At 67.2% G+C, this 57671-nt stretch carries 42 protein-coding genes and 9 pseudogenes (1 of these 51 running past the window's edge); 23 read left to right on the top strand and 28 right to left on the bottom strand.

The features are described 5' to 3' along the window. The 4 genes from KVT44_RS48705 to KVT44_RS48690 all read left to right on the top strand — a co-directional run. Positions 1–694: the 3' portion of a cation:proton antiporter gene (locus KVT44_RS48705; protein ID WP_217574832.1), read on the top strand. It extends 575 nt beyond the left edge of the window; the window shows 694 of its 1269 coding nt (coding positions 576–1269); its start codon lies beyond the left edge, outside the window; the stop codon is at positions 692–694. Positions 695–833: 139 nt separating this feature from the next. After that, positions 834–4022, top strand: coding sequence for a non-ribosomal peptide synthetase (locus KVT44_RS48700; RefSeq protein ID WP_217574830.1), 3189 nt, complete (start codon positions 834–836; stop codon positions 4020–4022). A gap of 39 nt (positions 4023–4061) precedes the next feature. Continuing rightward, positions 4062–5177 (top strand): NAD(P)/FAD-dependent oxidoreductase, encoded by a 1116-nt coding sequence (locus tag KVT44_RS48695; protein ID WP_217574828.1) that lies wholly within the window; start codon positions 4062–4064, stop codon positions 5175–5177. A 330-nt stretch (positions 5178–5507) separates the two neighbouring features. Further along, on the top strand, positions 5508–6992 hold the full coding sequence (locus KVT44_RS48690) for a hypothetical protein (RefSeq protein WP_217574826.1): 1485 nt from the start codon (positions 5508–5510) through the stop codon (positions 6990–6992). Here KVT44_RS48690 and KVT44_RS48685 read toward each other — a convergent pair. Further along, positions 6978–7991 carry an AMP-binding protein gene (locus tag KVT44_RS48685; protein WP_168512877.1) on the bottom strand — a complete coding sequence of 338 codons (1014 nt, stop codon included), beginning with the start codon at positions 7989–7991 and terminating at the stop codon, positions 6978–6980. The two genes, KVT44_RS48690 and KVT44_RS48685, sit on opposite strands and share 15 nt — an antisense overlap. A 633-nt stretch (positions 7992–8624) precedes the next feature. Between KVT44_RS48685 and KVT44_RS48680 the strand changes: the two are divergent. Then, positions 8625–9047: pseudogene (locus KVT44_RS48680) on the top strand (transposase); the annotation flags it as partial. 135 nt (positions 9048–9182) lie between these two features. Here KVT44_RS48680 and KVT44_RS48675 read toward each other — a convergent pair. From KVT44_RS48675 to KVT44_RS48650, 6 genes are all read right to left on the bottom strand, one after another. Further along, positions 9183–9380, bottom strand: coding sequence for a hypothetical protein (locus tag KVT44_RS48675; protein ID WP_217574824.1), 198 nt, complete (start codon positions 9378–9380; stop codon positions 9183–9185). Positions 9381–9537: 157 nt separating this feature from the next. Next, positions 9538–9753 (bottom strand): DUF6243 family protein, encoded by a 216-nt coding sequence (locus KVT44_RS48670; protein ID WP_179200783.1) that lies wholly within the window; start codon positions 9751–9753, stop codon positions 9538–9540. 253 nt (positions 9754–10006) lie between these two features. Beyond that, positions 10007–10243: a contact-dependent growth inhibition system immunity protein gene (locus tag KVT44_RS48665; protein ID WP_254650907.1), complete on the bottom strand. Its 237-nt coding sequence runs from the start codon at positions 10241–10243 to the stop codon at positions 10007–10009. Positions 10244–10528: 285 nt separating this feature from the next. Then, a complete protein-coding gene (locus tag KVT44_RS48660) occupies positions 10529–11776 on the bottom strand; it encodes a hypothetical protein (protein ID WP_217574822.1) in 1248 nt (415 codons plus the stop codon). Between the two features lie 343 nt (positions 11777–12119). Next, positions 12120–12668, bottom strand: coding sequence for an SUKH-4 family immunity protein (locus KVT44_RS48655; RefSeq protein WP_217574820.1), 549 nt, complete (start codon positions 12666–12668; stop codon positions 12120–12122). A 103-nt stretch (positions 12669–12771) separates the two neighbouring features. After that, positions 12772–23265, bottom strand: coding sequence for a LamG-like jellyroll fold domain-containing protein (locus KVT44_RS48650; protein WP_217574818.1), 10494 nt, complete (start codon positions 23263–23265; stop codon positions 12772–12774). A gap of 538 nt (positions 23266–23803) precedes the next feature. On the opposite strand from KVT44_RS48650, the gene mycP reads away from it, so the two are divergent. Together mycP and KVT44_RS48640 are read left to right on the top strand one after the other, a co-directional pair. Continuing rightward, a complete protein-coding gene (mycP, locus tag KVT44_RS48645; RefSeq protein WP_217574816.1) occupies positions 23804–24922 on the top strand; it encodes a type VII secretion-associated serine protease mycosin in 1119 nt (372 codons plus the stop codon). Between the two features lie 69 nt (positions 24923–24991). Then, positions 24992–25522 (top strand): hypothetical protein, encoded by a 531-nt coding sequence (locus KVT44_RS48640; RefSeq protein ID WP_217574814.1) that lies wholly within the window; start codon positions 24992–24994, stop codon positions 25520–25522. A 297-nt stretch (positions 25523–25819) separates the two neighbouring features. On the opposite strand, the gene KVT44_RS48635 is transcribed toward KVT44_RS48640, so the two are convergent. Continuing rightward, complete coding sequence (locus tag KVT44_RS48635; protein ID WP_217574812.1) at positions 25820–26239, bottom strand: DUF6417 family protein; 420 nt, start codon at positions 26237–26239, stop codon at positions 25820–25822. Positions 26240–26405: 166 nt separating this feature from the next. On the opposite strand from KVT44_RS48635, the gene KVT44_RS48630 reads away from it, so the two are divergent. Next, the gene (locus KVT44_RS48630; protein WP_254650906.1) at positions 26406–26933 is read left to right on the top strand and encodes a hypothetical protein; all 528 of its coding nucleotides are present in this window, start codon (positions 26406–26408) and stop codon (positions 26931–26933) included. On the opposite strand, the pseudogene KVT44_RS48625 reads toward KVT44_RS48630, so the two are convergent. Together KVT44_RS48625 and KVT44_RS48620 are read right to left on the bottom strand one after the other, a co-directional pair. Beyond that, a pseudogene (locus tag KVT44_RS48625) lies at positions 26881–27285 on the bottom strand (transposase); the annotation flags it as partial. The gene KVT44_RS48630 and the pseudogene KVT44_RS48625 overlap by 53 nt on opposite strands. Positions 27286–27760: 475 nt before the next feature. Next, on the bottom strand, positions 27761–28276 hold the full coding sequence (locus KVT44_RS48620; protein WP_190174342.1) for a DinB family protein: 516 nt from the start codon (positions 28274–28276) through the stop codon (positions 27761–27763). Between the two features lie 522 nt (positions 28277–28798). Here KVT44_RS48620 and KVT44_RS48615 point away from each other — a divergent pair. Further along, positions 28799–29290, top strand: a complete 492-nt coding sequence (locus tag KVT44_RS48615; protein ID WP_217574810.1) for a 2'-5' RNA ligase family protein — start codon at positions 28799–28801, stop codon at positions 29288–29290. A 357-nt stretch (positions 29291–29647) separates the two neighbouring features. Here the strand turns inward: KVT44_RS48615 and KVT44_RS48610 are convergent, their stop codons facing one another. Next, entirely contained in the window at positions 29648–30088 is a 441-nt protein-coding gene (locus tag KVT44_RS48610; RefSeq protein ID WP_190174341.1) for a hypothetical protein, read from the bottom strand. 546 nt (positions 30089–30634) lie between these two features. On the opposite strand from KVT44_RS48610, the gene KVT44_RS48605 reads away from it, so the two are divergent. Then, complete coding sequence (locus tag KVT44_RS48605) at positions 30635–31531, top strand: hypothetical protein (protein ID WP_217574808.1); 897 nt, start codon at positions 30635–30637, stop codon at positions 31529–31531. A gap of 163 nt (positions 31532–31694) precedes the next feature. Here the strand turns inward: KVT44_RS48605 and KVT44_RS59205 are convergent, their stop codons facing one another. From KVT44_RS59205 to KVT44_RS48590, 4 genes and pseudogenes are all read right to left on the bottom strand, one after another. Further along, complete coding sequence (locus KVT44_RS59205; RefSeq protein ID WP_308314336.1) at positions 31695–32180, bottom strand: transposase; 486 nt, start codon at positions 32178–32180, stop codon at positions 31695–31697. Positions 32181–32353: 173 nt separating this feature from the next. Next, positions 32354–32794, bottom strand: a pseudogene (locus KVT44_RS59200) (transposase); the annotation flags it as partial. 368 nt (positions 32795–33162) lie between these two features. Further along, positions 33163–33608: pseudogene (locus KVT44_RS48595) on the bottom strand (transposase); the annotation flags it as partial. 84 nt (positions 33609–33692) lie between these two features. Then, positions 33693–34142, bottom strand: coding sequence for an HK97 gp10 family phage protein (locus KVT44_RS48590; RefSeq protein WP_364565975.1), 450 nt, complete (start codon positions 34140–34142; stop codon positions 33693–33695). A gap of 250 nt (positions 34143–34392) precedes the next feature. On the opposite strand from KVT44_RS48590, the gene KVT44_RS48585 reads away from it, so the two are divergent. From KVT44_RS48585 to KVT44_RS48575, 3 genes are read left to right on the top strand one after another with little or no spacing between them, the layout of a single operon-like run. Further along, positions 34393–34764, top strand: coding sequence for a WXG100 family type VII secretion target (locus KVT44_RS48585; protein ID WP_217574804.1), 372 nt, complete (start codon positions 34393–34395; stop codon positions 34762–34764). Beyond that, positions 34761–36038, top strand: a complete 1278-nt coding sequence (locus KVT44_RS60845; RefSeq protein WP_217574802.1) for an RNase A-like domain-containing protein — start codon at positions 34761–34763, stop codon at positions 36036–36038. The genes KVT44_RS48585 and KVT44_RS60845 overlap by 4 nt, the downstream gene beginning before the upstream one ends. Before the next feature lie 27 nt (positions 36039–36065). After that, positions 36066–36725, top strand: coding sequence for a contact-dependent growth inhibition system immunity protein (locus tag KVT44_RS48575; protein ID WP_067362492.1), 660 nt, complete (start codon positions 36066–36068; stop codon positions 36723–36725). Between the two features lie 739 nt (positions 36726–37464). On the opposite strand, the pseudogene KVT44_RS59190 reads toward KVT44_RS48575, so the two are convergent. Continuing rightward, positions 37465–37615: pseudogene (locus KVT44_RS59190) on the bottom strand (short-chain fatty acyl-CoA regulator family protein); the annotation flags it as partial. Between the two features lie 170 nt (positions 37616–37785). Here KVT44_RS59190 and KVT44_RS48565 point away from each other — a divergent pair. Continuing rightward, positions 37786–38349 (top strand): EF-Tu/IF-2/RF-3 family GTPase, encoded by a 564-nt coding sequence (locus KVT44_RS48565; protein WP_308314335.1) that lies wholly within the window; start codon positions 37786–37788, stop codon positions 38347–38349. Between the two features lie 3 nt (positions 38350–38352). On the opposite strand, the pseudogene KVT44_RS48560 reads toward KVT44_RS48565, so the two are convergent. The 3 genes and pseudogenes from KVT44_RS48560 to KVT44_RS48550 form a co-directional block, all read right to left on the bottom strand. Further along, positions 38353–39234 (bottom strand): annotated as a pseudogene (locus tag KVT44_RS48560) (IS5 family transposase). Between the two features lie 560 nt (positions 39235–39794). Further along, positions 39795–40073, bottom strand: a pseudogene (locus tag KVT44_RS48555) (transposase); the annotation flags it as partial. 255 nt (positions 40074–40328) lie between these two features. After that, a complete protein-coding gene (locus tag KVT44_RS48550; RefSeq protein WP_217574798.1) occupies positions 40329–40544 on the bottom strand; it encodes a DUF6243 family protein in 216 nt (71 codons plus the stop codon). 560 nt (positions 40545–41104) lie between these two features. On the opposite strand from KVT44_RS48550, the gene KVT44_RS48545 reads away from it, so the two are divergent. Both KVT44_RS48545 and KVT44_RS48540 read left to right on the top strand, forming a co-directional pair. Beyond that, positions 41105–41656 carry a hypothetical protein gene (locus KVT44_RS48545; RefSeq protein WP_217574796.1) on the top strand — a complete coding sequence of 184 codons (552 nt, stop codon included), beginning with the start codon at positions 41105–41107 and terminating at the stop codon, positions 41654–41656. Between the two features lie 335 nt (positions 41657–41991). Further along, on the top strand, positions 41992–42483 hold the full coding sequence (locus tag KVT44_RS48540) for a hypothetical protein (RefSeq protein WP_308314334.1): 492 nt from the start codon (positions 41992–41994) through the stop codon (positions 42481–42483). A 63-nt stretch (positions 42484–42546) separates the two neighbouring features. Here the strand turns inward: KVT44_RS48540 and KVT44_RS59185 are convergent, their stop codons facing one another. Beyond that, positions 42547–43902, bottom strand: coding sequence for a NucA/NucB deoxyribonuclease domain-containing protein (locus KVT44_RS59185; RefSeq protein WP_308314338.1), 1356 nt, complete (start codon positions 43900–43902; stop codon positions 42547–42549). Between the two features lie 530 nt (positions 43903–44432). On the opposite strand from KVT44_RS59185, the gene KVT44_RS48530 reads away from it, so the two are divergent. The 3 genes and pseudogenes from KVT44_RS48530 (at position 44433) to KVT44_RS48520 (ending at position 47794) form a co-directional block, all read left to right on the top strand. Then, positions 44433–45203: a hypothetical protein gene (locus tag KVT44_RS48530; protein WP_217574794.1), complete on the top strand. Its 771-nt coding sequence runs from the start codon at positions 44433–44435 to the stop codon at positions 45201–45203. A 129-nt stretch (positions 45204–45332) separates the two neighbouring features. Further along, positions 45333–46331: a hypothetical protein gene (locus tag KVT44_RS48525; RefSeq protein ID WP_217574792.1), complete on the top strand. Its 999-nt coding sequence runs from the start codon at positions 45333–45335 to the stop codon at positions 46329–46331. A gap of 314 nt (positions 46332–46645) precedes the next feature. Next, positions 46646–47794: pseudogene (locus KVT44_RS48520) on the top strand (IS3 family transposase). Between the two features lie 363 nt (positions 47795–48157). Here the strand turns inward: KVT44_RS48520 and KVT44_RS48515 are convergent. From KVT44_RS48515 to KVT44_RS48500, 4 genes are all read right to left on the bottom strand, one after another. Beyond that, complete coding sequence (locus KVT44_RS48515; protein ID WP_217574790.1) at positions 48158–48697, bottom strand: NAD(P)H-dependent oxidoreductase; 540 nt, start codon at positions 48695–48697, stop codon at positions 48158–48160. A 91-nt stretch (positions 48698–48788) separates the two neighbouring features. Continuing rightward, complete coding sequence (locus tag KVT44_RS48510) at positions 48789–49769, bottom strand: aldo/keto reductase (protein WP_217574788.1); 981 nt, start codon at positions 49767–49769, stop codon at positions 48789–48791. A 377-nt stretch (positions 49770–50146) separates the two neighbouring features. Then, positions 50147–50629: a nitroreductase family deazaflavin-dependent oxidoreductase gene (locus tag KVT44_RS48505; protein ID WP_217574786.1), complete on the bottom strand. Its 483-nt coding sequence runs from the start codon at positions 50627–50629 to the stop codon at positions 50147–50149. A 10-nt stretch (positions 50630–50639) separates the two neighbouring features. Then, on the bottom strand, positions 50640–51485 hold the full coding sequence (locus KVT44_RS48500; protein WP_217574784.1) for an SDR family oxidoreductase: 846 nt from the start codon (positions 51483–51485) through the stop codon (positions 50640–50642). Between the two features lie 246 nt (positions 51486–51731). On the opposite strand from KVT44_RS48500, the gene KVT44_RS48495 reads away from it, so the two are divergent. Together KVT44_RS48495 and KVT44_RS48490 are read left to right on the top strand one after the other, a co-directional pair. Further along, entirely contained in the window at positions 51732–52691 is a 960-nt protein-coding gene (locus KVT44_RS48495) for a helix-turn-helix transcriptional regulator (protein ID WP_217574782.1), read from the top strand. 92 nt (positions 52692–52783) lie between these two features. Next, positions 52784–53173 (top strand): annotated as a pseudogene (locus KVT44_RS48490) (sigma-70 family RNA polymerase sigma factor); the annotation flags it as partial. Positions 53174–53335: 162 nt separating this feature from the next. On the opposite strand, the gene KVT44_RS48485 reads toward KVT44_RS48490, so the two are convergent. Then, positions 53336–53722, bottom strand: a complete 387-nt coding sequence (locus tag KVT44_RS48485; RefSeq protein WP_217574780.1) for a hypothetical protein — start codon at positions 53720–53722, stop codon at positions 53336–53338. A 277-nt stretch (positions 53723–53999) separates the two neighbouring features. Between KVT44_RS48485 and KVT44_RS48480 the strand changes: the two genes are divergently transcribed. After that, complete coding sequence (locus tag KVT44_RS48480; RefSeq protein WP_308314333.1) at positions 54000–54257, top strand: helix-turn-helix domain-containing protein; 258 nt, start codon at positions 54000–54002, stop codon at positions 54255–54257. A gap of 172 nt (positions 54258–54429) precedes the next feature. Here the strand turns inward: KVT44_RS48480 and KVT44_RS48475 are convergent, their stop codons facing one another. Beyond that, positions 54430–55482 (bottom strand): acyl-CoA desaturase, encoded by a 1053-nt coding sequence (locus tag KVT44_RS48475; RefSeq protein WP_217574779.1) that lies wholly within the window; start codon positions 55480–55482, stop codon positions 54430–54432. Beyond that, complete coding sequence (locus KVT44_RS59180; RefSeq protein ID WP_308314332.1) at positions 55479–55874, bottom strand: YihY/virulence factor BrkB family protein; 396 nt, start codon at positions 55872–55874, stop codon at positions 55479–55481. Before KVT44_RS59180 ends, KVT44_RS48475 begins: the two co-directional genes overlap by 4 nt. 230 nt (positions 55875–56104) lie before the next feature. Between KVT44_RS59180 and KVT44_RS48465 the strand changes: the two genes are divergently transcribed. Beyond that, the gene (locus KVT44_RS48465; protein ID WP_217574776.1) at positions 56105–56938 is read left to right on the top strand and encodes a YhjD/YihY/BrkB family envelope integrity protein; all 834 of its coding nucleotides are present in this window, start codon (positions 56105–56107) and stop codon (positions 56936–56938) included. Between the two features lie 222 nt (positions 56939–57160). Here KVT44_RS48465 and KVT44_RS48460 read toward each other — a convergent pair whose 3' ends face one another. Beyond that, complete coding sequence (locus KVT44_RS48460) at positions 57161–57373, bottom strand: helix-turn-helix domain-containing protein (RefSeq protein WP_254650909.1); 213 nt, start codon at positions 57371–57373, stop codon at positions 57161–57163. Positions 57374–57671: the final 298 nt, after the last annotated feature.

The raw sequence follows: 57671 nt of genomic DNA, 5'->3' as shown, positions 1-57671 counted from the left end.
GCTCTCCATCGCGGTGGGCCTGGCGTCCGGCAGCCCGGCGGGCTTCCTGCGCTCGATGGAGGTGCTCGCCGCCGGGGCGGTGCTGGCCCTGGGAGCGCGCCGCGCGCTGGGCTCCCGACTGGGCACCGGCATGGTCACCCGGGCCCGCAGGCGCACCGCGCTGGTGATCGGCGCCCTGGCGATCACGCTGGCCTTCGCCTCCGAACGGCTGGGCCTGACCGCGGTCTTCGGAGCCGTACTGCTGGGGCTCGCCGTTCCGGCCACCGACTCGGCTCCCTGGGAGTCCGCGGTGGCCTCGGTGACGCGTGCGGGACGCGGCCTCGTCCCGGTGTTCTTCGCGGTCACCGGCGTCACGGTCTTGACGGCCGGGTTCGACGACACCCCGTGGGGCCTCGTTGTCGGCACCGTGGTCCTGGGCGCGCTCAGCAAGGTCGGCGGCGGCTACCTCGGCGCGCGGCTGGGCGGGCAGGAACGCCGGGAGTCCTTGCGGATCGGGGTCCTCATGAACACCCGCGGGCTCACCGAACTCGTCGTCCTGAAAGTCGGCTACAGCGCGGGAGTCCTCTCCCCGCCCCTCTTCCTCGCCATGGTCGTCATGGCCCTCACCACCACGGCCATGACCGGACCGTGCCTGCAGCTGCTCAAGACGCGCGAGCCCCGGGCCGAGCGGGTCTCCGCCGGGGCGGTCACCTGAGTCCGGATCACACACTCAGCATTCCGAATGAAGTATCAAAACTGATAGTCTAGGTTTAGGGGGCGAGTCTTCGCCACCGGCCTGGCCGACGCGGCGGCCAGGCCGGCGAGGCCCCTCTACGACAACGGGGAGGACGCCGATGACCGGCGGCAAGATCGAGTCGCTCGCACTTCTGGGCGCACAGCAGGGGATCCTCTACGCACAGCAACTGGTGCCGGACAGCCCCATCTTCAACATCGGTCAGGCCGTGTGGTTCGGCCGGGGCGTCGATCCGGCCCTGCTGGACGAGGCCGTCCGGACGGCCGTCGCGGAATCGGAGGTCCTGAGCAGGCCCCTCCCGCGGCAGGACGACGGCACGCACCCCGCCCCCGCCGACCGTCTCGCCGTCGCGGTGCACGACCTCGGCGGCAGCCCCGAACCGAAGACGGCTGCGCTGCGGGCCATGCACGCCGACCTGGCCGTACCGCGCGAGCTGACCGGCGACGACCTCGTCCACAGCGCCTACTACCGGCTCGGCGAGAACGAGGGCGTCTGGTACTTCCGGTCGCACCACATCCTCCTCGACGCCTACGGCCTGATGCTCATCTCCCGCCGGGTCGCGGAGCTCTACACCGCCCTCGCTCAGGGCCGCCCGCCCCGCGCCCGCTGGTTCGGACGGATCACGGACCTGCTGGACGAGGAGATCCAGGCCGAGGCGGACCCCACCTTCGAGGAGGACCGCGCGTTTTGGGCCCGGAAGGTCGACGGCCGCTCCGCCCAGCGGGTGCCGGGCGTGCTCGCGTCCTCGGGCTACGACGACTACGACAAGCCGCCCCACCGCGTCACGGTGGAACTCGGCGACGCGGCCCGCCTGCGCCTGCGCGAGGTGGCCGACGCCCAGGGGGCCACCTGGGGCGAGCTCGTCATCGCCAGCTGGGGAACCTACCTCTCCAAGGTCATGGGCACCGAACACATAGCGCCCGGCCTCCCCATGATGTGCCGCTCCACACCCACGGCGCTCAGCACGCCCGCGGTCACGGTGAACATCCTTCCGCTGCACGTCGACATCGACCCCCACGCGACGGTGGCCCAGATCATCCGGCACTTCGCCCACGAGGTCGGCCAGGTCCGCGCCCACCAGCGCTACCGCCGCGAGAGCATCGCCCGCGAAGCAGGCCTGATCGGCACCGACGGCCGGCTCTCGGGTTCGCAGATCAACATCAAGGCGTTCGACTACCACCTGGACTTCGGCGGGATCACCGGCGTCCAGCAAGGACTCTCCACGGGACCGGTCGACGACCTGTCGCTGTCCGTCTACCTCGACTCCAGCCACGGACTGCGCTTCGACCTCGACGCCAACGCCTCCCTGTTCGACGTCCCCTCCGTACAGCGCCACCTCCACCGGTTCATCGCCTACTTCGACAGGTTCCTCGGCGCCGCCGACGACCAGTGGATCGGCGCCCTGTCCGTCGCCGACGAAGCCGACATCCGCCAAGTCGTCACCGACTGGAACCTCGGCCCGCGCCCAGACGACGACGCGACCCTGCTGTCCCTTCTGGACGCGCAGTTCAGCCGCGCGGGCGACGATCCCGCCGTCGTCTTCCGCGGCGAGAGCCGGACCTTCGCCGAGCTGGACGCGTCCGCGAACCGGCTGTGCCGTCACCTGCTCGCGGCGGGCATCGGCACGGGCGACCGCGTCGCCGTCGCCCTGCCCCGCTCCCACGACCTCGTGGTCGCCCTCGTCGCCGTCCTGCGCTGCGGCGCGGCCTACGTACCCGTCGACACCGCCTACCCGGACGACCGCATCGAGTACATGCTCCAGGACACCCAGGCGCCGGTCGTGATCACCTCGACCGAGTTCCTGAAGAAGCTGGAGCCCATCCTGGGGGTCATGGACGGGACCGTACTGCTGACCGTCGACGACGTGCCGACCGCGACCGCGATCGCCGCCCAGCCGGCGGACACGGTCACCGACGCCGAGCGCGGGGGGCGCCTCCACCACCAGGCCCCGGCCTACGTGATCTACACCTCCGGTACGACGGGACGGCCCAAGGGCGTGGTGCTGTCCCACCGTTCGATCGTGAACCGGATCCGCTGGGGCCAGTCCCAGCTGTTCGCCCTGTCCCAGCGCGACCGGGTACTGCAGAAGGCTCCGATCAGCTTCGACGTGTCGGTCACCGAGCTCTTCTGGACCCTCACCTCGGGCGCCGTCGTCGTGCTGGCAGAGCCGGGACGGCACGGAGACCCGCTCCACCTCACGCAGTTGATGCGTGACGAGTCCATCACGCTGGGCAACTTCGTACCGTCGATGCTCCAGGCGTTCCTGGAGTCGGAGCCGGACCCGGCCCACCTCGCGCTGCGGCACGTCGTCTGCTCGGGAGAGGCCCTCCCCCGGAGCCTGGCGCAGGAGCTCGGTGACCGCCTCGGCATCACCGCGTGGAACACCTACGGCCCCACCGAGACCGGCGAACTCACCTTCCACCGGGTCGACCTGCGCTCCGACTCCGCCGTCCTGGGCGGCATCGAACCGCTTGGCCGGCCGGCCGCCAACTGCGACGGCTACATCCTCGACCGGTTCCTCCAGCCCGTCCCGGCCGGTGTCCCGGGAGAGCTGTACCTGGCCGGCGCACAGCTGGCCAACGGCTACCACAACCAGCCGGCCCTGACAGCCTCGCGGTTCGTCGCCAATCCCTACGGGGAGCCGGGGGAACGTCTCTACCGCACCGGTGACCTCGCGATGTGGTCCGACTACGGCACCATCGTCTACCTCGGCCGCAACGACGACCAGATCAAGATCCGTGGCTTCCGCGTGGAACTCGCCGAGGTCGCGGCGGTGGCCGCGAAGACCCCCGGCGTCGGCCCCTGCGTGGTCGTCCCGAAGACCGCGCCGAGCGGCGCACTCGTCCTCGTTGCCTACGTCGTACCGGACGCCGGCGCGGACCGGGAGGGCCTCGCGGAAAAGGTCGTCCTAAGGACGCGGGAGAATCTCCCGGACCATATGGTCCCCTCGTTCGTGGTCACCCTCGACCGCATCCCGATGACCCCGAACGGCAAGCTCGACCGGCGTGCCCTGCCCGAGCCCGACTACGAGGCCGTCGACACCGGCCGCCCGCCGGCCGGTGAGCTGGAGACCGGCATCGCCCGCATCTTCGAGGACGTCCTCGGCCTGTCGCGCGTGGGCGCAGACGACGACTTCTTCCACCTCGGGGGCCACTCCCTGCTCGCGACCAGGATCGTCCTGCGCGTGAACCAGGAGTTCGGCACTGACATCTCGCTCAGGACGCTCTTCGAGAACCCCACGGTCGCTTCTCTCGCCGCCTGGCTGGACCTGCCCCTCACGACCTCGTGACCCGAACCGGCGCAGCCGCCGGCAAACAAGGAGGACGTCGTGTATGACGTGATCGTGGTCGGTGCCCGGATCGCGGGCGCCTCCACCGCGATGCTCTTGGCCCGGGACGGTTACCGGGTCCTCATGGTCGACCGGGACAGGGTCGTCAGGGACGCCCAGTCCACCCTCTACATCCACCAGTCGGGCGTCGCCGCACTCCACCGCTGGAACGTGCTGCCCGAGGTCGTGGCCACCGGCTGTCCCCCCTTGGAACGGATTCGCCACACGGCCGGGGACACGGTGCTCGACGGCGCCTCGAGCCGCACCGGCGGTGTCCGTGCCGCATACGCGCCCCGCCGCCGGCTCCTCGACCCCATCCTCATACGCGCCGCTGTCGACGCGGGAGTCGAGTACCGCCCCAACGCCTCCGTCAACGACCTGCTCTTCGAGGACGGACGCGTCGTGGGCGTCAGGACCGGCTCCGTCCGGGGTGAGGCGGAGCACACCGAACGCGCCCGTCTTGTCGTGGGCGCGGACGGCATGCGTTCCACGGTGGCGGCCAGGGTGCGAGCACCCGTCCTGATGCAGGACCCGCACCACACCTGCGTGTACTACACGTACTGGTCCGACCTTCCCCCCCTCCTGCGCACCTTCGAGGCTCCAGGCCGGTGGGTCGCCACCATTCCGACGAACGACGGGGCGACCCTTGTCGCTGCGTACTTCCCACAGGCGCAGTTCCCAGCCATACGCGGCGACGCCCTCGACGCGCTGCTCACGCAGGTGCAGAAGACCGCGCCCGAGGTACGCGAGGAGATGGCGGCCGGCCGCCGACTGGAGCATGTGCACGGCACCGGCGATCAGCGCAACTTCTTCCGCGAGGCGCAGGGACCGGGCTGGGTCCTGGTCGGTGACTCGGGGCACCACAAGGACTCCATCACCGCTCGGGGCATCACCGATGCCTTCTGCCAGGCACAGCTTCTGGTCGATTGCGTGGGCGACGGGTTGCAGGATCCCAAGGCGCTGAGCACCGCGTTGAAACGGTTCGCGGAACAGCGCCTGGACGCCCTTCTGTCCGCGTACCACGGCACGTTGAAGCAAGCCCGCCTGGAGAGCGGGGGGCCGAGAACCGACGTGCCGCTTGGGATGGAAATTGACCAGAAACTGGTCATCCATTGAGGGAGAGGATAAGGTCAAACAAAGGACTTAACTGCCATGGCACTTATGGCAGGCAACCAAGCGCTGCGTCGGCTTCAGGCACACCTCACTCCGTACCCAAATCCCGCTCACCACAGTGAACTTTCCTACGTTCACCCCCCCGCGGTCCGTCCGCGAGCGAAGGGCTGACGACGTCGTCGGCAAGCTGGTTTCGGTCAGCTGTCTGTCCGGATCATCCGCGGAGCGATGCCTGCTCATCGACTGAGAGATGATGGTGCAGGAGGAACACCTCCGAGCTTGTCTGGGCCGCGCTGACACGCCGGGTTCGTCGTAGGGGTGAGGGAATTGACTGTGTCTGAGCCGATGCGCTGCTCGGAGGTCGCCGAGGCCCTGGATGACATCTTCCAGGCGCTGGGCCCCCGGGAACTCATGCTGTGTCGTGAACGGATCTTCTCCCCCAGGCCGGTGCCCCTGGCCCGCCTCGGACAGACGATTGGTATCTCACGGGAGCGCACGGGACAGATCGACCACCAGGTGCGCCGAAACCTCAAGGTCGCCCTCTTCGCCTCCGAGGTGGTCGCCGAGACGGCGCGCTGGGTTGTCGACACTGTTCCCTACGCCGCCGAGGTCAGCCGCCTGGCCGCGCAGCGGCCGGAGGTGAACGCTCCGGTCGAGAGTCTGGGTGTATCGGTCATCGAGGTTCTCGCCGCGGTGGGGACCAAGTTCGAGGTGCGGGAAGGATGGGTCCTCGCCCCCGACGCGGACGACGTCGTCGAATCCACCGCGGACATCCTCGAGACTCATGCCTCACCCGAGGGCGTCGTTCCGCTCGGCATCGTCGCCCAGGAGCTTTCACTGGCGCAGGACGAAGCGGCGCGCTGGCTCACCCGCTGTGGTTACACCACGCTCGTCGGCCATGTCCTCATCCATACCTTCAGCATCGAGGACCACGTCGCCGGGATCCTGGGCGTCGTCGGCGAACCGAGGACGCTCGACGAGATTCACGCGCAACTGCACCCGAAGCGGACGAGTGCGGCGGTGCGCAACGCGCTCGTGGCGGACAAGCGGTTCATGAAGTCGGACCGGACCAAGTGGGCGCTCACCCGCTGGGGGCTGCCCGCGTACATGCCGATCCGTCAGCAGATCGCCCACCTCATCACCGAGAACGGCGGCCAAATCGAGCTCGACGAGCTGATCGCCTCCATCCGCTCGCGATACGACGTGAGCGAGGCCAGCATCCGGACCTACGCCTCCGCCGGCGAGTTTCGCCAGGCTGCGAACGTTGTCTCCTTTCGGAGCGCGGTACGCAAACCTGGCCGCAGCCCCCAGGGAACGCCGCGGCTCTACCGTGAGGGCGACACTCTGCGCTTCCGGATGACGATCAACAATCAGCACAAACGCGGATCCTCGTTCAGCCTTCCGTCCGGCCTGGCTGCCCTGCTCGGTGTGGGACCCAACTCGTCCAAGTCCTTCGCGAGCCGGCTAGGACCGCAGGAGATCGTCTGGTCCTCCGTCCAGGCCCGGACCGGGACGATCAAACGCTTCCTCGAGGAACTGCGGGCCGAGGTGGGAGACGTCGTCTTCCTGGAGTTCCGCCCCAGTGACGAGTTCGGCGTGGAGTCACTGCGCAAGTCGGGCTCCGGCCTGCGCGCCGCGCTGGCGATGACGGGTCATTCCCGCGCCGACGATCCGACACTCACGGACGCTGAACTTGTCGCCGCCCTCGCCCACGCCGTGTGGCTGGAGAAGGACGCCTCACTCGATGACGTCCGCGCCACGCTGGACCGCCGTCGCGAACCGGAGACCCTGGACGCGCTGGCCTCAGTGGCCGAGTGACCTTCCCGCGAGGAGACCGAGGGCATACGGCTCGTCGAATTCGTCGAACACGGCACGTGCGTGGCGGTCGATCCTCACTCTGCCGCCAATGAGGTCGATGGTGCAGAGCTGAGGCTCCATCATCCCCTCCTTCGTGTGCGCGCAGTGGTCGTGAAAGCCCGTCTCGAACCAGTTGTCGCAGTTGTCCGGCAGGAGTTCGTCGCTGCCGACGATCGCGCGCAGCTGTGGCCGGGACGACACGGCGAGGCCAGCAGTGTCGAGCGGCCGCCGCCGTGCCGAGGCGAGCATGGCCACGGAACTAGAACTGATCATGCGCGTTTGCGATTCCTCGACAAAGCGTGGCGTCCGCCCGAGGGAGAGACCACCTCCGACGAGGAAGGCGCTGAAGCCCAACACGATCGAATCCTGCGAGTTCAGCGACTCGGTTATCGTGACGACGTCCCGAGCCGACAGACCCAGTCCATCTGCGATTTCCTGCATGCTTTCCAGGATCTCCGTATGCGACACGAAGACCGGATCCCCATTCCGGGGGGTGAAGAAAATGATCCCTGGGTCGTCGAGTTTGTCCACTGCGGCAGCTTCGCGCGCGACCAAAGCGAAATCCGGCGCTCCGGGAACGGCACCCGGCTCCTCGTCGTCGAAGAACATTTCCTCGGTGAGAGCGGCGTCCGCGCCATGCGTGATGATGAAGTTCAGTCCCGCTTCATCCGGAATTCGCCTCATGGACTCCGGATCGCCCAACACGTCGAGCAGCGCGGGGACCGCGCCTACACGAGAAAGGGCCAACACCGCTACCAGGAACTCGTATCCAGACCTGATGTACACGCCCACGCGGTCGAGCGGCGAAACGCCGGCAGCTTCGATCGCCTCGGCCAGGAAATCCGCTCCGTCGTCCAACGACGCATAGTCGACGAAAAACCCGTCACCCAGAACAGCGGCGGTTTCCGGACTTATTCCTGCCATTTCCTTGATGACGTGATCTATCGATTCCCATTGCATGAGAAATCCCCCCCGTGGTGAGCTCATCGCCCAGCCTGGCGCCAGGGTACCAGACACGACCATCGTGGCGGCGTTTCGCCCATGTCCTGGAATCTGGCCTGAAGTATGTGGCGGGAGTAGCCTCAAATATGTACAGGGAATTGAATGTCTGCTTTTAAACTATTCAGCCGCCCTCAGTAGCGCCGGCTGGCCCTGACGGTGCAGTGCAGAGGGCAGATGAGTTCCCAGCGGGCGTCGGACAGGTCGTTTGGGTAGGGCCGTGAGGCGTGCATGACGCCTGGGTACGGGGCGACTGTCGGACTGGGCAGGGCGTGTGCCGGGGCGTTGGGTGCAGCCGGGTGTGGGTTCGCAATCCTGCGTGAACCAGGTGGTTTTCAAACGAGACGGGAGCTGCCATAAGAGGTCGTTTTCATCCGCTTTGGACATTTATGGAATGATTCTCAGAGGGTGGAGTGGCGGTGTGGAAGAGGTAGCAGGTGCGGCTGGGGTTGGTGGGTCTGGAGGGGGGACGGGTGGGGCGGGGTGCTGCTCGTTCTTGTCTCATTCCAGGATGTCCGGTTTTCAGGGCTGCGTGCTTCTGTCGTCATCGCTGTGCGCCTGGGCGCACTCGGTCCGCGGCGATACATCCCGAGCATGGCGAAGCGGCGTCCGTATCCGAGTGATCTGTCCGATGCCCGCTGGGAGTTGATCGAGCCCGTGCTCTCGGCCTGGCGCTTCGAGCGCCGCGGCAGGGCCCTGGACTTCGGCCGGCCGCCCGAGCACGACCTGCGCGACATCATGGACGCGATCTTGTACGTGGACCGGACCGGCGTTCAGTGGCGTTACCTCCCGCACGATTTTCCACACTGGAACACGGTCTACGGCTACTTCGCCAAGTGGGCGGACGAGGGCGTGTTCGCACAGCTGGGCGGCTTGCTCCGGCAGCTCCTACGGGCGAAGGAGGGGCGGGCTGCCGAGCCGTCGGCCTGTGTGATTGACGCCCAGAGCGTCAAGACCTCCACCAGCGTCCCCGCCGCCGGCCAGGGCATCGACGCCGGGAAGAAGATCGTGAGCAGGAACCCTCGCCGCGCCGAGGCTGATCGGCAGGTACGGCGGCCGGCTCAGGTCGCCGGTGCGCCAATCCAGGGGACGGGCCTCGTGCTGCTGGTGCTGGCGGTCCCGCGCGACTGGCCGGACCCGGGGTTCGTGTAACTACTTCCCAGTCTGCTGCTGGCCGGGCCCGGCCAGGGCTTCCAGCTCCCGGTGCTGCTGCGGGTCGTGCTCTCTGACGTACCGGCGGACCGGGCGGGGGCGGGCGGCGCGGTGATGGTGACCGTGCAGCAGTCCCCGCCGGCCGTGGGGGTTGACGCCCGTCACGCTCTTCCTGACGGTGTCGCCCGGGCTGGGCACGGGAACGCGCTGCTGGTGCAGCTCGGAGTGGTGGCGGTGACGAGACTGCTGAATCTGCGGCTGCCCCGGGTGGCCGGCCGGGACGCGGGTGCTCGGCCGAGCGCTGAGCGGGACCGGCCACGCCCTGCCCCACGCGGTGGCGCCCTGCCGCGGTGCGTCAGCTCTGTGCGGTGTCGTCGCCCGCCTGCCCGGCGCCCTCAGCTGCGCCTGTCTTCTCGCGCATCTTGCGCACCAGCTCCGCCTTCTGGTCGGCTGCACCCTGGCGGTCGAGGTTGCGGTGCGGACCGTTGTTCTGCCGTTCGGCGCGGGACAGCTTCTTGCGCTGGCCGCCGCCCATGCCCACGGGGTTGTTGATGTTCTTGCTCACGGTCACGGGTTCTCCCGGTAATGATGTGAAGTGATCTACGGATTCATCGGTGGAGGACGGGCGGCGACGTCGAAGGACGTCAGCAGGGGCCCATCAAGCTCTCACTCGTAAATCGGCGCCTGGAAGAACATGACAAAGACGTTACCCGCTTCCGTCGGCCCCGCACACCAACCCTTTCGCCGCCCCGGCGTCGGCCGGGCCTTCGGCGAGCGCCCGGGGTCAGCCGTTTCCTTCCTGTCAGCTCGCGGCCCATGCCCCCTCACATCACGAAGCCCCGCCAGATGGAGGCGAGCCAGCGAGGGTTCTGCTGCGCCATTCCTGTCACGACTGCCTGTGAAAGGAGAGTGCGCAGATCCGCCGCACCGAGTTCACCCAGGGGCACACGCCGCAACTCATGCACGGTGCGCACCAAGTGGGTCGCGTCAGCGGCAGGAGGCACCCACCGGGGTGGGTCCAGCTCATCGAGCGTGCGGTTGAGGTGCAGCAGACGGTCCATGGGGCCCATGTTCACCGAAACAGGCAAGGACTCTAAAAATCAGGTCACTACCACTTCGCGGAATGTGCTCTCAGGCCGGACCAGGTGGAAGAACTCGCGCGCCACGTAGCGGTTGAGTCCTTTGAGTCAAGTCAGCTGGCTGTGAGGCGTTGGGAGGCGGGGTGGTTGTCAGGGTCGTAGGGGGGGCGCGTTGTGCCAGCAGGCCCATATGACGCGGAGCCATGCGCGGGCGACGATAATGGCGCCTTTTGACTTCCGGATCAACATGAGCTCAAAGGCTCAATATCAGCCCACGATCCAAATAAGCGTGGATGCCACCCTCGAGTTCCCCTCTTCATTGATGGTGCGGAGTTGGTCACTGCCCACCCCCTGGCGGAGGAGGTCCAGCGCGGTCACTTGATCACGCAACTCCAATGCCTCCATGGGTGTCAGTTCGGGTTGCTCAGGCGCCGGATAAAAATTGGGTGCCCCGTCGCCTGCGGAAGACAGCAGGGCATCAAATTCCTGATGAATATCCAAGATCAGGGTCGAGCACCAGTCTGCCCACTCCCTGATCCGGGATCCATTCCCAAAAGGGAAAGCCCTCAAGACCATTTCCGCGGCCATCGAGCAGGCTTCACCCAATTCATCACAGACGCTATCACTCGACGGTCGATCAAGAATCTCCCGCAGAGCCTCGAGTACCTCGACCAGCGATTCCCGCTCCACCTCCAGCGAACGCAATCGCTTGGTGACCCGCTCATCGAGCCGACGACCGGTTCGGGCCTCGATGAGCGGCAGGACCTTGCAGAGGCACATCGCGGTGAAGCGAACGAGTACGTCCTCCTGTGCCGTGCGCAAAGCCTGGGCCAGCGATGCGTGCGACACGTCAGGGAGTACGTGGTTCACCGGAAGAAGCACACGAAGATCGCTGGCGACGTTACCGGCGAAGTCCTCGGTCTCCTCCCGAAGTCGCATCATGATCGCCTGAGCCGCATCCTCCTCCCCCAGCCCCATGAGGAGGTCGTAGGTCCGGGCACGCTCGCGCCTTTCGCGCGTGACCCGGCTGTCTTCGGCAACCCGTTCCGGAAGGGCCAACAGCTCGTCCAGGAACGTCGCAACCTCCTCGGCGGCATCCAGGCATCGAAGAACGTGGTCGTTACGGCGGTCAAGCAGCATTTCTCCTGCGTTGAGAGTGGCCAAAACGCCATCCAACACGACCTTCTCCATGGCGCTGCTTTCCAGTTCCTGCAAAAGCGAGGAGCTGAAGACCGGGAACGAGTCGATGATTGAAACGCGAACTGGAAGATCATCCGATGGGGCCCCCGCAGCCCATGACCAGAGGTCCTCGTTGAGGGATCTCACCAACTCTTGCTGCACTCCCCATGAATCCGGAACAGGAAGCTCCAACACCGCAGGGAGTACACGGGAGGCCGCCGCGATGGCCAGGATCTCGGGGCCACGAATCGGTAGGGCATCGAGCGCCGGAAAAAGGGCCCGTTTCACCAAGGGGCCCGAAAGTGGATTCATTGACCGTCCGCACACGTCAGCCATTTGATGAAAGTATCAAGGCGCAGCCCTACGGGCAGCGCAGCCCACCCGCGGGCCGACGCCTTCCTCCTGCCTCCGGCCCGGACGACTCCGACCCGCCGGAGGGCAAGTACACCTGGCAGGCGGCCCCCATCCATTGGGCACGGCCTCACCCAGACAAGCCTGACGCCTGCGCCCCTGGCTTGACGGCAACGGTGACGGCAACGGAGACGGGCATCAGCCAACTCCAGCGGCCCGAGAATTCTTGCCAGCGGCATCGAATCGCAACTCCAGAATTGGAACCAGGGGTAAGTTCTAAATTCCACAGACCAATCGCGAATTCCCACCCAATTGACTCAAGGTCAACTCACCAACCTTCAATTACGCCATTCCACCAAGCGAAGCGAGAATCATCTCGAATAGCCGAGTCGATGGCCTGGGCATACTTCTGAAACCGCCCTAGCGAATCATAAAGATACTCATAGTCCTCAACGTCAAGGAGGACTTTTCTCGCAAACGCCCACCTCCACGAGATATCAACAAATAGAGCAGCAGAGGTATTAATGAAGCTCAAGCCCAGGGACTCGTCATCGGGAACTCCTACCACTTCCCCGCTATCTGCGACGACACCGATCTCTCGGCGCCAGTACGATCCCAGTGAATACGCCTCAACTTCACGGCGCCGAATCATAGGAACATTCCCCGCCTGGAGAGACCCGACCAGCTGAATCCCCCCACGGCCGCCGCCATCCTCAAAGACGGCGACTCCGTATTCCCTGAGGGCAAGAGCGTCGTCTTCAGCAATGTTCCACCGCTGCTCGCCACTCAGGCGAGAGGATGGAAGCCCCCAGCTAACCATCTGCGCCAGGGGGGCCGTGAGGCACTCTTCAAACGTGGGTGTGACGTCACGGTGCATGTGGCACTACTTCCTCTCGGAACGCGGTAGGGCTTGACCTGCCTCGCACGGCAGGTCAAGCCCTAATCCTATTCGGCAGGCGGGTCGCTCGCCTCGCGGGCAGTTAGCCTATCCACTCGAACCCTGGAAGCCCCGGTGGCGCGCCGCGATAACTACCCATAGACCTAGCTATCGCACCTGCATTCTTGGCCCCATTATTTATGCCGTCAGGATTTAGACTCCAGGAGACCTCAGCATTTCCATACCTGCCCATCCTGGCGGAGCAGTTGTGTGGATCAGTGCTACAAGGAACCCTTTCGGAGTAGATTTCAGTCACGTCATCGGGGGAAATCCCATTGGCGTCGAGGTAGTTGTCAAGGACTTCCTCCGAATGCAGGCCGCCGGGGTCATTCGCAGCTGCCAGGAACCTGGAGTCTTCTCCGCTGCCGATCCGATAGACGGCTACGTTCTGCCCGGGCTTCACCCTGTTAGTCATCCGCGCATTCATCGCAACCTGCGAGGTCTGAGACGACGGATCATTCAGAGTGCAAACGCCGTTGGTGTTGTGGACCAAAATCGGCGTAGTTCCAGCCATCACATAGTACGTGTGGAGTTGCTGGACGGTGAGGTTGTACATGTCTGCGGCACCGGGGCGGCCGATGACCGCGTCGATGCGGACGTGGTGGTCAGTGGCGGTGTTGAGGACGTGACCGGGCTTGAGTTTGCCGGCGGGGATCCAGGTGTGGAGGGTGTCATCCCAGAAGGGGTGCCGCGAGGTGGTGTGGAGCGTCGCTTCGTGACCGTCTGCGCTGCGGATCGCCACATCGACGAGGTCGTCGTCGTGGTGAACCAGGCGAGCAGTGACTTCGCGGGGGCCACGGTGTTTACCGGTGGCAGGGTCGGCGCTCTCCACGCGGTCACCCGGTGTGATCTTGCCGATGGGTTTTTTCTTCCCGCCCGCCATCAAGACCGGTGTCTGCGGATCGAAGCTGCAGGCTCCTTCTCCGCCATCCGCCGAGTGGAGAACATGACCACTCTGCAATTGGGCAGGGAACGAGGTCGTGAGCCCCGCCCCGGCAGAAGGATCGACCGGCGTGACAGTAGTGGACCCTGCCCCCGCCGAATCATCGACGGGTGTGACAAGAGTCGTCCCTGCCCCAGCGGAACCATCGACGGGTGTCACAAGGGTCGTGCCCATTCCCGCAGAGGGATCAACCGGCATGATGCTGCCAAGCCCGCCGGACGGTTCGGCGGCCGCCATGGTCGCGATGCCCGCCGGGTTGTATGCCGCGGGGGTCGTGGTGCTGCCGTGGAGTTCGACGGGGGCGGTGTCGGACGGGCCTGTCGCCGCGGTCTTGGCGCCGGGTTGAGGGGTGGTGCCCCGGCCGGTGGCCTGGCCCGCCGGACGCTTGCCAGGGTTCTCGCGCAGGCCTGTCTTGGCGGTCGGCGGAGGCGGCGGCGGTGTCTGGGCTGAGATGTCGCAGCTTCCGTAGCTGAACAGTTCGCCCAGTTCGACGCCGCCCAGGCCTGCGTAACCGCCGTTATAGGAGTTGGCCGGGTCGCCTCCGCCGGTGGAAATACTGTGGTGGTGACTGCTGCCGGACGGGCCGTAGTTCATGCTGCCGTCCGAGTTGTAACGGGGGTAGTTATTGTCGGAGTCCGAAGCATGCCTGGAGTGCCTGGGGTACCCCTCTGCCATGCCGTACAGCAGCCCGCCTACGAACAGGACGACGGAGCCGAGGTCGAACTGGGAAGAGCGCGAGGTTCCGCGCGACCGAGAAGGCGACGTGTACCCGTAGCTGCGACCGTAGTAGGACCCCGCGGATCGGTAGGTACCCCCCGCTTCGCAGGCGTTGTTCCCCGACGGGTCAGCGTTGGTCAGGGGGTCGTCGTCACCGTAGGCGTATGCGTTGGCGTTGACGGACGGAACGGGTGGCTGACTGGTCGCGTCGTGGCTGGTGAAGGTGCCGGTGGTCGGGTCGTACCAGCGGCTGGCGGTGGCCACCCGGTGGGAAGCCGGATCCGTCCAGCCGCCCTGGTAGCCGAGATCGTGCTGGGTGCCGCCGGTGGCCAGGACGCGGCCGTAGGGGTCGTAGGCGGTGGATCCGGCGAGACCGGTGCCGGTGGCGGTGAAGGTGCCGGTCAGGTCGCCGTGCTGGTTGGTGTAGGCGAGGGCCGCTCCGCCGGAGCCGCCGACGCCGAGGAGTTGCCCGTCCGGTCCGCGGCCGAACGTCTCGGTTCCGTCGGAGACGGGCTGGTCGGCGGTGCCGTCGTAGGCGAAGGTGCTGTTGCCGGCGGTGGCGAGGCGGCCGAGGGCGTCGTGCGTGGAGGCGGTGCTGCCGTCCTGGGTCAACTGGTCGAAGGCGTCGTAGCTGAGGTTCTCGGTGCCCTGGCTACCGGTGACTGAGGCCAGGGTGCCGCGGGCCGTGTAGGCGTACGTCGTCGAGGACGAGTCGGCGCTGGTGCCGGTGACCTGGTTGCGGGCGTTGTAGCTCGCCGTCGTGGTGGTCGATCCGCTCGTGACGGTAGTGCGGTTTCCCGCGCCGTCGTAGCCGTAGCCCGTGGTGGTCGAGCCGTTGTTCCACGACGTCAGGCGGCCCGCCTTGTCGTAGCCGTAGGTGTTGGACGCCGCTCCCGCGGTACCGGTGGTGGTCTGCGCGGTGAGGCGGCCAGCGTTGTCGTAGCCGTAGGAGGTGGCTGCCTCGCTGCTGCCGCCGGGAGCGGTGAGGGTGTCGCTGCTGAGGCGGTGCTGGGCGTTGTAACCAAAGCTGCGGGTCGCGTTGCCGCTGCCGCCGTAGGCGATGCCGGTGACCTGGCCGGTGGAGTTGTAGGTGTAGGTGAGAGTGGTGCTGGTGGCCGGGTCAGTGGCCGTGTCCACCTGGCCGTCCGGGTTGTAGGTGAAGGTGGCGGTTCCCGCCTTGTCGGTGCGGGAGGTGAGCAGGCCGTCGGAGTTGTAGCTGTAAGTGGCGTTGCCGGAGGTGCCGGAGGCGGAGAGGATCTCGCCGCGGTCGTCGTAGGTGTAGGTGTCGGTGCCGCCGGGCGCTCCGGCGGAGGTGAGGCGGCCGGCCGCGTCGTAGCCGAAGGTCCGGCTCGGGGTGGTGGCCTCGGCGCCGGTGCCGGAGGTGCCGGTCAGGCGGCCGTCGGCGTCGTAGGTGTGGGTGAGGGTGACACCGCCGGGGCGGGTGATGGTCGTCGGGTTGCCGTTGCCGTCATAGGCGGCGGTCGTGGTGCGGTCGGCAGTGTTCGGGAACGCGGTCGTGCTGGGCTCGATCGTCGATTCGGGCAGCCCGAGCGTGTTGATCGTGGTGATCGTGGCGTTGTTGTTGCCGTCCGTGTAGCGGGTGAGGTTGCCCGCCGCGTCGTACCCGAAGCCGGTGGTGATCGTCGAGGTGGAGCTGACCGGTTCCGTCTGCTGGGTCACGGCGTCACTGGCGTCGTAGGTGTAGGTGGTGGTGTTGCCGTCGGCGCCCGTGACCGAGGTCGGGTTGCCGGCCGGGTCGTAGGCATACGACGCGGTGGTCAGCGTGGTACCGGAGGCGTCCAGGTGCGCGCCGGCCGTCAGGCGTCCGGCGGTGTCGTAGGTCTGGGTGGTGGCGGTGTTGTCGGGCAGGGTGGTCTTGGTCAGCCGCCCGTCGAGGTCGTAGGCGTAGTGGGTGGTGTTGCCCCGGGCATCGGTGGCGCTGAGAAGGTTGCCCCCGGTGTCGTAGGTGGCGGTGGGCTTCTCGCCGCCGGGCAGGGTGAGGGAGGTCTGGTTGCCCGCCTCGTCGTAGCCGAAGGTGGTGGTGTCGGTGGTGACGGTCGGCTGACGGACGACCGTGCTGGAGGTCACCGGGCGGCCGAGGTCGTCGTAGGTGGCCTGGACGACTGCCCCGGTGGGGTCGGTAGCGGCCAGGGCCTCGCCGTCAGTGTCGTAGGTGACGTGGCTGGTGGGCATGGTGCCGCCGACAACGGGCTCCTGGATCTGCGCCACGTCGCCGAACTGGTCGTAGGTGGCGTGGGTGGCGTTGTTGTCCGCGTCGGTTACGTCGGTGACCCGGCCGCCAGCGTCATAGGTGGCCGTGGTGGTCGGGGTGATCGAGGTGGTGGAGCCCGGCGGGGTGTAGGCCGCGCCGGAGACCGCCACCTGCTCGCCGTCGGCGTCGTAGGTGTAGGTGGTGATGTTGCCGTCGGCGTCGTCGACGGAGGTCTGGTCACCGAAGGCGTCGTAGCCGTACAGGGTGATCGGGTGGATCTGCTGCGGCGCACCTCCACCGGACTCGGCGTTCACCGTCGGCGCGGTGACCTGGGTGAGTCGGCCCGTCTGGTCGGAGGCGTAGGCGGTGGTGTAGTCGGCGGCGGTGGCGCCGGAGACGTTGCCGCGCGGATCGGTGGTGGAAGTGAGCACTCCGCGCTGGTCGTAGGTGTGAGTGGTGACCAGCGTGGTGGAGCCGTTGTGGACGGTCTCCGCGGTGGCGTCACCGAGGGTGTCGTAGGTGAAGTCGGTCTGCTCGGTGGTTCCGCCGCCCGTCACGGACTGAGAGGTGAGGTTTCCGTCGCCGTCGTGGCTGTAGGAGGTGACGGTGTTCAGGCCGCTGGGGTCGTAGGCCCGCTGGGTGGTGCGGCCCGCAGGGTCGTACGCGTACTGGATGTACACCAGCGCGTTAGTGTCCAGTTCACCGGACACGTGCCCGGCGGCGTCGTAACCGTAGACGTGCAGGTACTTGCTGCTGGTTGAACCGTCCGCGTTGTGGAAGTTGGTGAGGGCGCTAAACCACAGCCTGTGCGTGTAGTAGTACTTGAAGCCGGTGGTCCTCCCCATCGCGTCGGTGTCCGAGGCGAGCAGGCCGTCCGGGTCGTAGGCGCGTGAGTCGAGCACCAGCGAGCTCGCCGTGGAGGGGTTGACCGGGTCGCCGGTGTAGTTGGTCAGCGTGGTCGTCAGCAGCTCACCGGTGGGCGCGTACGTGTAGCTGTAGGTGTTGCCGTCGGCGCCTGTCTCGGAGGCGCGGTTGCCGTAGCCGTCGTAGCCGTAGCTGGTCTGGCGGCCCAGCGGATCCGTCACCGAGTCGACCTGGTCGTGGCTGTTGTACGTCCACGAGGTGGTGCGGGCGGCGTCGCCCCCGGTGGTGTCGGCGACCGCGACCGAGGTGATGTCGCCGTCGCCGTCGTAGGCGTAGGCCGTCCTGGGGGTGTGGGTGGTGGTGCCGTGGACGGCGTCGGTGGTGGCCGGGTCGGTGCGGGTGAGCAGGCGGTCGTCGGCGTCGTAGGTGTAGGTGGTGGTGATGCCGCTCGGGTAGGTGTCGGAGACCTCGGTGGCGGTCAGGCGGCGGCCGAGGGCGTCGTAGGCGTAGGTGGTCTTCAGCCCGGACGGGGCGGTCACCTGGGCCAGGTCGCCGGCGCTGTCATAGGCGTAGGTAGTGGTCTTGCCGTTCGCGTCCTTGGTGGTGGCGGGCAATCCGGCGGGTTCGGTGCCGCCGCCGACCGCCGCCTCGGTGCCGGCGGTGTAGGTATCGGTGGTGGTGTTGCCGTCCGCGTCCTTGGTGGTGAGCAGGTCGCCGTTGGCGTTGTACGTGTGGGTGGTGGCGTAGGTGGTGTCGGACGGTCCGGAGGAGCGGGGGTCGGCGTACGCGGTGGGTTCGTCGTTGCGCGGGTCGGTGACGCTGTAGGTGCCGTCGGCCGGGTAGCTGTAGTAGCCCGTGACGGTCTCGTTGTAGAAGTCGCCGAGCGTGCTGGAGAGCACGTCGCCGCGCGCGTTGTGCGTGTAGCCGGTGTAGTCGCCATCCGGGCGGGTGACGGTGGAGATGAAGCCGTTGGAGTCGTAGGCGTACGAGGCGGTGTGGCCGAGGGCGTCGGTGGCGGAGATCAGGCGTCCGCCGTGGCCGGGGTCGTACTGGTAGGTCAGGGTCTTGTTTCCGGGGTCGGTGACCGTGGCCGTGGTGACCGGGGTGGCCCCGTTGGAGACGCCGCGGGCGGCGTAGTCCGCGGCGATGGCGTCGTCGCTGAGCTTGCTGACGAAGAGGGACGCCTCGGCCAGCGAGCCCTTGAAGTAGCCGTTGGGGTTGTTGGACGGCTGGGCGGGCCAGAGGCCGGACAGGTAGCCGGCGCCCAGCGAGAAATAGCTCTGGCCGGTGTTGTTGAAGTCCTTGCCGGTGCGCTGGTCGGCCTGCTTGCCGTCGAGGTACAAGGTCTGGACGTCGTCGGGGCCCATGCTGAGGGCCACTTGGTGCCAGGCGCCGTCGGTGACGGTGTCGTCGGACTCCATCGGGGAGAGGTAGCCGTCCCAGAACTGGCCGTACAGGTGGCTGTCGGAGCCGACGTAGAGGGCCGGGGTGTAGTTGCCGCTGGGCGTGGTGCCGATGGGATTGCTCTGGTAGCTGAACAGCACTCCGCCGGCGGTGGTGGTCTTGAACCACAGCTCCAGCGTGACGTGTACTGGTCCGTTCGTGCTGCTGATGGTCTGGTAGGGCAGTTCGGTGTACGAGCTGGTGCCGTTGAGGGATGCGGAGGTCTCACTGCCGCCGGAATACAGGCCCGCCGCGCCGAGCGTGACGTTGTGGTAGGTGGCAGGGCCGTCGGAGCAGTACCGCACGGCGTTGGTGGTGCAGTCCGCGGTCTCGTTGACGGCCTGGCTGCCGGAAGACTCGCCGAGGCGCCAGTAGTCACCGGGGTCGTTGGCCATCACCGAGCTTCGGTAGTAGGCGCCCGAGCCCTTCGTCGTGGGGCTGGCGAGCTTCCAGGTGCCGCCGTTGGCGTCAGTGATCTGCGAGGCACGGTCGTGCACCGCGTCGTAGGCGGCGGCCATGTACGTCTTGCCCGAGGGCAGGGTGAGGCCGGTCAGCTCGGTGGCGGCGTGGGTTCCGGCGGCATACTGCTCCTGGACGGCCGGGCTGCCGAGTGCGTGGGTGTAGAAGGCCACCTCGGCGATGGAGCCGTGGAAGTAGCTGACATCCGCCGGCGAGTTGATCCAGTACTTCGCGTATCCGGCGCCTATGTAGGTGATGGTGTTGGACTGGTCGTTGGGGGTGCCGGAGAGCGTGGCCTGCTGGGTGCCGTCCAGATACAGGGTCTGGGTGGTGCCGTCGGAGGTGAGCACAGCGTGGTGCCAGGCGTTGTTGTTCACCGTGCCGGTCGACCCGAACGCGGTGCCGCCGGAGCCGCTGCCGCTATACCAGTGACCGTGCAGCTTGCCGTCGGAACCCACGTAGAGGACCGGGGCCCAGTTGCCGGTTGAGGTGGAGGTGCCGGCGATGGCCACCGACTGGTCGCCGATCAGCACACCGGGTGAGGAGGTCTTGAACCACAGGCTCACCGCCCGGCTCTTGCCCTGATGCAGCACGTCGGCCGGTACCGACGCGTAGCCGCTGGAGCCGTTGAACGTGGCGGCGGTGGTCGGAGAGCCGGGCAGCGGGCCGGCCGTACCGAGGGTCACACCGCCGGCGTAGGTACCGTTGTCGTTGCCCTCGTTGACAGCGACTTCGCTGGCTGCTGAGGTGCCGGAAGACTCGGCGAGGCGCCAGTACGAGGCGGGGTTGGCGTCCAGCACGGCCGTGCGGTAGTGCGAGCCGGAGGACGACCCTGAGGTGTAGGAATACGCGGTGCACGCGGTGGAGGAGGTGGGCGGGCACACCTTGGTCAGGTCGTCGCCGCTGTAGGAGTACGTCCACGTCTCGGCCGCGCCGCCGGAGGTGGCTGGATCGGTGGCCACCTGGGTGACACGGCCGCCGCTCCAGGTGAAGTGCAGCGAGCGGCTGCTGGTCGTGTTGGTGGCCTGGGCCAGGGTGCCGTCGGAGTTGTACGAGAGGGTCTCGCTCCGCCCGGACGCGTCCGTGATCGTCTTCAGCTTCCAGGCCGGGCCGACCTGCTCACCGAACGTGTACGTCCTGCCCGACTTGTCGGTCAGGGTGTAGCCACCGCCGCTGACGGTCTGGAACGTGGCGTAGGTGCCCTGTGGCGGCGTGAACGTCGTCCCGTTCGCGTTCAGGCCGAACCGCGTCTCCTGGCCGCTCGCCGTCGTGACCACGACCGCGCCCGAGCCGTCGCTGTCCGGCAGCGCCGACATGTCGTACAGCGTCGACCACCCCGTACCGAACAGGCTGCCGGTGCGCGGGTCGAGCGAGTTGTAGGAGCGCACCACCGACAGCGCCGGGCCCGCCACGGACACACCCGCGTCCGTCGCCGAGGCGGTGTAGTTGCCCACCCGGGGGTCGAAGGTCCTGCCGTCCGGGCCCTGCGCCGCAGCGCCGAGATGCGAGGTGATCAGCGGCTGGGCAACGGTCGTGGAGAAGTACGAGGGCTCCGACCAGGCGCTCTGGGCGTCGCCGTCGTTGTCGGCCACGATCCAGTAGTAGGACTGGTTCCAGGCCAGTTTGCCGCTCGGCACGGTCCACTGAGCCGTGCTCACCCAGCCGGAGTCCGTCACGAGAGACGGCGAGCCGGAGGCGGGGTTGGAGTAGACCTGGAAGTCGTAGGTCAGTCCGGTGCCCGGATAGTTGTCCGAGTCGTGGCCCTTCGTGAACAGCTGCGGCTTGATGGAGCCGACCACGGAGTTCGAGGTCGGCAACGTTGAGTCGATCTGCGGTGGGGTGTCGGCGGAGGTGATTTCCGCGCACTTCGTTGGCACGTTGTAGGTGGAGTAGAACGACGTGCCGCTGGTCAGCATGTCCCAGCACACGTAGTACTGGCCCGGGGCCAGCGCCGGCAGCGTGCCGGTCATCGTGATCGTGGAGTTGGGACTCACCGAGCTCGGCACGTACGTCTTGGTGGCGTTGGTGCTCACCGACGACCAGGACGTGGTGTAGATGTCAGTGGCCAGCTGGGTGCTGGAGGTCGACCACGAGGTGGTACCGCGGTTGGTGATCGTCACCTTCATCGAGCCAGTGGTGCTCGCCGTGGGCTCGGTGTACGTCTGGCTGGGGATCGAGTAGTCGGCGCCGTAGGGGCTGTAGGTGACCGACAGGTACGGCGGGTAGGACGAGTGGACCGAGGCGAACTGCTTCCACGCCGCGACCACGGACGTGTTGGCCGTCAGCGCCAGGCCCCGGTTGGTCCCGCCGTGCGCCCAGCCCTCCAGCAGCTTCACTCCGGCCGCGCTCGGGTTGTCACCGATGTCGATCCCATGCCAGGCGGACCCACCGCAGCTGGACCCGGCGTCGAAACTGGACGATCCGATCGACGACCCGTACGACAGGCCCGGATAATCGGCGATGGAGCCGACACTCCAGGAACTGGTGATGGCGTGGACGTCGACAGGTTGCGCGGTGCAGCCGCCGGACCACACGTCGTCCAGGTAGACCGACGCCTTCTCGATGTAGTCGTTCTGGAAGGTCGAGCCGAACGACGAGAACATCAGATAGCTGTTGGCCTTGTGGCTGCCGCTGTCGTAGGAGCCGACCTTCAGGGTGTCGTCGGTGGAGAAGTTGATGTCGTAGGGGGTCTCCACATAGGTGCTCGACGCGGCGTTGAGGTTCGTCGGGTCGACGGTCACCGGGAAGACACGGTCCGGGGAGCGCAGCCAGGCGTCGTCCAGCGACACCTTCAGCGCCGGGCTGCCGTCAGAGGTGGTGGTCAGGGAGTAGGTGACACCGGTGGAAATCGCACCCTCACCGGAGACCTCTCCGACGTGGGAGTCCTCCATGAACCCGTGCGGAATCGTTTCACCAACCGTGCCGGACGCATCCTTGAACACCACGCTGCCGTTCGCGGCCAGCGACGGTGTGAGGCCAGTCAGATGCAGCGGGAAGACCCAGGTGGTGGGGGCCGAGGCTGAGTGCAGTGTCAGGGTCTCCTTCACCCCCGACGCGGTCGTCGCGTACGTCGCGTCCGACTGCTTGGCGATGCCCGGATAGGTGATCGAGTTGCCCGAAGCCTGGCCCTGAACGGCGGCTGCCCCCTGCAGGCTGTAGCTGACCTGCTTGTCGGCGCCAGGACCGTAGGTCACCAGCGCCGGATCGTCGCCACTCGCCGCGAAGACAGCGGAGAGGGAGTCCGCCTTCTCACTCCACCGCCCGTCGGAGCCCTGGGTCAGGGTGGTGTCGATGTCGGCCCAGGAGCCATCCGCTGTGCGGTAGTGGACGGGTCGGCTGTAGACCCGGGCGGTCCGCGTGCCGTCCGGGTTCTGGAAGACCGAGGTGGTGGCGGTCCGGTCCTTGGTGATCTCCGGGACGGCGGCCACGGGACCGGGCAGGTGAGAGTCCCCACGAGTGGCAGAGGACGCGGACCCCGTCTGCCGGTGATGCTGCTGCTTGAGCATGCGCGCCCGCACAGATGCGGGCGGTCTCACCCGCTTGTCGCCGAGCTTGCTCTTCGGGCCGGTGAACGACAACCGTGGATTCACCGACCGCTTCGGTGTCCGGTCGGCGGGCAGTGCCCCCTTCACCGCGGCCGGCTTGTGCGGGCTCGCAGTGAAAACCTTGGGTCCGCCCCGGGTCAGTGCGGAGCCCGTCTGGTGCGGCAGCCCGGCCGCGGAACCCGTTCTCTGACCAGGCAGCGCCTGGGAGCCCGACGGCAATGCGTGCTCGTTGATGACCGCCTCGGCAGGCTGCGTCGCCAGCACCATGAGCAGCACACCGCTGACGGCGAGTGCGATCCTTCGCAGCCAACGTCGCTGCACACCACTGGCGAGGGAAGCGGCACCGAATGCCAACCCTCTCCCCACACCGGGCAACACTCGGACCGGATGGCGTGCCATCACAGAACCCCCACAGACGCGACGCGGCACGCCTCTCCTGTGGAGGCGCAACGCCAACGTTGTAACTACGCCTGGACAGTTCAGCAATGATTCATCGACAAATAGGCTTGGCGGCTTGCCATGATCACGTACGCTTGCGCCTGATTTACCCCTGTGATCTTGGTCAACTCTTGGCGCCCTGATGCTCCGCCTTGACTCAGGTCCCGGCCCCGACCGCCCCCCAGAACACTCCTTGCATGGCGGGGAGGGACGTCGGCGCTCCGCCGCACCGGCCATCGCAACCGGGGTGTGGTAGAACCTCGCTGACTCCGTGCGCCTCACTGTGCGTGCCGCACTGGACGCCCCGCACCGATTGGAGTTGTTCGTGTTCTTCCCTCGAGGACGATCCGGCAGACGTCGCGCGCCAACCGCGCTGCCAGCCCGCCGCCGATGCTTGGTCGTCGCGATGCTTGCGGGACTATGTGCGCTTGCGGCCAACGCTCCTGCTTACGCGGTGGTCATTCGCCAGTCCGAGTGGCCGCTCACTCAATTCCGAGCAGACGACATCTGGGACATCTCCAAGGGGCAGGGCGTCAGCATCGCCGTCATCGACAGCGGAGTCGACGCCGCCCACCCCGACCTCAAGGGCCAGATCCTCAAAGGCGCAGGATTTATCGGAGACCCTCAGGACCAGGGTCAGACGGACATTTCTGGCGACTCGCACGGCACAGCCATCGCCGGCATCATCGCAGGCACGGGGAAGGCGAACCACGGGAACGGAATGATCGGCCTCGCGCCACAGTCCAAGGTGCTTCCCGTCCGCGTGACCACAGACGGAGCCGCAGAACCCACCGTGATCGCGGAGGGCATCAAATACGCCGCCGACCACCACACCCAGGTCATCAACATATCCATCGGAACGACTACGCCGGACCCGCTGTTGCGCGAAGCCGTCAACTACGCACTTGGTAAGGACGTCGTCGTCGTCGCAGCAGCGGGAAACGAAGGACAGAACGGCAACCCGGCTATGTATCCAGCCGCCTTCCCCGGCGTCATCGATGTCACGGGAATGGATTCCGGCGGCCGCTTCTGGCCCGCCAGCAATTCCGGACCCCAGTCGACACTTGCCGCACCGGCCGCCGACATCTATTCCACCAACGACCACGGCCAGTATGTGAGGGCGGATGGCACCAGTTACGCAGCCGGCTATGTCTCCGCGGCAGCCGCGCTGGTCCGTTCCGCCTTCCCGCACCTGACCGCGGGCCAGACAATCCGCCGGTTGGTGAACACCGCCCAACTACCCAGCAGCGGCGGCCACGACAACCAGTTCGGCTACGGCATCGTCGACCCGCTGGCAGCCCTCCGCGCACCGGCCACCCACAACGGCAGCACTGCCAACCCACTCCTGTCCGCCCACCCAGTCGGCAAGAGGGCACACACCGGTATCGGATGGATCATCGGCATCAGTGTGAGTAGCGGGGCAGTGGCTCTGACCGCCGCAGCGGCCTGGATCGTCATCCGGCGCCGCAAAGCAGGTTCTGTGAAGCAGACCGGCCCGGCTCCCAGGCGGCCGCGTGGCACAACACCACCCTCTAGCAAGTCAGGCAAGAAGAGGCAGAAGAGCCGAGCCTAGGGGCATGCCACGCCCTCACCAATTGGGGGTAACGGACCACCTGTCACAACGAATTCCGGAGTGCGCACCGTGAACCTTCCCTTCCGCCTTCACAGCCGTCCTCGATGGGTCCGGCTCACCGCTTCCGCAAGCGCACTCGTCGTCACCGGCCTACTGGCTTGGATCGCCATCGCATTGCTGACCGGCCCTCGGGCTCCGAAGGTCGTCGCCAACAACATCTCCAGGAATTTCCGCGCCTGCCTGATCAATGACGAGCGTGATTCGGATCTGGCCCGTCCCCTCTGGTCAGCTCTGCAGAAGACCAGCGATGGCGCTGCCATCAACGCACAGCACATCACAGTCCCGAAGGGCGGTACGGCAGCCTCCCTGCCCTACGTCAACAGCCTCGTGCAGCGCCACTGCGGGCTCATCATCTCCGTGGGCCCCAACCTCCACGACGCCGTCACCACAACCGCTCGACACAACCCCCGTCAGCGGTTCATCACCGTGGGCCGATCCATCAAGCTGCCCAATGTGCGCAGTGTTTCACCAGCCGACCGGTCCGCCATCATCAGCGCGGTCCAAAAGGCTGCCCACCCCCAGTCACCGCACCGAACCTGAGACGGCGATGCCAGCAGCCCGGTCAGGTACTCGCGAATCCCCATCGATAATTGGGCAGGTGGCCCTTGGGTTCCTTCAACAACCCCTGCGAGATTCCGCGAACCCGTCGGCTTCCAACCGCAGCAAGGCCGACCAGGACCCCAGCACCTGGCAGCCGCCCGCTCAGGGCTACCGCTGCCAGTACGCAACCGTCTGGGTTGCCGACAGACAAGACCCGGTGGGGCCTGACCGTCGACCCCACCGAGCACGCCGCGCTGTCCGAGGCCCTCAGCAACTGCCCCGACCAGCCCATCACCGTCACCCTCGCCCGTTGACCCCCGCACCACCCTCCGCGGCGGAGCCCGTCATCCGGTACAGCCACAACCCGTACGCCACGGACGCGAGCTGCTCCGCCGTCAGATACAGCTGCCACCGTTTGATCCCGTGGTCGCACGAGGCCGCCCTGACCTGCTCCGCCAGCCCATTAGCGGACGACGACACCCGGAGCTGACCGGTGAGACCGACAAACACCCGCAGCGCCGCCATCTGCGACGGGATCAGCTCCACCAGCCGCCGGTCCGGGCCCGCCTCGCCGAGCGAGGGCTTTGCCCGCGGGCGGGATTGGCCGTAAGCGAGGGTGTCTTGGCCGTACGGCGTCAGGCGGGCCGCCCACCGCACGGGCCGACCCTCCAGCGCCGACAGCTCGGCCCGGTTTCCCCGGTTGGCCAGCTCCCACAAGACCCTGGCCCTCGAGTGCGTTGACGCTCTGCTGCTGCGGGAGGAGTCTGAGAAGCCGTATCTGAACCGAACCTGATCGCTTGATTTCGCTGGTCAGGCGTGGTCTAGCTCGGGATGAGGGAGGCATGCGGCGTCTTGTTTCGGCTCCGTGATCGAGGGGTGCGCGATGGCGTCGGTGTTGGGAATGCTGGAGGAGCGGGAGACAGCGGCCCGGGTGCGGGTGGAAGGGCTGCGGGAGGAAGTCGCGCGGCTGGCCGGGGTGCTGGAGGCTGCGGAGATCGAGCTGGACCGGCGGGTGATCGCGCGGGAGGAGCTGGTCGAGGCCCTGGCGGCCTCGGCTGCCGATACCACCGCCGTGACCGAGGCGGAGGCAGAAATCGTGCCCGTGCCCGCGCCGGTGCCGGGCTCGATCGTGCCGCCTTGGCGCGAAGGACTGCCGGTGACGGTGCTGGCGCCGGACTACCAGCGGATTCTGGGCGTGCTCGACGGACGGCGGCCCGCGGGTCAAGGACCGCTGAAGGCCAGGGAGATCACGGTTCAGCTGGGCTTGGAGACAACGTCGGCGAAGGTCGAGGGGGTGCGCTCGAAAGCCCGGCGTCTGGCGGAGCGCGGGTGGCTCCTGCAGGAGACGTCGGGGGCATTCAGCGTCGGCCGGCGGCCCGTGGCCGTGCCAGACGCCGGCCCATCCGCGTGACCATCGACCACCGGATCATCGCCTCGCTGCTGGTTGGCAACGTCTCATAGTCCCGGGCCAGTCGGCGCGAATGCATCAGCCACGCGAACGTGCGCTCCACCACCCACCGCCTGGGCAGTACCGCGAACCCCTCCATGTCGTCGGTGCGTTTGACGATCTCCAAGGTCAGCGCGAGTTTTTGACGGCACCAGTCGACGAGGGAGCCGGTGTACCCGCCGTCGGCCCAGACGAGGGTGATGTCGCGGTGCAGGCGGCGCAGCCGCATCAGCAGGCTTGCGGCGGCGTCCCGGTCGCCGATGTTCGCGGCGGTGACCGCGACGACCAGGAGCAGGCCGAGGCAGTCGGTCACGACAGCCCTATGAGCGGGGTCCTGACTGTAACTGTCTGACCAGGTGGAAGACCTGTGAACGACGGCGATTTTGGTTCAGGCCACGATTCCGTGAACGATCTTGGCGCAGTTCGATGACGGTCAGGCTTCTCGCCGCAGACCTGGCCTCCTCGCAACGAGTCTCGATGCAAAGCAGCCGACCTCAAGATCATTCACGGAATTGATGCTGTTGGTGATCTTCAGGTGGAACCACGGTGCGTGCGAATAGCCGCTGGTCGCGTGACGGGCAGTTGAGCCGGGCTGTTGGCCGGGGGCGGCCGAGAGCACGTCCGTTACTGAGATTTGATGCGTGATGTCGCTGGGTCGACGTCTTGAACTGCGAAGACGAGGGTTCGCCGCGCGGCATCATGCGAAGATCACCAGTAACGAGCTCTCCCGCATTGGTCGTGAGGCGTGTTGGCCTGGCTCCTGAGGGAAGGGCCCGCTTCGCGGAGCTGCGCTAGTAGTAGCCCTTCGTGCCGTCGAGCAGCTCCCGGACGATGTCCGCGTGCCCCGCGTGTCGCCCCGTCTCCTCGACGAGGTGGATCAGCATCCAGCGGAGGTTGGCGCTGCCGTCGCGGAAGTCGGGGTGGCGGCCGGCGTCGTCCAGGTCGGCCGCGGCAACGATCTCGTTGCTGCGGGCGCACTGGGCCTCGTACTCCGCGAGGAGCTCTGCGAGGGGGCGGCCGTCGGTGTGCCAGTCGGCGTTCTCGCTTGACTCGTCGAATGCGGGGTTCTGCTTCTTGTCGCCGCCGAGGAACAGCACTTCCAGCCATATGTGCTCGGTCCAGCGCATGTGGGAGATGAGACCGGCCATCGTCATGGCCGGTGAGGTCGGGATGACCGGGCGGCGCGCGTCCTCGTCGCTCAGCCCTTCGCATTTCCAGCGCAGGATCTGCCGCTGCAGGTCCAGCCAGCCGATGAGCGCGGTGCGTTCGTCCGCTTGGCGCGGGGGGCGTTCCAGTTCCGATGACATGCCGGCGCACGCTACCAGGGCGGTCGGGAGGGGGCACCTGGATGACGGGCTCTTCCGCGATTTACGATCTTGGTCACGGTTGGGGACATCGGGGTGTTACTGGTGATCTTCGCATGATGCCGCGGGGCGGGCCCTCCTCTTCGCAGTTCAAGGCGTCGACCCAGCGACATCACGCATCAAACCTCAGTAGTTGCAAATCCGGCAGTCCCCGGGGGTACAACACCTCCGTGCCAACAGGCCCGCGACAAGATCACCAACGACATCCGGAAAGTGAGTCAGAACCCAAACCCGGAGCCACACGCGAGGGCGGCATCGCCGGACGAGCCCGCATCGAGCACGTCCCGGACGGAAGCGGGCACCATACGGGGCGTGGATCACCAACCAACACGTCGGCCGCGACCGCCTCGACCACGCCCAACTCGTTGCCCTCGCCCACCTCCCAGTGCAACGCGCGCAGTAGCGGACTGGCCTGCGATGATGACGGCGTGCCAGAGCCAGGGACCACTGCCGTCGTCATTGGTCTTGCCCGATGCCGCCCCGCTCCTCGATGCGGCGTGGCGTATCGACCCGGCTCTGGTGCGTCGTGGGGTGCCGGCGCACGTCTCGCTCCTCTACCCGTTCGTGCCGGAATCGGCGCTGACGGATCAGGACGAGAAGGGCGTGCGTTCCCTGGCTGCAAGTTTCCCGGCAGCTGATCTGCTCTTGGAGGAGGTCGTGACGGAGTCCGGCTTCGTCGCCGTCACCGTTCCGGGACTCCAAACGATCGTCGATGCGTTCCGCACCCAGTGGCCCGGGTTGCGCCCGTACAAGGGCCGCTTCGGGGCGCAGCCCGCCGCCCATGTCACGGTCGCTATGGGTGCGGACAACCCGACAGCTGCCGCCCATGTCCGCGCTGCGATCGGCAGCCTGCTGCCGCTGCACACCCGTGCGACGGCGGTCCAGCTGGTGGTGCTGACGGAGGAAGGCTGGCAGCCGCGGTTCACCGTGCCGCTCGGCGTCCCGGACGGGCCGTAGACACCGCCCGCCAGTCCCTCGCCCCTGGCCGGCGAACACAGCCCGAGGCCGGCACCCCATCCTCGGCCGCGCCCCAGGGCCCCCGCGACCTCCTGGAGTTCCTGCGGCGGGCAGGACTGGACCCGGAAAACGTCCGCCTGGACGACCCGCTGCTCATCGAGTGGCGCGGCGGCGGGCCAGCCGTCTGGAGCCCCGATCCCTCCGAGGAGTGAGCACAGCAGTGCGAGCCGCCACCCGGCGAGGGCGACGGCCCGCACTGCTGCGCTACTGCTGTTAGCGGGGCATCGCAGGCCCGTTCGCCTTCTCCGGCTACTGCGCCCCGGCGTCGGCCGTCTTTGGCTGAGGGGTGATCCCCGATCAGCGGCGGCCGGTGGCCAGGATGACGAGGAACTGGCCGCCGCCCGCCTCGATGTCGGCGGTCACCGGCAGCCCCGGTAGCAGTCGGGAGAACCGGTCCACCAGCCAATCCGCCGCCTCTTGGGCATCCTTCCTAGTCGGACAACGGCCCACCATCTCGCGGCCCCCCTTGCGCTCCAGCCTGTCGCCAACGGCGATCAGCGGCGCGGGTTCGACTACGTACAGGCGCTCCGGCCAGGCGATGACCACCTTGACCGCACCCTTGCGGCTATTGCACCCGCGGTGCGCGAGCCGCTCGGCGACCTTGGCCTTCCGGTCGGCGGTCCGGCTGTCAACGCTGGGTCCCCGCGGGTCGTTCACCGACTCGTCGGGGTCGACCGCTTCGTCACACACCCAGCATCGCCAGCCGTCGCGCTCGGCCACATCATCAAGAAGACTCATCCGAGCAAACTAACCTGCCCGGCCGCCACCCGCGCACCAGGGCCCCGGCCGGCCAACAGCGCTGCGACACCAGGCTGGCTCTATAGACGACGAGTGGGTTCTGGCACACGTTCCGGATGTCGTTGGTGATCTTGTCGCGGCCTGTTGGCACGGAGCTGGTGCTCCGGGAACCGCACAGGGCGGTGCACCTCCTCGCCAGCGGCCGACGTCGGGGCGATCTCCCCCAGGTGGAGACAGCACGGTTCCGGCCAAGCGGAGGCATCGGGCTGATCTTTCCATCCGGTTCCGGGCGCACCCGGCAGATCAACTTCCTAGACTGGTGGTGCTGTTGGAGCTGGAGGGAAAGTTGTGACTGCCAGAGGATCGACGCCCCCTGTTGCGGCGGCTGCCCTGCTGATGCTGGTGACGAGCTGCACAGGCGCCTCCTCGGACAGGAGTGACGGACGTCCGGCCCCGTCTGCCATATCCCGACCTGTCATAGACAGGGCTGAGGCGAAAGAGGTCTTCGCCGCCTACGACCGCACCAACGCCCGTGCCGATACGGCGATGGACGACGCGGCCCAAGGGCAGGTACAAACCGGCGTGCTGCTCAAGGAATCGCTGGCCGCGTACCGAGTGCATCGCAAGGCAGGAACGAAGGACGAAGTCGCCCACCTGGTCCGTCCCAAGTTCCTGATCCCGTCGGAGAAAGCCGACGCCGGCTTCCCGCGCTTCTTCGCCGTACTGAGCAAGTGGAAGGGTCAGGAGAAGGACCGCTCGTCACAGCTGTTCTACTTCGCACAGACTCAGCCCGGCGGACCGTGGAAGGCCACCGCCTCCATCTGGGCGCTCACCGAACCACTCAAGAAGCCCTCCGCCACCGATCCCGCGCCGGGTCCGACGTCGACCGAAAAGGGCCGCACCATCGTGCGGATGAAGCCCAAACAACTTCCCGCCCTGCGCCGCAATCCGGACGACACCGTGCAGCTGTCTCCGACCGGATCAGCGGAGCGCTCCGTGTGTGGCGCCTTCGCGGACTACCTCACGTTCGACCCTCCGCAGGGAAAACTCGCGGATCGGCGCTTCGCCCGCGGTCCCATGACCAGCGATCTCGTGAAGTTCTTCAATGGATGGGCGGACCCCGAACTCGAGCGCAGCCTGTCGTACCGGCCGGCGGGCACCGCGCTGCCGGTGCTGCGCCTGGACTCGGGTAGTTCGCTGGTGGCGTGCACCCTGCAGCAGACGCACCGGGTGGCCGGAGTCGGTGCGAGCGGAACAGTGGTGTTCGAAAAGGACTCGGACACCCAGATCATGCTCGGAGGCGGACCGGAGTGGCGCGAAGCCACGTCGATCAGCAGCATGACGGTGCTGCTCGAAGTGCCAGCCAAGGCAGGTGCTGCGGCGACCGTCCTGTCCTGCGACTGCTACGACCCGACCCTGTTGTCGGCGACCGGAGTGCGATGACGTCCTCAACGTCGGGCCAAGGCGCCGCAGGACAGCTGCTGCACCTGAGCCTCGACGTGGGCGCGATGCGGGAATGATGTCGCGCCGGGCCTTCACTTGCCCGTCCGCCGAACACGGAGTCCCCGCCAGCACCATCAGATCGGGGCTCCTCAAATCACAGCCCCTACGAGCGGGGGCCTGGCTGTAGCTGTTTGACCAGGTGGAAGACCTCCCGGGCCGCATAGCGCTTGAGGCAACGGACGATTTCGCGCCGGGTCTTGCCCTCCTTGATCCCACGCTCGTAATAGTCCTGGGTGCGCGGGTCGACCCGCAGGCGGGTGAACACGATGCGATGGAGCGCGGCATTGGCCTGACGGTCGCCGCCGCGGTTGAGGCGACGGACCTGCCGACGTCCCGAGGAACGCTCGACGGGGCTCACCCCGCACAAGGCAGCGAAGGACGCCTCGCTGTCCAGCCGTTCCGGGTTGTCCCCCACCGTGATCAGCAGAGCGACAGCCGTGTCCGGGCCAACCCCCACCACATCGAGCAGCTGCGGGGCATGACATTCCACGAGCCGGGCCAGCCGAGCGTCCACCTCGCGGATCTCCTCGGAGAGCTGTCCGATCCGGGATGCCAGCAGGCCCAGCGTGATCCGGGTGGCCTGCAGCACCGACTCCTCGCCTGCCCCTCGTGACTGCTCGCGTCGGTGAACCGCGCACAGGTACGGAAGAGTTCGGCATTGCCCAGGCCGGCCAGCTCTTCCCGCAAGGCGGGATCGGCGGTGACGATCACGGCCTTGAGCTGGTTGATGGTCTGGGTGCGGGCTTTCACGGCCGACGCCTTCGTGAGCTTGTACATCCTGGCGATCTGCACCGGCCCGTCGCCCGATTTGGCCCGAGCACAGGACCGCCCGCTCAGCACGGCTCGCGCCGCATTCTGGGCATCGAGCGGATCCGACTTGCCGCGCCGACGGCGATCTGCCCGGTCCATCCAGTTCACGTCAAACACGTCCACGCCCTGGGCCAGCAGGTAGCGCGTCAGGGACGCCCCGTAGGAGCCGGTCCCCTCCACCCCGGCCCGCCTCACGGCTCCCGACCTTCTGGCCCACTTCAGCAGAGCGCGGTAGCCGGCCGCGGTGGCCGGGAACTCGTCAGTGGCCAGCACCGCCCCCGTCAAGGAGAGCACCGAAGCCACATGGGCATCCCGGTGCGTATCCACTCCCAGCACCACCTCCCCCGCAGGGCGGCGACGGCGGGGCTTCGGAGCAGGCAACGTAGTGGACATGGTCGAACTCGCCATACCCGATTCCCTTCCCGGTCCGATGACGTGTCGCGTTGCCGGTACCGGGCCGCGTCAGGTGGTCAGAATCGTGAGGACGCCACAACGAACGGCAGGCCCCTATCGGGACACGCCCCGCCAGTCCGGTACCGACAACGCACCATCCCCGCCCAACGGCCGACACTGTGACAGCGGGACACTTCGGTCAGAAATATCATGAGTCAGGCCCCGGGCCCAGGACAGCACCCGCCCATCCTCCCGCTGCCATCTCCGCCGCGCTCAGGGGCCGCAGAAGATGCTCAATCCCCCTCACGCAACACCCCGGAACCTGATCCCAACCGACCACAACAGCGCACGCAGACAAGCGGCGCGTTCAAAATCAGGCCCAGCACGTTGACGGCGAGTCCGCGCTTCCTGCCGGGCGTCTTCGCGTTCGCGTCCAGTCCCGTCGTCGCCTTCGGCACCCCGGCCGCCACGCGGACGGACTGGGTGTCGGTGATCACCAGGGACGGGTCCTCTAATCGTCTGGACCGCTCCCGCACCTGGCAGCGCAGGATCTCCTGGATCCGCTTATCAAGGCCGTCCTGGCGCCACAGGTGAAGTAGTAGAACACCGCCGACCAGGCCGGGAGGTCGTGTGGCAGGAGCCGCCACTGACAACCCGTCCGGTTCTGGTAGAGCAGCGCGTTCATGACCTCGCGCAGGTCGCGGGAGCCCGGGTCCCCGGTCGCCGACCGCGCCACCCGCTCCTGCTTCCACGCGGTGACCAGCGGCTCGATCAACGCCCACTGCTCGTCGGACAAGTCGGTTGCGTACGGCATCCGTTCATGTCCGCGACTCCATCATGCACACGACATGACGCGAGCGTGGAACTGTCCCATAACCCACAAACAGGCGACGCCACATCACCAGCAACAGGACTTAACGCCCTCTCGCAACCCGAGGATGACGACGTAGCCGTCGCCTTGTCCGGCATTTGCCCATACGGGGGACTCGAATGCCTTCTTGGGCGAGCCCAGAAGTTTTATCTCAAGCTCAGTCTCGCGGTACGCAGGCTCAATGTGCGGAAACGGCGGCTGCCGGTACTGCCGCCCGCTCCGGTCGACGCCGACGAACCCGTACTCCAGTCGGCGCGCCTGCGGCGCCTCCGTGAACACCACAGCGGTCACCCGCCCACCCGCGACCGTCATCTTCACGTCCCACGAGGCCCGGTAGGCACCGGTGATCACGTTCGGCCCGGGCCGCCCTGACGCATGCCGCTGAATTCTCATCCGTAGCAGCATCGCGTGGTGCCGAGTGTTCGCCCGCGTACGCGCACGAACAGCGGGCCCCTGCCACGCCAACGACGCGGCCACCGCCACCGGATCACGGAAGGCTGAGGCATCCGGGTGGGCGCTCGGGTGCGGGTTCAGGGGAACGGGGCTCGTCACCGGCGGAGCCTATTTGCTCCTGCGGCCCCACCCTCCGCCCTGCCCTGCCCTGCCCTGCCCTGCGGAATCTTGAACGGAACTTTACTGCCGCTTGACGCCGCTCTCGGCTGCGAAGCCTGCCCGCCGCTTAGGGTCTTTGGGCTGGTGAGGCAACGGAGGGGACGGGCGCAACACCATGGGCGACAAGGGCAGTGGCGGCGACGGCGAGATACTCGACATCAAGATCGCCGATCTGAAGAAGACGGCTCCGCACTTCCACACGCACAGCGCCGATCTCGCCAAGGCCCTGACCAAGCTCAAACTGGCACTGTCGGCGGCCGGTTCGCCGTGGGGCGACGACGATCAGGGCCACGCCTTCCACAAGGCGTACGGACCGAACGTGAAGAAGATCGAGAACGCCTCCGACATCCTCGCCCAGGGCCTGGCCAGCATCCACGACGCGTTGACGGACATGGCGGACGGCCACATCGACAACGAGGAACTCGTCCGCTCGATGTTCAGCAAGATCAAGGCCACCCCGCACGACGGAAACGGCACCCAGCAGTGAGCGGTGCCGCCGACAAGGCCAAGGAGATCATCCAGGACGTCACCGGTATGTGGTGGCCGGATGCCGACGAGGGTGGGCTGCGCGACGCGGCCAAGGCGTGGCGAGACTTCGCCGACGACATCGAAGAGGTGACGGCCGCGGCGAACAAGTCCGCCCGCGGCATCATCGAGCACAACAAGGGCGAGGCGATCTCCGCCTTCGACGACCCGTACTGGCGACGCTACTACTACGACGGCCACGGCTGGCTCCAGGACATGATCGACGGCGCCCGTGACATGGCCAAAGCGCTCGACAAGTACGCCGACGTCGTCCATGCCGCCGTCAAGCGCCTGGAGCACGAGCTGGAGATCGTCGGCGCGACGATCATCGCCGGCACGGCACTGGCCGTCTTCACCTTCGGCATCTCCGAGGCCGCCGCGACAGCGGCCACGGCCACCATCGTGGAGCTCGCCGCGACCCTCGGCGTCGCCGTCTCCACCGAGATCGCCACCATCGCCGGTACGACCCTCGCCACCGCCGCCTTCGCGGGCATCGAGTCTGTCACCGTCGACCTGGCCCTCACCCAGCCGATGTCCATCGCCCTGGGCGAGAGCAAGGGCCTCAGCCTCGACGAGGTACGCCAGGCCGCGCTCTACGGAGCCCTCACCGGTGGCGCTTTCGGCGGCGGGGGCGCCACCGTGAGGGCCGTGCGGGGCGCCGGCGGATGGACAGAACTGCTGGGTGGCGTCCGCGTCGCCGGGCTCGAACCCCAGGTCGCGCTGCCCGGCGGACTGACGGCAAGTGCCGACGACCTCGGCCTGCTCATGAAGGGCGACGGCGAACCCAACGCCTGGCCACGCAACAAACGCAAGGGGGCGCAGAAGCCGAAGTACACGACGGACCTCGCAGCGGACGAAGGCAAGAACGGCGCGCATACCGGCGCCCGTCACGTCGAGGTCACCACCCGGGACCTCCGGGCCCGCCTGCGCGGGGACCCTGAACTGGACGCCGCCTCCCGGTACATCGACCACGCCTCGGCCCAGAAGCACACCCAGGCGGTAGTCCTCAAGCGGCAGAAGCAGATCGAGGACTGGTTGAACAACGGGAGGCCGGCGGGGAAGAAGGACTTTTCGGCCGAGCTGGGAGAGCCCACCGGAATGAGCTTGTCTCGCACCCACTTCAAGAACGGACTGCCCCCAGAATGGGTGACGGGGGCGAAAGTCGTCCTCAAGAAGGACCCGACCGTCCCTCTGGGCTACCGCGTCCTGACCTCCTACCCCGAAGCCACCTCGTAAGACCGCAACCAGACAGGTCCACAGCCCATGGCGCCCATCCACGACCGCTTCACGGAACTGCACGACCTCCTGCAGGCGTACGAATGGAGCGGCAACACATTCGACGACACGATGGAAGCACCCGGCGCAGCGCTCACCTCCTACCTGCGTGTCGTCGCAGCCAAACCCCAGCGTGCGGCAGCCGCAGTACGCGAGCTCGACGATCTGCTCGCCGTCGGCCTGTTCAGCGACGAGGTAGCCGACGACGTCGACCTCCTTCCGCACATCGAACCGCCGTCAGGCGTGAGCGTCGAGGACTGCCTACGGGTCATCCGCCATCACCTCAGCCACTTCCTCGCGAAGCCGCCGGCCGACGGTTCCACCCACCGCCCGCAGACTGCCTGGGAGTGGCGTGAGCGGTTCCCCGCGCTCGCCCACCTTCTGGGGTCCTACTTTCACCAGGACTTCTCCGCCGAGTACCAGTCGCACGCTGAGGCCGTCGACGACTACCTGGCTCTGGAGTCCCCGGAGGACCACCGAGCCGCGGCCACGGACATCGACGCGTTCATCGCAGCCAACCCGAACGACGACGACCTGACGGAAGCCGCCCGTGTACTCGGTCTGCGCATCGCGCCTCCAAAGGGAGTTCCACTGCGCCAGTGGCTCATCGACATCAGGGACATCCTCACTCACCACACTGCCGCCTGATCCCGCCCGGCGCGGCCGTCAGAACCGTGGTGCACCGGTACTCGCCCCCCAACGGATCAACACCCCCCATGATCCGCTCAAGTCACCGCTGACCAGGCGGGCCCGTCACCCGCCAGCGTCCGTCGCTCCCTGTTCCGCCCGCGCGAGGGCTTGCAGCCGAACGGAGCGCACCACCGCGAACGCGCCCACCGCCGCCTCCCTCAGAGACTCCCCGGCTGACGCGCGCCAGCCGGGGTTCTGCATCGCCTGTCCTGTCACAGGGCCCGTCACCCGCCAGCGACCGTCGCTCCCTGTTCCGCCCGCGCGAGGGCTTGCAGCCGAACGGAGCGCACCACCGCGAACGCGCCCACCGCCGCCTCCCTCAGAGACTCCCCGGCTGACGCGCGCCAGCCGGGGTTCTGCATCGCCTGTCCTGTCACAGACGCCCCTATAACGGGGTGACGCTGGATACCGTTCTGACCAGGTTGAAGACCTCGCGGGCGGCATATCGCTTGAGGCATCGGTTGATCTCACACCGGACTGCGGAACCCTAGCGGGTGGGGTCATCTCGGTATTCGGCGAAACAGCGGTCTTCTCCCTGGCGGAGCACCCTCACCTCGTCGCCGCGCAGGCTGTCTTCGCGGGCCACGAGGCGGCCTGACAACGGGTCCCAGACTCTCGCGTCATGAATGGTCGGTGGAGACCAGGAAGACCCGGCCGCTGCTTCCGGTGAGGGGTGCGAGGCCACTCGTCCGTACTCCGCTGCGCGCTGGAGGCACTCGAGGCGCTCGCAGGCGCGGCAGCCCGTCCCGATCGGGGTGGCGACCGCCGTGCGGCCGCGGTCTAGGCCGTCGGAGTAGACGAGCCGGTGGGCGGTGGCGGATCTCGCAGCAGTGGCCGATGGCGAAGGTGTTGGCTAGAGCGTGTCCGGTAGGTCGCCGTCTGGACTGCGTCGCAGCCCCTCGGCTGTACGGGTAGTACGCGTTGTTAGCCTCAGCCCGTGGTAGTCGCTGCGTGTGCAGTCACGTAGGGCCACGGGGGAACCGTGGGTGGATCTATGGGTCAGTCAGTGGTGAATGCGGTGGAGAAGCCATTCTTGATGCCTGTCGAGGATGTCTTCTGCCTGCAACAGGGCAGGATGGTCATGCTGACGGGCCGGATCGAGCGTGGGCGGGTACGCAAGGGTGACGAGGTGGAGATCGTCGGCCTGGGGGGGGGCGGCGCGACCGCCCGTGTGGCGGACATCGACGCGAGTCACGTACGTATCGACGAGGCCGGTGCGGACATGAACGTGGGGGTGCTGCTGCGTGGCATAGCAGCGGATGCGGTTGAGCGGGGCCACGTGCTTGCGACTCCGGGCTCGATCAGCGCCCACGCCTGCTTCGCTGCGGACATCACCCTGCTGTCCGAGGAACAGGGCGGTGCGGACGTAGTGTCCGGCGATCGCCTTGGCTTCCACACCCGCAGCGCCGCGGTGTGGGGCACTGTCACGCTTCACGGGGTGGATGTGGTGCGGCCCCTTCACGGGGCCGAAGTGACAGTCACCCTCGAAGAACCCGTTGCCCTGGAGGAAGCCCAGCCTTTCGCATTCCGTCAGCGCGGTCGTGCCGCCGGCTCCGGCACCGTGACTCGACTCCCGCGCTGAGCTTCACGAACGGAGCCAGAGCCGGATCGCTGCAAGGGTGACCGTGCCTTGAAAGGCAAACGCCCGCTTGTCGAAGCGTGTTGCAACAGCCCTATGGATCTTCAGCTTGCCGATCAGTCGCTCGACTTCGTTCCGACGGGCTTACCGCTCCTGGTCAAAGCCGGTGGGCCTGCCGCCCGCACTTCCGCGGCGGCGCCGGTTGGCCCGCTGGTTCTGAGGCTCCGGGATCGTGTGGCTGATCTGACGCCGGCGGAGGTAACGGCGGTTGCTGCGTGAGGAATACGCCTTGTCCGCGCTCAGATGGTCCGGCCGCGTGCGCGGATGCCCACCGCCCACTAGCGGTACTCGAACGCGCTCCAGGACCGGGATCATCTGCGGCGCGTCACCCCACTGCCCCGACGTGATCAAGAAGGCAAGGGGCCGCAGACCGCCCTCACCAACCAAGTGAATCTTCGCGGTGAGTCCACCCCGGGAACGCCCCAGAGCCTCGTCATCACGATGCCCGCGCGCTCGCGTGCGTCTGCCCGGGATGCGCGCGGCCCGGCGGCGGGCGCCGGCTGCATGCTGGTGAGCGCGGCACATCGTCGAGTCCACGCTGGCCATGCTCCAGTCGATTCGCCCTTGGGCATCCGCACCGGCCTGCACAGCCTGCAAGATCCTCTCCCACGTGCCGTCCGCCGACCATCGGCGGTGCCTGTCGTGCACGGTCTTCCATTTCCCGAACCGCTCAGGAAGGTCTCTCCAGGGAATGCCTGTGCGCAGCCGGAACAAGATCCCATTGATTACCACGCGATGGCTCTTCCAGCGTCTGCCCCGGCCCGTGCTCTTCGGCAGATGCGGTTCGAGCAGCACCCACTCCGCGTCAGAGATATCACCCCGCCCCACGCCGAACAGAACGACCCGAACGACCGTCTGTCACACGATTCATCGGACACGCCCTAGCGCCACCAGCTCACTCGCCCTGGCCTCCGCCGTCGGCATCGCCGCCAAGTCGGCCTCCGGCCAACGGCTTCCACCCCGACCCGCCACCCGGGCGTTGCCGACCGGGCACGCGGCCGCCGTCGCGGCTTTCGCGACCGCCGTCACCCTGTCACCCGGGCTGGGAGCCGCGCTCATCCCCCTGGCCACAGCAGCCTCCGTGTTCCGCGCAGCGTTTCCCATCCGCGGGGCCTGGTTCTTGATGCCGGTGATGCACGCGTGGTCGGACGTCATGCGCTTGAGTCCGATCCGGCCGGACGGGACCCTTGGCCGCCAGCGCGGTCAACGAGTATGCCGTCCTCTGACGTATGACGATGTGCCAGCCGTTGGGGCTCGGTCTGACCGCCGGTTCCAAATGCATGCGCCTGCCTCGCGCGCTTCTCCAGTTCCGGCATGGCTCGCACACACGGGCACCCGAGCAGCCCACCCATACGCCAGGAAGTTGTTGTTCAATCCTGTCACTGCCCCTATGACAGGGGGTGTGAGAATGTGGGCCAGATCAGGTGAAAGACCTCTCGGACGACGTAGCGTTTGAGGCATCGGACGATTTCGCGCCGGGTCTTGCCCTCCTTGCTGCGGCGTTCGTAGTAGTCCTGGGTGCACGGGTCGACCCGCAGGCGGGTGAACACGATGCGATGCAGCGCAGCATTGGCCTGCCGGTCGCCGCCGCGGTTGAGGCGACGGTACTGCCGGCGTCCCGAGGAACGCTCGACGGGACTGACCCCGCACAAAGCGGCGAAGGACGCCCTGCACGCTCTTCCTGACAGTGTCGCCCGGGCTGGGCACGGGGAACGCGCTGGTGGTGATGCTGCTGGTGCAGCTCGGGTGGTGGCGGTGACGGGGCTGCTGAATCTGCGGCTGCCCCGGGTGGTCAGCTGAGACGCGGGTGGTCGGCCGAGAGCTGAGCGGGACCGGCCGCGCCCGGTACGGCAGCAGGGCCCGGACCGCGCGTCGCGGTCCGGGCCCTGCCCCGTGCGGTGCCGCCCTGCGGCGGCGGTGCGTCAGCTCTTTGCGGTGTCGTCGCCCGCCTGTCCGGCGCCCTCAGCTGCGCCTGCCTTCTCTCGCATCTTGCGCACCAGCTCCGCCTTCTGGTCGGCTGCACCCTGGCGGTCGAGGTTGCGGTGCGGACCGTTGTTCTGCCGTTCGGCGCGGGACAGCTTCTTGCGCTGGCCGCCGCCCATGCCCACGGGGTTGTTGATGTTCTTGCTCACGGTCACGGGTTCTCCCGGTAATGATGTGAAGTGATCTACGGATTCATCGGTGGAGGACGGGCGGCGACGTCGAAGGACGTCAGCAGGGGCCCATCACGCTCTCACTCGTAAATCGGCGCCTGGAAGAACATGACAAAGACGTTACCCGCTTCCGTCGGCCCCGCACACCAACCTTTTCGCCGCCCCGGCGTCGGCCGGGCCTTCGGCGAGCGCCCGGGGTCAGCCGTTTCCTTCCGGGAATCTCAGCACCGCCAGCACCCGCCAGCACCCGCCGGTGGTCGCCGCCCGCCCGGGCAGGTCCAGATGGGCGTTACTGGGCCGCCGCGGGCGTTGTCAGTGGTCGCGAGCACACTGACGGCATGAGAGATCATCTCACTTGCGCCCCGCCGTTACGGCCAGCCTCGCTGCGGAACGTCTGCGCAGCGAGGCGTCGTTCGCGGCGCTGTGCGCGGTCAGCCCACCCTAGTGCGACCGACGACTCGTGACACAGCTGGGAACTGATCACCGGGCTACGGAGTCCGTCATAGTTTGAACGGCCGGGATGCCAGTGAAGTGGTGGGGAAGTTGTGACGAACAGCAGCGGTAGCAATCCGTCGGCAGCGGGTCCGGGCACGTCTGCGCCGGGGCAGCCGCGCTGGGCCTGGTGGGTCGTAGGCATCGTCGTGCCCGTCGTTGGCATCGCAGCCACGGTGTTCGTCAGCAACCGGCACAGCTCTGCTGACGACTCGAAGCCACCCGCCGTCGCGGGGGCACCGTCTGCCACGCATGATCAAGCCAAGCCAGCCGCATCAGCGGACCCGGCCAGCCCGGAGAACACGGCGTCCCGCGCCATGTTCGGTCCACACGACATTCAGTTCCGGACCAGCGCCTACGGGGTTGACATCGACTTCGACACGCGCAAGCCGCTTGTTGCGGATGACCTCAAGGGCGCCGACTTGTCGGCCGTCACCGATGGAAGCGGGACGGCTGGTTCCACCAACTTCCATGGCGGCCCCCGGCTCGCGGCGATCATCGCGCCGATTTCGGGAAGTGATGCTGATCCAACCGAGGCGCAGTGCGCGGAGGCGTTGCGGAGCAACGGCGACCCCATGCTGCAGGACCCGCCTCAGGATGCGTAGTTCTGTGTTCAGACCACCGAGGGGCGTATTGCGTTCGTGCGTGTCGTGTCGACCGCACCGGGTGGGCACACCATGAGGCTCACAGCGACGGTTTGGGACCTCGCCACCTAGTACTCCAGCCGGACTTCTGCATTTCTCCTGCTCAACGGCCTGGCGGTGGGGAGTGTAGCGAGGGTTTGGCATGGGTGGGGCGGTCTTGGGCCGACCGTCCCGCCAACGAGTGCCCGCGCTGCCACTCTGAGGATCAAGGCCGCCAGCCAACCGCGTCCGGGCGACCGGCTGTCTGGGCGCGGTAGGCACGGGACGGGATCTACGATCCCTGGTGATGACCAGTGGTGCGTGACGTCGAAGGGACGCTCATGGCAGAGCTTGTCCGCAAGCAGCACATCGATGCGGATGTGGGGTACAACGCGTTCGGGTTGCAGGAGTCCGATGACGCGGACCTGCCGGTGCCGTTCCCTGACGACTTCGACTACGACACATTCCTCAGCACTCATCCGGGGCGGCTGGACATCACCAGCGGTGGCCACACCCACACTGCCGCCGTCACGGTCGAAGTGTGGGACGGGCCGCCGCCCGAACAAGACCCAGCCAGTTGGGACGAGCAGGCCGAAGCCGACTTCGAATCGACCAGCGGCCAGGTGGCGGTGTGGTCTATGAGCCTGGGCCGAGCCGACGATGTCATCACGCTGGCCGATTCCGGCGGTACGTGGCAGGTCCGGGTGAGCTGTGCGGGCCGGGCTGAGGCTGCTGCTCTGTCCGGCGGTGAGGGCACCGGCACGGGGGTCGAGCGCTATCTCGTCCAGTTCTGGCCCGCTGGATCCTGATCACGCGAAGTGGGGCGGGGCAGTGCCCGGCACTGCCCCGCCCCGGCAACTGGTGACACCAGGTCAGGTGACGATCTTCACGATGAAGCCGTCGTTGTCTCCGTCGATGGTGCGGTTGTTGCCGTAGAAGCCTTGCAGGAGATTCCCGCCGGCTCGGTTGTCGTCCTTCGGGATCGGCTTCACCGAGAAGTTGAATTTCCTGACCTCGGGGTCATAGTCGTGTTCCGCGGCCCCCTCGTAGGTGGTCGCGAAGGGGTACTCGTCGCACTCCTTGCCTCCGTTGGTGTAGTTGGCGCCCCAGTATCGTCTGCATTGCTTGACTGCCGCCTTGCGGTTGTTGTCCCTGCGGGTGGCACTCACCGTGCGGTGCAGAGGGTCCTCCACTGTCTGGCCGGGCACCTTCTTCGCCGACATGTACGGTTTGGTGTCCTGCGGGTTGATGAACGCCGTCCTGATGTGCGCGGCTTCGGCTCGTTCCTCGGCTCCCTGCTTCGCGCTCAGAACGAGCGTCGTGAGGTAGCTGAAGGTGGCCGCGCCCTTCTTCACCGGGTTGCCGCCGCCCGTGGAGTTGGCCAGGTACGACGCGGCATCCCATCGGGGCGCGAGCATGAACAGCTTGCCGCCCATGTCTCCGCTCAGCGTCCACGGGGCCGGAGGCGTGTAGCTGATGGCCGGCTCGTACACCGAGAAGAGCAGGTCCGAGTTGCCGCTGCCTTGCCCCGGCTTCGCGTTCACCGTCTCATGGAACGTGCGAAGCGCCTTCAGCTCCGCGAACGTCTTCGTGCCCGGCGCGTTCCCGCCCCGGGTGTAGCGCGCCCCGGCTGGCCAGCTCTGCGGGATGTTGCCCTTCGTCGTGATCGGCATAGACGCGGCGCCGGTGGTGCCGGTCGTCGCAAAGTCGGTGAAGTAGTACTGGAAATCGATCGTGCGGCTGTTCTTCGCGATCGTGCCGACCACACGAACGTTGAACGCGCTCTCGCCGACAACCTGGCGGTTGCGCACCCAGGTCTGCAGGAACGACGCCCCGTCACACACCGCGAACCGGGACTTCACGAAGAATTTCTTGTCGCTGCCCAGCCCCTTCTTGCACTCCTCGAACGTCATCGTCCGAGCCGGCTGCGGAGCCGTGACCCCAGCCCGGGCCGGCCCCGCGGCCTCCGAGGCCGGTACCGTGCCCGAGGCTCTGCGGGATATGGGCGCGTACGAGGCAGCCGGACCCACCGTCTCCCGCGCCAGCCCCACCCCCGGCTCCGCCTTCGCGGCGAGTTCCCTCAGCTGCTGCACACCCTGCCCGCTCTGCAACTCTTTCAGTGACGGTGTGGCAGCACCGACCGGGAGCACATACGACTCCACTTTCAGATGGTCCCGGCCGTCCGCGCTCGCCCCTGCTGACGCCGTGGCCGACACCACAGCGAGCACGCTCAACGTCGTCAGTGCACGCGTACTGCCCCGCCACGTCCAGGTCCTACCCATCAATCAAACCCCCGCAATTCAGGTGGCGCCGGACCTGACGTCCCGCACCTGGTCACCCAAGACCTTCTCGAACAAAGAAGCGAAAGCAATGGCGCCACACCGGACATGTCCTGATCACGACAACATCTTGGCCGAGATCACGACACTCCGACTCACCCCCGCTGGGGCCTGCCGAGCACCCCCACTTGCGGGAGGGCGGGGGCGCCGGCGGGTAGGGCGCCGGTGACGTGTATGAGGGGCGCCTAATTAGGCGGAGGCCCCCCCCTACCCTCCAGGATCATGGCTCCAAGTCGATCACCGATGGCCCAGTGACGGTCGCTGGTCTGCTGATGAATCAGCGCGAAGTCAAGCCTCCCCGCCTCTCGGCACATGACGATTCGCCCACATATGTAAATGCCACGCACCATCGTGGCCTTCACCCACACGCTCAAGCCGGGACAAGCGCGACCGACGAAGATCAATACCTCAGGCGAACCTTGGCTCTGCTGAACGGCGCCCGGCCCTACGAGGACCTCATCCGGTCCACCTCCCAAGAATGGGAGGTGCAACCGGGCAGCTCCCTTGCAGGAGACGACGCCAAGACGAACCCCTACCAGGTGTCGCACAACGCCTGGAGTGCCCTGAGCGTCGCCGTCGATCATTTGCACTGCTTTCGCTCGACCCTGGTCGGGGAGCAGAAGGGCAACGAACTCCCCATCACCCTGCATACGCACGGGCAGTACTCCCTGCTGAGGGGGGCGTTCGAGAACAGTGCGCGGGCCGTATGGGTGCTGGGGCCAACCAAACGCCTCATACGCGTGCAGCGCCGGCTCTCTCTACAAGCCAGCGAGTACCGGCACTCGGACCACCTGCTCGAAGTCCTGCAACAGCAACCGAGGCGAACGACGGATGAGCGGATGAGACAGCTCACCGACCTGATCGTGGCCGCCGGCGTGTCCCAGGAGGAGGCAAAAAAGGCGCTCCGGTCGCCGAATTACAAGGACATCGTGCGCGAGGCGGGAGCCTTGACCCCGATGGGGGCCGATCAGGCGGAGGTCATCTGGAGCGGCTGCAGCTCGCTTGCGCACGGCGACACCTACGGAACCCTTAGCTTCCTCGACCGCAGCATCGTGGCGACCGAGGGACGCCTCCACTTGACTCAGCTCACCAGTTCGCCGGCGCTTCTCTACCGGGTCACCGACCGCGCCGTCGCGATGCTGCAGCACGCCTTCGCCCTCTTCAAGGAACGCGCCACCTGCCACCACTGACCCGCGGCTCGCCCAGTGCCGGGACGTCGGCAGGCGCCGTCACCGGACGAGCCGCGCATCACACGTTCAGACGGCACTGTCAGTGCCGAGGGGAACAATCAACTCATGCGCGACAACCACAGGTTCAGAATGGCCGATGGCACGGACCTCGTCGGCCACCAGGGCGACTCGTTCGAGATGCGCATCAGCATCCCGTCCGACGACAACGGGTTCTTCGGCCGTCAATGCCCGGAGTGTTCGTTGGTCTTCCGTATGGACGCCCAGCAGTACGAGGCGCTGCCTGACGACCTCACCCTCTGGTGCGTCTATTGCGGACACCACGCGGAGCACTCGGAGTTCATGACCGAGCAACAGCACGACCGCATCATGCGAGCGGCGGATGACTTCGCCATGCAGATGGTCAGCCAGGAGTTGGACCAAATATTCGGTGGGCTGGCCCGCAGCTCACGAGGCGGCAGCATCTCCTTCTCCTACAAAAAACCGCAGCCCTTCCACCCCCGCCCGCTGCTGGGGATCGACGAGGAGCAACTCGTTCGGATCCGCACGTGCACGGGTTGCCAGAACAACTACGCGGTCTTCGGGGAACACCGATACTGCCCCGTGTGCGGGCCGCTCCCGGCTCCGTCGGTCGCCTTCGATGCGCTCCAGGCCGACGCCGTACGCCTGGACGCGTTGGAAGCCCTGTCTTCGGACACGAAGGCGCTGCTGCGCGAGCAGGGAGTGTTCACGCGCAACTGGGTCGACACCGTGGAGAACGTGGTCGGGGTTGTGGAAGCCCTGGGTTCCTCCCTCTTCCGCGCGGTCGTGCCCAATGCGGACAGCCTCCTGAACGGTAAAGGCGCCATCTTCCAGCGCCTCGACCCCATGGCCGATCTGATCGTCGATGCCGGCCTCTCCGACCTGCGGACCACCCTCGGTCCGCGAACGTGGCAGCGCCTCCTGGAAACCTGGGCTGCCCGCCACGTCTTCACACACAACGACGGCATCTTGGACGAGAAGTACCTGACCAGGGTGCCCGGGTCATCCGCACGCATCGGGCAGCGCCTCGTACTCACCGATGACGTGTGCCGCCGAGCCCTCGACGACGCCAAGGCCCTGTGCAATGCCCTTGTGGATGTGCTGCGTTAGACGGCCGCGAGGGCACATGAGCCTGGGAAACCCCGTGGACCTGTGAGAACTACGGAGAGGTGTTTCCCCTGGTCAACGACCATCTCACCAAGAAACCCCAGGCTAGTCCCTGCCTCTTCCAATCTCTGCACGAGTGGCAGGGCTTCAACCATCATGGGAGCGAAGCCTCGATAGGGAGGACGCCAGATAGGCGCGACACCAAACGCACTTGCCATACGGGTCAAGACAGGGCCCAGAAGGGCCTTGGGTCTGGTGCACGATCGGGTGACATCTGAACTGGCTTGCCCTGTGGGGCGGGTGGGAACGATGTCGCTGTGCCCAAGCCTTATCCGGAAGAGTTCCGCGAGGACGTCGTACGGGTCGCGAGGAACCGCCGGGCGTGACGGTCGAGCAGGTGGCCGCCGACACGCGATGACGCTGTGGAAATGGATGCGTCGCGCGGACATCGACGACGGGACAAAGCCCGGAACGACCAGCCAGGACAACGCGGAACTACGGGAAGCGCGTCGGCGGATCAAGCTGCTGGAGCAGGAGAACGAGGTCCTGCGCCGGACCGCGGCCTACCTGTCGCAGGCGCATCTGCCGGGAAAAGGATCTACCCGCTCGTGAAAGAGCTGGCCTCGGGCGGAATTCCCGTCACGGTCACGTGCAGGGTCCTGAAGCTTGCCGACCAGCCCTACTATCGCTGGCTCGAACGGCCGGTGACCGATGCCGAGTTCGAGCAGGCCACACGCGTGAACGCGTTGTTCGACGCTCACCGCGAGGATCCGGAGTTCGGCTACCGATTCCTGGCCGACGAAGCCCGCAGCGCGGGATCCGGCATGGCTGACCGGACCGCGTGGCGGATCTGCCGGGACAACAACTGGTGGAGTGTGTTCGGCAAGAAGCGCGGCTGTATCAAGAAGGCCGGCCCGCCGGTGCACGACGACCTCGTCCGCCGTGACTTCACCGCGACCGGACCGAACCGGCTGTGGCTCACCGATATCACCGAACACGCCACCAGCGAAGGAAAGTTGTATCTCTGCGCGATCAAGGACGTCTTCAGCAAGAGGATCGTCGGCTACTCGATCGACACGCGGATGAAGTCCCGCCTGGCCGTCACGGCCCTGAACAACGCTGTTGCCCGGCGTGGACACGTCGCCGGGTGCATTCTGCACAGTGATCGCGGATCGCAGTTTCGGTCACGGAAGTTCGTCCGGGCGCTCGATCGGCACCGGATCGTCGGCTCGATAGGGAGGGTCGGGGCGGCAGGCGACAACGCGGCCATGGAGTCCTTCTTCAGCCTGCTGCAGAAGAACGTCCTCGACCGTCGGGCGTGGGCCACCCGCGAGGAACTGCGGATCGCGATCGTGACCTGGATCGAGAGGACCTACCACCGGCGCCGCAGACAAGCCTCGCTCGGCCGGCTGCCCCCCGTCGAATTCGAGACCGTCATGACCACACCGGCCCTCCAGGTCGCGTGACCGAACCTGTCACCCAAACCTGCAGCAGACCCATCTGCCGTCCCTGATCACAAGCGAGTCTTGATCATCAGATCCGCCGTTAGTTTTACAGTCCCGGCCCTCGCCCTCCTCGCCAGCTGGAGCGCCCCCTCGCCACCCGTGCTAGCCCCGCCCCGCACGGAACAGCCCCACTGAGGAGGCTACAACCCAGATCCGCCGAGTCGGCGGCGCTCGGCGATGAGCGATCGGTCGGTTCCACGACACGGTCGCCGTGCACAGATCTCCGGTCGCTTGGCGCGATCCGGCGTAGAGCGACCGGAGACTTGTAGACCCATCACCGCTGCGGCGCGATCGGCAAGAGCGGCACTTGTCGTGAGAGTGCGGTCAGGCGGCGAAGGAGGCGAGCAGTTCGTTGTACTGCTTGGCGGCGGTGTTCAGTTCCTGGTCGGAGAGGCCGAAGGCGGTGCCGTACAGCTTGACCATCGGCTGGATATCGAACTGGCACAGCCGCAGGGTCGCGTGCCAGTTGCTAAGGAGGGTCTCAATGGTGGCCTGGTTCGAGCCTTCGGGGGTGTAGTGGTCGGCGGGGACGCCGGTGGTGACGGCAACGACGGCCTTCTTGCCGGCCAGCTTGGAGGGGGAGCCGTCCATGGTGAAGGCCCAGCCGAGGGTGAAGACCTTGTCCTGCCACTGCTTGAACAGGGGGGTGGTGTTGTACCAGAACACCGGGTGCTGGAAGACGATCACATCGTGTTCGGCCAGCAGTGCCTGCTCGGCTTCGGCGTCGATCTGGAAGTCGGGGTAGGTGGCGTAGAGGTCGTGCACGGTGACATGGGCCAGCTCGCGGACGGCGTCCACCAGGGCCTTGTTGGCCTTCGACTGGGACAGGTCGGGGTGACCTACGACAAGGAGAACCTTGGACATGATGAGAAAACCTCTTCAGTGATCAGTGAAATGGATGAACGGACGCGGGTTGGTCGGGGGTGACGGGTCAGCAAGCCGTCGGGGCGTCAGATCACCGGTCGATGGTGGCCATGTTGGCCTCGTCGTGGCGTTCGCCCGCGGCCGGTGTGAGGTTGTTCAGGCGGTCGAGCTGCGCGGCGCTGAGTTCGATGCCGTCGGCGGCGGTGTTCTCCTCGACGCGTGAGACCCGCCGGGTGCCGGGGATGGGGGCGATGTCATCGCCGCGGGTCAGCAGCCACGCCAGTGCGGTCTGTGCCGGGGTGGCGCCGATCTCGGCGCCGATGGCCTGTACTTCGTCGACGATGCGCAGGTTGCGCTGGAAGTTCTCGCCGGTGAAGCGCGGGTTGGTCTTGCGCCAGTCGTCGTCGGCGAAGTCGTCGACGGTGCGGATCTGCCCGGTCAGCAGGCCGTGGCCGAGCGGCGAGTAGGGAACGAATCCGATGCCGAGCTCGCGCAGCAGCGGGAGGATCTCGGCCTCGACGTCGCGGGTCCACAGGGAGTATTCGGTCTGCAGCGCGGCCACCGGGTGCACTGCGTGTGCGCGGCGGATCGTCTCGGGGCCGGCCTCGGAGAGGCCGATGTGGCGCACCTTGCCCTCGGCGACCAGTTCGGCCAGCGCGCCGATGGTCTCCTCGATGGGCGTGTTGGGGTCGACGCGGTGCTGGTAGTAGAGGTCGATGTGGTCGGTGCCGAGCCGCAGGAGCGAGCCTTCGACCGCGGTCTTCACGTTGTGGGCGCTGCTGTCGATGACGCCGGGGCCGTCGCCGGCGTGGGAGACGAGACCGAACTTCGTGGCCACGACGACGTCGTCCCGGCGGCCCTTGATGGCCTTGCCGACGATTTCCTCGCTGTGGAAGGGGCCGTAGATCTCGGCGGTGTCGATGTGGGTGACCCCGAGGTCCAGGGCCCGGTGGATGGTGCGGATCGACTCGGCGTCGTCGAGCCCCCCGCCCGTGGTGTAGGTGCCGGCCATGGTCATGGCTCCCAGGCCGATGCGGGAGACATCGAGCCCGCCCAGTGATACGTGCTTCATCAGATACTTCCTGTCGTGACGGCCGTCAGGCCCGGTCGGTGGTCGTGATCAGTGGGGTGCGCCACCAGCTGGCGGGCCGCGCTTCGGTGGTCCGCGCGCCGCGGGCGCGGGCGCTGTTGCCCGGGTAGCGGGTCAGCGCCGTAGGTGCACCCGGACGCGGCTTCCGGCCTCGGCCGGGGCAAGGTGCTCAGGCGTGGGTCAGGCTGCCGACCACATCGATGCCGTAGGTCGTTGGCGATGCGCGGGGCTTTGTTCAGGCGGCCGGGTGCGCACTGGCAGTCATGGGGTTTCGAGCCGGGGCCGTCAGCTGCGGTCCGGCGCTGGTGTTGCCAGGGCCAGGCGGCGGGGGATCCGCGGGCTGGACCGGCTGTGCCGGGTCAGTGCTCGTGGGCCGCCGGCTCCAGAACGAGGACGGGGATCTCGCGGACCGTGTTCTTCTGGTACTCGGCGTAGTCGGGGAACGCCTCGACGGCTCGGGCCCACCACACGGCCTTTTCCTCCCCGGTCACCTCGCGTGCCAGCATGTCCTGGCGCGCCGGGCCGTCCTGGAGCTCGACTCGGGGGTCGGCCACCGCGTTGTGGTACCAGACCGGGTGGTTGGGGGCTCCTGCCATGGAGGCGATGACGGCGTAGGAGCCGTCGTGCTCCACCCGCATGACCGGGGTCTTGCGGATCTTGCCGCTCTTCGCGCCCAGGGTGGTCAGGATGACGACGGGCAGGTCCCGGAGCCTCTCGTCTTCTTCCCGTGCGACCAGGACACTCAGAGTCGTTCCCTGCGTACCGCCGGAGCTCTCGTACAGCTCCACCTGGTCACGTACGAACTGCGCCTTGCTCGGCTCGTACTCGCCTTTGAGTGGCATATTGTCCCTCTCAGGCGTGGGTGTCGTCGTAGGCCAGGCTGTCGCCCAGCTCGCGGGATGCCTCGGCCTGGGCGAGGAGTTCCTTAGCCTTGGCCTCGGCGGCTTCGATGGCGTCCGCGCCGGCGACGAAGCGGTGCAGGGGCTTGTCCTGGCCTGCGATGGTGAGCAGGGTGCGGGCGAGCTTGGCGGGGTCGCCGGGCTGCTTGCCGTTCATGCTCTTCATGCCCTCGATCCAGGGGGCGGTGCGCGGGGCGTAGTCGTCGATGGACAGCTCGGGCCAGGTGGTGGAGCCGTCCACGAGGAGTTCGGTGCGGAAGTAGCCGGGCTCCACGACGGTGGTGTGGATGCCGTAGGGCTCGACGTCGTAGCGCAGGGACTCCATCCAGCCCTCTTCGGCGAACTTGGAGGCGGCGTAGGCGGAGGTGAACTCCATGCCGACCAGTCCGGCGGTCGAGGTGATGGTGATGACGTGGCCGGCACGCTGCTTGCGCAGGATGGGCAGGACGGCGCGGGTGACGTTCATCGGGCCGAAGAGATTGGTCTCGAACTGCTGGCGCATCTGCGCGGGCGAGATCTCCTCGAAGTAGCCGGTGAAGAGGTTCCCGGCGTTGTTGATCAGGACGTCGATGCGGCCGAAGCGGTCGACGGCGGCCTGCGCGGCGGCCTCGGCGTCCTCCGAACTGGTGACGTCGAGCCTGGTGACCAGCAGGTTGTCCTGCGGCCCGCCGAGGGTCTTCTCGACCTCTTCGGGGCGGCGGCCGGTGGCGATGACCTGGTGGCCCGCGGCGAGGGCCTCGCGGGCGATGTCCGTGCCCAGACCGCGTCCGGCACCGGTGACGAGAATGACCTTGCTCATGAGGGGATTTCCTTTCAGGCGCCGTATCCAGCACCCGTGGTGGGCGGGGGTGACGCATGGAGCGCCGAGAGCGCCGCAGAGGGGGCTGGGACCGGCGGCACAAGCGCCGTCCGTCCGGACGGTTCACACCGTCGTGGGCGGTGCACCACCAACAAAACCGGTTGTCACGGGAGGGTGGGAGTTCCTCTTGAGGGGGTCACTGACAGGGACCCCCAACCCGGCGGATGCGCTCGTAGAGTGAAGCGCATGGCAGGCAGAAACGACCCAAACGGCACAAACCGCGACATCCGCGATGATTTCCGTGCGGAGATCCGGGAATTTCTCGGCACGCGACGGGCCAGGGTCACCCCCGAGCAGGCCGGACTGCCCCTGTACGGCGGAGAGCGCCGACGGGTCACCGGACTGCGCCGCGAGGAGGTCGCCCTCCTCGCGGGCATCTCCAGCGAGTACTACACCCGGCTGGAGCGCGGCAACGCCACCGGCGTCTCCGAGAGCGTCATCGACGGCATCGCGCAAGCACTCCAGCTCGACGAGGCCGAACGAATCCACCTGCTCGACCTCCTGCGCGGCGCCGGTACGACCCGTCCGCCCCGCCGCCGGGCCGCCCAGCAGCGCGTGCGGCCCGCGGTGCAGCGTGTCCTCGACTCCATGAGCGGCACGCCCGCGTTCATCCTCAGCGGACGCGGGGACATCCTGGCCGCCAACCACCTCGGGCGCGCACTGTTTGCCCCCGTCTACGCCGACCCGGTACGGCCGCCGAACAACGCCCGGTTCGTCTTCCTCAGCCCGCACGCGACCGAGTTCTTCCGCCACTGGGACGAAGTCGCCAACGACACGGTCGCCATGCTGCGCGCCGAGGCCGGTCGCGATCTCTACGACCGGCGGCTGACCGACCTGATCGGGGAGCTGTCGACCCGCAGCGAGGAATTCCGTCACCGCTGGGCCGCCCACAACGTCCGAATGCACACCACCGGCGTGAAGCTCCTCCACCACCCGGTCGTCGGCGACCTCGACCTGCCCTTCGAAACCTTTCCGCTCCCCGACGGTCCCAGCCAGTTCCTCCTCACCTACACCGCCGAGCCCCACTCACCCTCGCAGGACGCCCTGAACCTGCTGGCCAGCTGGGCCGCGACCAACGATGACATCGAGCGGTCCGCGCCGGCCGACGACTCCCAGTCGACCGACTCGGCCGAGACACCCGACTGACCGACGAGCCACGCGAGTCGATCCGCGAAGTCGTCAACGGCTCTGGCGTAGCGGCATGGTCCGCCTTGTTCCGTGTCGGCTTCGTTTTCGAGACCGTCACGGAACTCTCGCAGCTGATGTGCCCGAGCGAGGAGGAGGTCAACGAAGCGCGCCTGGCTTCCAACGGCTACAACTCTGCTTCTCTGGACGCCGCCATCAGCTCCAGCGACGACGGTGAGGCCGCGCTGGCCGACTTCATCGGCATCAACGACAACGCTCTCGAACTCGTCGAGGACTTCAACGCTCTGGACTCAATGATCGCCACACTCGACGACCGCGAACGACGCATCGTCCACATACGATTCGTCGACGAACTCACCCAGGCACAGATCGGCGAACACCTCGGCGTCTCCCAAATGCACGTCTCCCGCCTGCTCTCCCGCATCCTGGACAAACTCCGCGAAGGAATGTTCACGGGCCTTGACTCAAGACCTGGTAGTTAACGTATTTCCGCTGGTGGCAAGGGAGTTCGGTGTCGGGTAGGAACGCGGGCAACGGGGCCGCGTTGGTCAGGTAGTCCGCCAAGACTTCCGACCGTTGAGGAGCCCCGTTGCCCACGCGCCATTGTGCACTGCCACCCGGTCTGGCGAGGGTCACCCGTGAGTTCACCGTGGCCGAGGGCCGGTTACGTGCCCGGCCATCTGGGCGAGTTGACGCAGGTCATACCGTTCGACCTCGTCGATGCCGTTCTGGATGAAACCCACCCGCACCACCGGCGTCATCGGCACCCGGGTCCCGGCCGGGCTCCTCCCGCACCGGCGCCCCTGCATCAGCACCCGAAAAGTCAGGTCATCGGTCTCCCGGTACGCCGAACGCCAAGGCGACGGCCGCCCGGCACAAGCCGCCTGGTCACCGACCTCGACGTCACCATCCTCGAACCCGATCCCGACCTGCCCACCGTCTCGCACGACGATCGACACACACCGGCCGTTGACCGGCGCAGACAGCGCGTCCTGGACCTCCTTCACGCAGAACCCGACCGCCAGTGGCACACCCGCGACACCCCTCTTGCCACCAACGGAAATACGCTAACTACCCGGCCTTGGGTCAAGGCCCGACCTCCCCTACCCGCGGCGGTCCAGGACATCCTGATGAGACGAGTGCCGCTCCACTGCCGCGTCCAGCGCCCGGCCCGCCGGTTCCGGCAGCGGTCGGCCCAGAGCCCACCTGCGCCGCCGGACCCCCACGTCGCAACCACAGCAACCACTACGGCTCCGCGACCTCGTCATCGACACCACAGCACGTCGATGCACCCTCCAGGACGTTGAAGTGCCGCTCCGTCCGAAGGAGTTCCACCTGCTCGCCAGGCATCCGGGCGCGGCCCTCTCACGTGAGTCCCTGTTGGCACAGGTGTGGGACGAGAACTGGTTCGGGCCGGCCAAGACCCTGGACGTCACCATGGCCGGCCTGCGCCGCCGTCTCACCCCGGCCGCCGATGAGTCTGCCCGTCCTTGCCGGTCGCCTCGTATCACGACGCTCCAGGACACGGCTGCCGCTGGAGTGGGGCTCCTTGTGTCTCGGTCTTGAGGTCTGGTTTCGCCACGTGAGTCGTGTCCGGTTTCAGATCATGGCTTCGGTGGGCGTTGTAGCTGACGCGGCCCTCAGCGGCAGCGAGGCCGCCGTCCAGGATCTGCCGGGACTGAACGCGAGTTCCCGTGCAAAGTGCTCCTTGGTCGCAGCTTCTTGGGGCAGATGAGCGTCACACGTGGGCGGTGCTGACACTGGCTCGCCGCAGTGGCGCTCCCGCACGGTGGAGGCTGGCGAGTGCTTGCCGGTAAGAGGTGATCAGTCCGGTTTCCAGGTAGTCCACGCCCAGGTCCTGGCAGTAGCGGCGGACGATGGACCGGGCCTTGCGCAGGTGGGGGCTGGGCATGCTCGGAAACAGGTGGTGTTCGATCTGGTGGTTCAGTCCACCCAGGGCGAGGTCGGTGAACCAGCTGCCGCGTACGTTGCGTGCGGTCAGGACTTGTCGGCGCAGGAAGTCGGGGCGGTCGTTGCCGGTGAGGATCGGCATGCCTTTGTGGTTGGGGGCGAAGAGGCAGCCGAGGTAGATGCCGAACAGGACCTGGTTGACGGCCAAGAACGCTATGGCCATGCATGGCGGGAGGACGAGGAACACTACGGTCAGGTAGGCGGCAATGTGCCCGTAGAGCAGCGTGCCGTCCAGGGCGCGGTTCTTCAGGGTGTGGTTGCCCAGTGCCCGCGCGCTCGCGACGTGCAGGTTGACTCCCTCCAGAGCGAGCAGGGGGAAGAAGAGGAACGCCTGCCAGTGGCCGAGGAGCCTCGGCAGTCCGGTTGCGGCGCGGGCCTGGTCCTGGGACCACACGAGCAGGTCGGGGGCGATGTCGGGATCGAGGTCCTCATGGTTGGGGTTGGCATGGTGGCGGGTGTGTTTGTCCTGCCACCATCCATAGCCCATCCCGATCGCGGCCCCGGCGATGCGGCCGGACGCCTCGCTGGGCCGACGCCGGCGGAAGACCTGACGGTGCGCGACGTCGTGGGCGAGCAGAGCGACCTGCCCGAACATCACGGCGAGGAACGCGGCGACGGCCAAAGTCCACCAGCCGGCGCCGATGAGGACGAACGCGCACCAGCCACCGGCATAGGCGACGGCCACGGCGATGGAGCGGACTGTGTAGTAGCCGGGGCGCCTGTTCATCAGGCCGGCCTCGGCGATCTTCTTGGACAGGCGGGCGAAATCACTGCCGCCTACGGGGGGAGGCGGGCGACGGGGCGGGGTATGCGTGGTCATGCTGTCGGCGTGTCCTTCCCGGCCGATGGGCCGCGTCCGCCGGTGTGCCGGATGCGAGGCGACGACCGGGTACCCACATCCCTGAGTCCAGCACACCAGCCGGGGGTGCTTGTCAGAGGATGCAGGTGTCGCGGGGCTCTCGACGTAGGGCTTTCCCCGGGCGTGTGGCCGCTGTCGTTGGCCCGGGCGCGTTCGAGTTCGAGTTCGGCGTTGAATTCCAGGCTGAGAAGGGTGGCAAGGTTGGAGATCCACATCCAGAGCAGGAAGATGATGATCGCGGCCATGCTGCCGTAGGTCTTGTTGGAGCTGCTCAAGTTCGCCACGTAGAAGGCGAACGCGGCGGAGGCGATGAGCCAGAGGACGATGGCAATGAGGCTGCCGGGCTGATCCACCGGAACTTACGCTTGACGTGGGTGCCGCCCGGTACAGCGGGGCCGTGATCGCGGCGAAGAGCAGGATCATCACGGGCCGTTTCGCGATGTCGTGGCCCCTGGGATCCACGATGTTGTGGTTGCGCCACTCACGGATATCGACTTCTGGATCGTGACCTCCTCCTGAGCCGTTCGGGAAGCTGCGTCGCGCCCTCGCGGGGCGTAGGTGTCGGCCGTGGTAGTCGACAGGCATGCCGATGAAGACCCCGAGTGCCGCAGGCCGTTCCTCTCTGTTCGAACGGCTGGGCCGCCTACTCGGCCATTCACCAGTCGGACACGGATGGCGGCGGAGCCGCGACCTGGCGTTGGGGCAGCGCTCGCTGGGCTTCGCGGCGCTGGGGCTCCTCACGCTCGTGCCGCTGCTGATCATTGTCTCCTCGGCCGATCCAGAGCATGGTCGGGGATTCGCGCAGCGGCTGGGGGAAGGACTCGGCGTGTCGACGACTTCCAGGGAACACGTGGAGCAGTTGTTTATTCGTCCCAGTCAGGCTCTGCGAACCACGACCGCGTTCGGAATCGCCGTCCTCGCCGCTTTCGGCCTGACCTTCGGGGCAGCGGTGCAGTCCGGCTATGAAAAGGTCTGGGACTTGCCCCCGGCCCGCTGGTGGGCCAGGTGGCGCCACGTGGTGTGGCTCGGCGTACTCATCGGCTACCTCTTCGCCTCCGCCACCACCACGCTGCGACCCGAGTCCCTGGCCGGCGCGTTCGCCGCATCGCTGAGCGCCGTCCTGTTCTTCTGGTGGTCGCAGCGCATACTGCTCGGCGGGCGGGTTCGATGGCACGCCCTGTTGCCCGGCGCGGTGGCCACCATGGCCGGGCTGCTCGGTCTCAGGGCCTTCTCCCGGCTCGTCTACTCGCCACTGATCGCGTCCAACGCCGTCACCTACGGCCCCGTCGGAACCGTCCTGGTCATCCAGTCCTGGCTGGTCGGTGTAGGAATCGTCGTCTTCGGCGGTGCCCTGGCCGGCCGACTACTCCACGAGGAGCTCCCACGCGTGGCACGTGCACTGAAACAGCGAGGATGAGACACGACCTCGGAGCCCTGAACTGCTCACGCCTGAACTGGACTAGCGGCAGGCCGACACGATGGCGGAAGCATGTCGGGCGAGCCGTGCGGCCATCGGCATCCAGGCGCACCCCACCTCCTGCCGCAGGCGCGGTTGTCCGGCGCGCCGTCGTAGCGGTGCGCGCTTCGCAAGCCCTGCGTGCGCATGTCTGGCATCGACGTGTCCCCCACATCGGTGGTGTCACTCACCGTGGGAGACGGGCCTCGATGAGAAGTTGGTCGCGGAGCTGGGCCAGGCGCTTACGGCCGAACGCGGGTCAAGCAGAGCGTGGCTTCGCGGCGGCTGTCGGGGCAAGGCCGAACGGCGTTCGACGAAGCCAAGGGCCTTGAGGCGGTCGACCGGACGGCAGACCGAGGGCGGGGCTGCGCCCAGGAGCCGGGTGAGAGCACGCATACGGATCCCGTTCTCACGGTCGACGATGTACATCGCACGCAGCTGAGGGACGGAGACATACGGAATCGGGGCGTCGTTGCGGGCACGTTGCTGGCCTGGCGGGCCGTGGCGCGGACGGGGTCGGGGGCGGGACGGGGCGGGTGCGCTCGGTCATGCGTTTTCCATCCGCGGGGCCCGGTTCTTGATGCCGGTGATGCATGCGTGGTCGGACGTCATGCGCTTAACTGGCTCTAACAAAAGCTGTTGATCATGCGACTGTTGGCTTGTCTGCTCGTTGGTCTGGTCGTGGGGAAACGTC

Origin of the sequence: Streptomyces sp. GbtcB7, from assembly GCF_019091445.1 — a bacterium.
Classification (GTDB): Bacteria; Actinomycetota; Actinomycetes; order Streptomycetales; family Streptomycetaceae; genus Streptomyces; species Streptomyces mirabilis.
The sequence above is the reverse complement of the archived record's forward strand: the minus strand, read 5'-3'. Positions and strand labels throughout refer to the sequence as shown.

What these genes read in the sequence shown, in the direction of transcription:
- KVT44_RS48630 (WP_254650906.1), top strand. Translation starts at nt 26,406, where the DNA reads ATGGCGTCGGTGTTGGGAATGCTGGAGGAGCGGGAGACAGCGGCCCGG.
- KVT44_RS48575 (WP_067362492.1), top strand. Translation starts at nt 36,066, where the DNA reads ATGGCGCCCATCCACGACCGCTTCACGGAACTGCACGACCTCCTGCAG.
- KVT44_RS48510 (WP_217574788.1), bottom strand. Translation starts at nt 49,769, where the DNA reads ATGAAGCACGTATCACTGGGCGGGCTCGATGTCTCCCGCATCGGCCTG.
- KVT44_RS48465 (WP_217574776.1), top strand. Translation starts at nt 56,105, where the DNA reads ATGCCGATGAAGACCCCGAGTGCCGCAGGCCGTTCCTCTCTGTTCGAA.
- KVT44_RS48460 (WP_254650909.1), bottom strand. Translation starts at nt 57,373, where the DNA reads ATGCGTGCTCTCACCCGGCTCCTGGGCGCAGCCCCGCCCTCGGTCTGC.
- KVT44_RS48505 (WP_217574786.1), bottom strand. Translation starts at nt 50,629, where the DNA reads ATGCCACTCAAAGGCGAGTACGAGCCGAGCAAGGCGCAGTTCGTACGT.
- KVT44_RS48655 (WP_217574820.1), bottom strand. Translation starts at nt 12,668, where the DNA reads ATGCACCGTGACGTCACACCCACGTTTGAAGAGTGCCTCACGGCCCCC.
- KVT44_RS48525 (WP_217574792.1), top strand. Translation starts at nt 45,333, where the DNA reads ATGGCCGATGGCACGGACCTCGTCGGCCACCAGGGCGACTCGTTCGAG.
- KVT44_RS48475 (WP_217574779.1), bottom strand. Translation starts at nt 55,482, where the DNA reads ATGACCACGCATACCCCGCCCCGTCGCCCGCCTCCCCCCGTAGGCGGC.
- KVT44_RS48605 (WP_217574808.1), top strand. Translation starts at nt 30,635, where the DNA reads ATGGACGACGCGGCCCAAGGGCAGGTACAAACCGGCGTGCTGCTCAAG.
- KVT44_RS48515 (WP_217574790.1), bottom strand. Translation starts at nt 48,697, where the DNA reads ATGTCCAAGGTTCTCCTTGTCGTAGGTCACCCCGACCTGTCCCAGTCG.
- KVT44_RS48700 (WP_217574830.1), top strand. Translation starts at nt 834, where the DNA reads ATGACCGGCGGCAAGATCGAGTCGCTCGCACTTCTGGGCGCACAGCAG.
- KVT44_RS48495 (WP_217574782.1), top strand. Translation starts at nt 51,732, where the DNA reads ATGGCAGGCAGAAACGACCCAAACGGCACAAACCGCGACATCCGCGAT.
- KVT44_RS48660 (WP_217574822.1), bottom strand. Translation starts at nt 11,776, where the DNA reads ATGGCTGACGTGTGCGGACGGTCAATGAATCCACTTTCGGGCCCCTTG.
- KVT44_RS48500 (WP_217574784.1), bottom strand. Translation starts at nt 51,485, where the DNA reads ATGAGCAAGGTCATTCTCGTCACCGGTGCCGGACGCGGTCTGGGCACG.
- KVT44_RS48620 (WP_190174342.1), bottom strand. Translation starts at nt 28,276, where the DNA reads ATGTCATCGGAACTGGAACGCCCCCCGCGCCAAGCGGACGAACGCACC.
- KVT44_RS48610 (WP_190174341.1), bottom strand. Translation starts at nt 30,088, where the DNA reads ATGAGTCTTCTTGATGATGTGGCCGAGCGCGACGGCTGGCGATGCTGG.
- KVT44_RS48685 (WP_168512877.1), bottom strand. Translation starts at nt 7,991, where the DNA reads ATGCAATGGGAATCGATAGATCACGTCATCAAGGAAATGGCAGGAATA.
- KVT44_RS48665 (WP_254650907.1), bottom strand. Translation starts at nt 10,243, where the DNA reads ATGGACCGTCTGCTGCACCTCAACCGCACGCTCGATGAGCTGGACCCA.
- KVT44_RS48585 (WP_217574804.1), top strand. Translation starts at nt 34,393, where the DNA reads ATGGGCGACAAGGGCAGTGGCGGCGACGGCGAGATACTCGACATCAAG.